This is a genomic window from Luteibacter anthropi (genome assembly GCF_023699965.1).
Lineage (GTDB): Bacteria > Pseudomonadota > Gammaproteobacteria > Xanthomonadales > Rhodanobacteraceae > Luteibacter > Luteibacter anthropi.
Window position 1 is genome coordinate 2,073,719 of record NZ_CP077072.1, and the last position, 55,397, is coordinate 2,129,115.

General features: G+C 63.7%; 57 protein-coding genes, 1 tRNA gene and 2 pseudogenes (2 of these 60 running past the window's edge). 37 read left to right on the forward strand and 23 right to left on the reverse strand.

All coding sequences use genetic code 11. The annotated features are described in order from the left end of the window. Positions 1–60, forward strand: partial view of a hypothetical protein gene (locus KR767_RS09135; protein WP_250878898.1) — the 3' end only. The gene continues 714 nt to the left of window position 1, outside the view; only the last 60 of its 774 coding nucleotides appear in the window; the start codon falls outside the window, past its left edge; the stop codon is at positions 58–60. A 71-nt stretch (positions 61–131) separates the two neighbouring features. Here the strand turns inward: KR767_RS09135 and KR767_RS09140 are convergent, their stop codons facing one another. The 3 genes from KR767_RS09140 to KR767_RS09150 are packed head-to-tail and all read right to left on the reverse strand — an operon-like array spanning position 132 to position 2,560. Further along, the gene (locus KR767_RS09140; RefSeq protein ID WP_250878899.1) at positions 132–851 is read right to left on the reverse strand and encodes a pseudouridine synthase; all 720 of its coding nucleotides are present in this window, start codon (positions 849–851) and stop codon (positions 132–134) included. A gap of 9 nt (positions 852–860) precedes the next feature. Beyond that, positions 861–1,631, reverse strand: a complete 771-nt coding sequence (locus tag KR767_RS09145) for an ABC transporter permease (protein WP_166950608.1) — start codon at positions 1,629–1,631, stop codon at positions 861–863. Then, positions 1,628–2,560 (reverse strand): ABC transporter ATP-binding protein, encoded by a 933-nt coding sequence (locus KR767_RS09150; protein ID WP_166950606.1) that lies wholly within the window; start codon positions 2,558–2,560, stop codon positions 1,628–1,630. Before KR767_RS09150 ends, KR767_RS09145 begins: the two co-directional genes overlap by 4 nt. Positions 2,561–2,642: 82 nt before the next feature. On the opposite strand from KR767_RS09150, the gene KR767_RS09155 reads away from it, so the two are divergent. After that, positions 2,643–3,389 carry an FAD-binding oxidoreductase gene (locus KR767_RS09155; protein WP_250878900.1) on the forward strand — a complete coding sequence of 249 codons (747 nt, stop codon included), beginning with the start codon at positions 2,643–2,645 and terminating at the stop codon, positions 3,387–3,389. A gap of 289 nt (positions 3,390–3,678) precedes the next feature. Further along, on the forward strand, positions 3,679–4,959 hold the full coding sequence (locus KR767_RS09160) for a peptidase MATCAP family protein (RefSeq protein ID WP_166950602.1): 1,281 nt from the start codon (positions 3,679–3,681) through the stop codon (positions 4,957–4,959). 7 nt (positions 4,960–4,966) lie between these two features. Here KR767_RS09160 and KR767_RS09165 read toward each other — a convergent pair whose 3' ends face one another. Next, complete coding sequence (locus KR767_RS09165) at positions 4,967–6,775, reverse strand: reprolysin-like metallopeptidase (protein WP_250878901.1); 1,809 nt, start codon at positions 6,773–6,775, stop codon at positions 4,967–4,969. Between the two features lie 228 nt (positions 6,776–7,003). Between KR767_RS09165 and KR767_RS09170 the strand changes: the two genes are divergently transcribed. The 3 genes from KR767_RS09170 to KR767_RS09180 all read left to right on the forward strand — a co-directional run bounded on the left by KR767_RS09170 (position 7,004) and on the right by KR767_RS09180 (position 12,794). Then, positions 7,004–9,295, forward strand: a complete 2,292-nt coding sequence (locus KR767_RS09170; RefSeq protein WP_284732882.1) for an NADP-dependent malic enzyme — start codon at positions 7,004–7,006, stop codon at positions 9,293–9,295. 234 nt (positions 9,296–9,529) lie between these two features. Continuing rightward, positions 9,530–12,223 carry a pyruvate dehydrogenase (acetyl-transferring), homodimeric type gene (aceE, locus tag KR767_RS09175; protein ID WP_166950597.1) on the forward strand — a complete coding sequence of 898 codons (2,694 nt, stop codon included), beginning with the start codon at positions 9,530–9,532 and terminating at the stop codon, positions 12,221–12,223. 223 nt (positions 12,224–12,446) lie between these two features. Further along, positions 12,447–12,794 carry a DUF4377 domain-containing protein gene (locus KR767_RS09180; RefSeq protein ID WP_166950595.1) on the forward strand — a complete coding sequence of 116 codons (348 nt, stop codon included), beginning with the start codon at positions 12,447–12,449 and terminating at the stop codon, positions 12,792–12,794. Positions 12,795–12,864: 70 nt separating this feature from the next. Here the strand turns inward: KR767_RS09180 and KR767_RS09185 are convergent, their stop codons facing one another. From KR767_RS09185 to KR767_RS09200, 4 genes are all read right to left on the reverse strand, one after another. Next, a complete protein-coding gene (locus KR767_RS09185; protein ID WP_166950593.1) occupies positions 12,865–13,194 on the reverse strand; it encodes a hypothetical protein in 330 nt (109 codons plus the stop codon). Between the two features lie 99 nt (positions 13,195–13,293). Beyond that, positions 13,294–13,977 carry a glutathione S-transferase gene (locus KR767_RS09190; protein ID WP_166950591.1) on the reverse strand — a complete coding sequence of 228 codons (684 nt, stop codon included), beginning with the start codon at positions 13,975–13,977 and terminating at the stop codon, positions 13,294–13,296. A gap of 210 nt (positions 13,978–14,187) precedes the next feature. Next, positions 14,188–15,486, reverse strand: coding sequence for a thioredoxin family protein (locus KR767_RS09195; RefSeq protein ID WP_250878902.1), 1,299 nt, complete (start codon positions 15,484–15,486; stop codon positions 14,188–14,190). A gap of 80 nt (positions 15,487–15,566) precedes the next feature. Then, positions 15,567–16,826: an MFS transporter gene (locus tag KR767_RS09200; protein ID WP_166950585.1), complete on the reverse strand. Its 1,260-nt coding sequence runs from the start codon at positions 16,824–16,826 to the stop codon at positions 15,567–15,569. Positions 16,827–16,925: 99 nt separating this feature from the next. Between KR767_RS09200 and KR767_RS09205 the strand changes: the two genes are divergently transcribed. Further along, positions 16,926–17,636, forward strand: coding sequence for a hypothetical protein (locus KR767_RS09205; protein ID WP_250878903.1), 711 nt, complete (start codon positions 16,926–16,928; stop codon positions 17,634–17,636). Between the two features lie 521 nt (positions 17,637–18,157). Here the strand turns inward: KR767_RS09205 and KR767_RS09210 are convergent. After that, the gene (locus KR767_RS09210) at positions 18,158–18,979 is read right to left on the reverse strand and encodes a ferritin-like domain-containing protein (protein WP_166950581.1); all 822 of its coding nucleotides are present in this window, start codon (positions 18,977–18,979) and stop codon (positions 18,158–18,160) included. Between the two features lie 104 nt (positions 18,980–19,083). Then, positions 19,084–19,497: a universal stress protein gene (locus KR767_RS09215; RefSeq protein WP_166950579.1), complete on the reverse strand. Its 414-nt coding sequence runs from the start codon at positions 19,495–19,497 to the stop codon at positions 19,084–19,086. A gap of 207 nt (positions 19,498–19,704) precedes the next feature. Here KR767_RS09215 and KR767_RS09220 point away from each other — a divergent pair, with 207 nt between their 5' ends. From KR767_RS09220 to KR767_RS09240, 5 genes are all read left to right on the forward strand, one after another. Further along, positions 19,705–20,157, forward strand: coding sequence for a hypothetical protein (locus KR767_RS09220; protein ID WP_166950577.1), 453 nt, complete (start codon positions 19,705–19,707; stop codon positions 20,155–20,157). A 126-nt stretch (positions 20,158–20,283) separates the two neighbouring features. Next, positions 20,284–20,811: a peroxiredoxin gene (locus KR767_RS09225; RefSeq protein WP_250878904.1), complete on the forward strand. Its 528-nt coding sequence runs from the start codon at positions 20,284–20,286 to the stop codon at positions 20,809–20,811. A 2-nt stretch (positions 20,812–20,813) separates the two neighbouring features. Beyond that, entirely contained in the window at positions 20,814–21,359 is a 546-nt protein-coding gene (locus KR767_RS09230) for a hypothetical protein (protein WP_250878905.1), read from the forward strand. Positions 21,360–21,420: 61 nt separating this feature from the next. Further along, positions 21,421–22,176, forward strand: coding sequence for a DUF2884 family protein (locus KR767_RS09235; RefSeq protein ID WP_250878906.1), 756 nt, complete (start codon positions 21,421–21,423; stop codon positions 22,174–22,176). A gap of 67 nt (positions 22,177–22,243) precedes the next feature. Further along, the gene (locus KR767_RS09240) at positions 22,244–22,678 is read left to right on the forward strand and encodes a DUF2383 domain-containing protein (protein WP_250878907.1); all 435 of its coding nucleotides are present in this window, start codon (positions 22,244–22,246) and stop codon (positions 22,676–22,678) included. Between the two features lie 6 nt (positions 22,679–22,684). Here the strand turns inward: KR767_RS09240 and KR767_RS09245 are convergent, their stop codons facing one another. Together KR767_RS09245 and KR767_RS09250 are read right to left on the reverse strand one after the other, a co-directional pair. Continuing rightward, on the reverse strand, positions 22,685–22,906 hold the full coding sequence (locus KR767_RS09245) for a hypothetical protein (protein WP_250878908.1): 222 nt from the start codon (positions 22,904–22,906) through the stop codon (positions 22,685–22,687). Between the two features lie 108 nt (positions 22,907–23,014). Further along, entirely contained in the window at positions 23,015–26,539 is a 3,525-nt protein-coding gene (locus tag KR767_RS09250) for a transporter substrate-binding domain-containing protein (protein ID WP_250878909.1), read from the reverse strand. 110 nt (positions 26,540–26,649) lie between these two features. Here KR767_RS09250 and KR767_RS09255 point away from each other — a divergent pair, with 110 nt between their 5' ends. After that, positions 26,650–27,285 carry a response regulator gene (locus KR767_RS09255; protein ID WP_166950563.1) on the forward strand — a complete coding sequence of 212 codons (636 nt, stop codon included), beginning with the start codon at positions 26,650–26,652 and terminating at the stop codon, positions 27,283–27,285. Between the two features lie 119 nt (positions 27,286–27,404). After that, on the forward strand, positions 27,405–28,265 hold the full coding sequence (locus KR767_RS09260; protein WP_250878910.1) for a DUF2884 family protein: 861 nt from the start codon (positions 27,405–27,407) through the stop codon (positions 28,263–28,265). Between the two features lie 3 nt (positions 28,266–28,268). On the opposite strand, the gene KR767_RS09265 is transcribed toward KR767_RS09260, so the two are convergent. Beyond that, a complete protein-coding gene (locus KR767_RS09265; protein WP_166950560.1) occupies positions 28,269–28,655 on the reverse strand; it encodes a VOC family protein in 387 nt (128 codons plus the stop codon). Between the two features lie 53 nt (positions 28,656–28,708). Further along, positions 28,709–30,262, reverse strand: a complete 1,554-nt coding sequence (locus tag KR767_RS09270; protein ID WP_250878911.1) for a glycoside hydrolase family 30 protein — start codon at positions 30,260–30,262, stop codon at positions 28,709–28,711. A 198-nt stretch (positions 30,263–30,460) separates the two neighbouring features. Between KR767_RS09270 and KR767_RS09275 the strand changes: the two genes are divergently transcribed. Genes KR767_RS09275 through KR767_RS09285 form a run of 3 tightly spaced genes read left to right on the forward strand, consistent with a single transcriptional unit; the run spans position 30,461 to position 32,875 of the window. Beyond that, entirely contained in the window at positions 30,461–30,910 is a 450-nt protein-coding gene (locus tag KR767_RS09275; RefSeq protein WP_166950557.1) for a MarR family winged helix-turn-helix transcriptional regulator, read from the forward strand. After that, positions 30,907–32,334, forward strand: a complete 1,428-nt coding sequence (locus KR767_RS09280; RefSeq protein ID WP_250878912.1) for an MFS transporter — start codon at positions 30,907–30,909, stop codon at positions 32,332–32,334. The genes KR767_RS09275 and KR767_RS09280 overlap by 4 nt, the downstream gene beginning before the upstream one ends. Then, positions 32,324–32,875 carry a cysteine hydrolase family protein gene (locus KR767_RS09285; RefSeq protein ID WP_250878913.1) on the forward strand — a complete coding sequence of 184 codons (552 nt, stop codon included), beginning with the start codon at positions 32,324–32,326 and terminating at the stop codon, positions 32,873–32,875. Before KR767_RS09280 ends, KR767_RS09285 begins: the two co-directional genes overlap by 11 nt. A gap of 42 nt (positions 32,876–32,917) precedes the next feature. Here KR767_RS09285 and KR767_RS09290 read toward each other — a convergent pair whose 3' ends face one another. Further along, positions 32,918–33,820, reverse strand: a complete 903-nt coding sequence (locus tag KR767_RS09290) for a LysR substrate-binding domain-containing protein (RefSeq protein WP_345779898.1) — start codon at positions 33,818–33,820, stop codon at positions 32,918–32,920. 104 nt (positions 33,821–33,924) lie between these two features. Here KR767_RS09290 and KR767_RS09295 point away from each other — a divergent pair, with 104 nt between their 5' ends. The 7 genes from KR767_RS09295 (at position 33,925) to KR767_RS09325 (ending at position 38,990) form a co-directional block, all read left to right on the forward strand. Further along, a complete protein-coding gene (locus KR767_RS09295; protein WP_250878914.1) occupies positions 33,925–34,230 on the forward strand; it encodes a carboxymuconolactone decarboxylase family protein in 306 nt (101 codons plus the stop codon). 2 nt (positions 34,231–34,232) lie between these two features. Then, positions 34,233–34,811 (forward strand): DUF4865 family protein, encoded by a 579-nt coding sequence (locus KR767_RS09300; protein ID WP_250878915.1) that lies wholly within the window; start codon positions 34,233–34,235, stop codon positions 34,809–34,811. Between the two features lie 15 nt (positions 34,812–34,826). Continuing rightward, complete coding sequence (locus KR767_RS09305; protein ID WP_250878916.1) at positions 34,827–35,210, forward strand: tautomerase family protein; 384 nt, start codon at positions 34,827–34,829, stop codon at positions 35,208–35,210. Positions 35,211–35,724: 514 nt separating this feature from the next. Beyond that, on the forward strand, positions 35,725–36,321 hold the full coding sequence (locus KR767_RS09310; RefSeq protein ID WP_166950548.1) for an anthranilate synthase component II: 597 nt from the start codon (positions 35,725–35,727) through the stop codon (positions 36,319–36,321). A 21-nt stretch (positions 36,322–36,342) separates the two neighbouring features. Further along, the gene (trpD, locus tag KR767_RS09315; RefSeq protein ID WP_166950547.1) at positions 36,343–37,374 is read left to right on the forward strand and encodes an anthranilate phosphoribosyltransferase; all 1,032 of its coding nucleotides are present in this window, start codon (positions 36,343–36,345) and stop codon (positions 37,372–37,374) included. Positions 37,375–37,424: 50 nt separating this feature from the next. Further along, on the forward strand, positions 37,425–38,273 hold the full coding sequence (gene trpC, locus KR767_RS09320) for an indole-3-glycerol phosphate synthase TrpC (RefSeq protein WP_250878917.1): 849 nt from the start codon (positions 37,425–37,427) through the stop codon (positions 38,271–38,273). 9 nt (positions 38,274–38,282) lie between these two features. Continuing rightward, on the forward strand, positions 38,283–38,990 hold the full coding sequence (locus KR767_RS09325) for a haloacid dehalogenase-like hydrolase (protein ID WP_166950544.1): 708 nt from the start codon (positions 38,283–38,285) through the stop codon (positions 38,988–38,990). A 12-nt stretch (positions 38,991–39,002) separates the two neighbouring features. Here KR767_RS09325 and KR767_RS09330 read toward each other — a convergent pair whose 3' ends face one another. Beyond that, on the reverse strand, positions 39,003–39,749 hold the full coding sequence (locus KR767_RS09330; protein ID WP_166950543.1) for a sulfite exporter TauE/SafE family protein: 747 nt from the start codon (positions 39,747–39,749) through the stop codon (positions 39,003–39,005). A gap of 142 nt (positions 39,750–39,891) precedes the next feature. On the opposite strand from KR767_RS09330, the gene KR767_RS09335 reads away from it, so the two are divergent. Further along, entirely contained in the window at positions 39,892–40,842 is a 951-nt protein-coding gene (locus KR767_RS09335; protein WP_250878918.1) for a bifunctional helix-turn-helix transcriptional regulator/GNAT family N-acetyltransferase, read from the forward strand. A 6-nt stretch (positions 40,843–40,848) separates the two neighbouring features. On the opposite strand, the gene crp is transcribed toward KR767_RS09335, so the two are convergent. Beyond that, a complete protein-coding gene (gene crp, locus KR767_RS09340; RefSeq protein WP_166950540.1) occupies positions 40,849–41,544 on the reverse strand; it encodes a cAMP-activated global transcriptional regulator CRP in 696 nt (231 codons plus the stop codon). 353 nt (positions 41,545–41,897) lie between these two features. Between crp and speD the strand changes: the two genes are divergently transcribed. After that, positions 41,898–42,683 (forward strand): adenosylmethionine decarboxylase, encoded by a 786-nt coding sequence (speD, locus tag KR767_RS09345; protein ID WP_036109987.1) that lies wholly within the window; start codon positions 41,898–41,900, stop codon positions 42,681–42,683. Between the two features lie 140 nt (positions 42,684–42,823). Here speD and coq7 read toward each other — a convergent pair whose 3' ends face one another. Beyond that, entirely contained in the window at positions 42,824–43,465 is a 642-nt protein-coding gene (coq7, locus tag KR767_RS09350; protein WP_250878919.1) for a 2-polyprenyl-3-methyl-6-methoxy-1,4-benzoquinone monooxygenase, read from the reverse strand. A gap of 269 nt (positions 43,466–43,734) precedes the next feature. Between coq7 and rplM the strand changes: the two genes are divergently transcribed. From rplM to KR767_RS09370, 5 genes and pseudogenes are all read left to right on the forward strand, one after another. Further along, positions 43,735–44,163 (forward strand): 50S ribosomal protein L13, encoded by a 429-nt coding sequence (rplM, locus tag KR767_RS09355; protein ID WP_144916172.1) that lies wholly within the window; start codon positions 43,735–43,737, stop codon positions 44,161–44,163. Between the two features lie 9 nt (positions 44,164–44,172). Next, complete coding sequence (rpsI, locus tag KR767_RS09360; RefSeq protein WP_166950536.1) at positions 44,173–44,565, forward strand: 30S ribosomal protein S9; 393 nt, start codon at positions 44,173–44,175, stop codon at positions 44,563–44,565. 54 nt (positions 44,566–44,619) lie between these two features. Then, a tRNA-Gln gene (locus KR767_RS09365) sits at positions 44,620–44,693 on the forward strand. Positions 44,694–44,783: 90 nt separating this feature from the next. Beyond that, positions 44,784–44,915: pseudogene (locus KR767_RS21390) on the forward strand (DUF6538 domain-containing protein); the annotation flags it as partial. 162 nt (positions 44,916–45,077) lie between these two features. Further along, positions 45,078–45,729, forward strand: a pseudogene (locus KR767_RS09370) (IS3 family transposase); the annotation flags it as partial. 84 nt (positions 45,730–45,813) lie between these two features. Here KR767_RS09370 and KR767_RS09375 read toward each other — a convergent pair. From KR767_RS09375 to KR767_RS09385, 3 genes are all read right to left on the reverse strand, one after another. Further along, positions 45,814–46,461, reverse strand: a complete 648-nt coding sequence (locus tag KR767_RS09375; RefSeq protein ID WP_166950534.1) for a hypothetical protein — start codon at positions 46,459–46,461, stop codon at positions 45,814–45,816. A 509-nt stretch (positions 46,462–46,970) separates the two neighbouring features. Continuing rightward, positions 46,971–47,369, reverse strand: a complete 399-nt coding sequence (locus tag KR767_RS09380; RefSeq protein ID WP_250878920.1) for a lysozyme inhibitor LprI family protein — start codon at positions 47,367–47,369, stop codon at positions 46,971–46,973. A gap of 109 nt (positions 47,370–47,478) precedes the next feature. Beyond that, a complete protein-coding gene (locus KR767_RS09385; protein WP_250878921.1) occupies positions 47,479–47,745 on the reverse strand; it encodes a hypothetical protein in 267 nt (88 codons plus the stop codon). A gap of 83 nt (positions 47,746–47,828) precedes the next feature. On the opposite strand from KR767_RS09385, the gene KR767_RS09390 reads away from it, so the two are divergent. After that, positions 47,829–48,269: a hypothetical protein gene (locus tag KR767_RS09390; RefSeq protein ID WP_166950528.1), complete on the forward strand. Its 441-nt coding sequence runs from the start codon at positions 47,829–47,831 to the stop codon at positions 48,267–48,269. Between the two features lie 20 nt (positions 48,270–48,289). On the opposite strand, the gene KR767_RS09395 is transcribed toward KR767_RS09390, so the two are convergent. Beyond that, entirely contained in the window at positions 48,290–49,165 is an 876-nt protein-coding gene (locus KR767_RS09395; RefSeq protein ID WP_250878922.1) for an MASE1 domain-containing protein, read from the reverse strand. 630 nt (positions 49,166–49,795) lie between these two features. On the opposite strand from KR767_RS09395, the gene KR767_RS09400 reads away from it, so the two are divergent. Beyond that, complete coding sequence (locus KR767_RS09400; protein ID WP_250878923.1) at positions 49,796–50,299, forward strand: hypothetical protein; 504 nt, start codon at positions 49,796–49,798, stop codon at positions 50,297–50,299. A gap of 130 nt (positions 50,300–50,429) precedes the next feature. Here the strand turns inward: KR767_RS09400 and KR767_RS09405 are convergent, their stop codons facing one another. Beyond that, positions 50,430–51,812: a serine hydrolase gene (locus KR767_RS09405; protein ID WP_250878924.1), complete on the reverse strand. Its 1,383-nt coding sequence runs from the start codon at positions 51,810–51,812 to the stop codon at positions 50,430–50,432. On the opposite strand from KR767_RS09405, the gene KR767_RS09410 reads away from it, so the two are divergent. The 4 genes from KR767_RS09410 to KR767_RS09425 form a co-directional block, all read left to right on the forward strand. Then, positions 51,811–52,227 carry a hypothetical protein gene (locus tag KR767_RS09410; protein ID WP_250878925.1) on the forward strand — a complete coding sequence of 139 codons (417 nt, stop codon included), beginning with the start codon at positions 51,811–51,813 and terminating at the stop codon, positions 52,225–52,227. The two genes, KR767_RS09405 and KR767_RS09410, sit on opposite strands and share 2 nt — an antisense overlap. Positions 52,228–52,281: 54 nt before the next feature. Continuing rightward, entirely contained in the window at positions 52,282–52,779 is a 498-nt protein-coding gene (locus KR767_RS09415; protein ID WP_250878926.1) for an RNA polymerase sigma factor, read from the forward strand. Positions 52,780–52,864: 85 nt separating this feature from the next. After that, a complete protein-coding gene (locus KR767_RS09420) occupies positions 52,865–53,833 on the forward strand; it encodes a FecR family protein (RefSeq protein ID WP_250878927.1) in 969 nt (322 codons plus the stop codon). Between the two features lie 127 nt (positions 53,834–53,960). Continuing rightward, positions 53,961–55,397, forward strand: the beginning of a protein-coding gene (locus KR767_RS09425) for a TonB-dependent receptor (protein ID WP_250878928.1). 1,467 nt of this gene lie beyond the right edge of the window; the window shows 1,437 of its 2,904 coding nt (coding positions 1–1,437); it begins with the start codon at positions 53,961–53,963; its stop codon lies off the right edge, out of view.

The following is a 55,397-nucleotide window of genomic DNA, read 5'->3' on the forward strand; positions in this document are numbered from 1 at the left end:
AGTGTCCGGGGATCCTGGTTTCGCTCGCGCTCCCCGTCACCCACGTCCTTTTGTCCGTAATCTCTGCATTGGGTAGTAATCCGTACGCAAAGATGTGCCCGCGCGCCAGGGCAGCGCGCGGGTAGTTGTTATCACCAGCGGGTGCGGCCGGGAAGGAGGCCTTGCAGCTCCTTCTCGGTCAGGTTGCGCCACTGCCCCGGCTTCAGGTGGCCCAGCTTGATGTTGATGATGCGCACACGCCGCAATTGCGTGACGCGGTAGCCGAAGGCCGCCGCCATCAGACGGATCTGCCGGTTGAGCCCCTGGGTCAGGGTGATGGCAAAGCCAAACTTGGCGATCTTGCGTACCTTGCAGGGCCTGGTCATCTGGCCGTGGATGCGCACGCCACGCGCCATGCCCGTCAGGAACTCATCGGTAACCGCCTTGTTCACCGCCACGAGGTATTCCTTCTCGTGGTGGTTCTCCGCACGCAGGATCTCGTTGACGATGTCGCCGTTGCTGGTCAGCAGGATCAGGCCTTCGGAGTCCTTGTCGAGGCGGCCGATGGGGAAGATGCGCTGCGCATGGTCCACGAAGTCGACGATGTTGCCGTCGACCGTGGTGTCGGTGGTGCAGGTGATGCCTACCGGTTTGTTCAGCGCGATGTAGACGCCGCGGCTCTTTGCGGACTCTGGCGCCATGGTGCGTGCGACGACGACGTCGCCGTCCACCTTCACCACGTCGCCGTCGAGCGCTTTGGCGCCCATGCCCACGACTTCGTCGTTGATGGTGACGCGACCGGCCACGAGCAGTTCGTCCGCCTCACGGCGGGAGCACAGCCCGGATTCGCTGATGTACTTGTTGACCCGCATGGATATGCTTTACGACCGCATGCCGACGCCGCGCTTCAGCAGGTGCAGCGCCACGGCCGACAGGCCGACGACGAACACCAGCATCACCACGAAGGCCGTGACGATGGGCACGTCGCTGACGCCCAGCACGCCGAAGCGGAAGGCGTTGACCATGTACAGAATGGGGTTCACCAGCGAGATGCTGTGCCAGGGCTCGCTCAGCAGGTCCACCGAGTAGAACACGCCGCCCAGGTAGGTGAGCGGGGTGAGCACGAAGGTGGGCACCAGGGCGATGTCGTCGAACTTCTTGGCGAACACCGCGTTGACGAAGCCGGCCAGAGAGAACACGGTGGCACCGAGCAGCACCGAGAAGAACGTGGTGAGCGGATGCGCCACGTGCAGGTCGGTGAAGAACAGGGCGATCACCAGCACCAGCGCGCCGACGATCATGCCACGCACCACGGCACCGGTGACATAACCCAGCAGCATCACCCAGTTGGGCATGGGCGAGACCAGCATTTCCTCGACGAAACGACCGAACTTGGCGCCGAAGAACGACGAGGAGATATTGCCGTAGCTGTTCGTGATGATGCTCATCATGACCAGGCCCGGCACGATGTACTGCATGTAAGTGAAGCCATGCATCTGCCCGATGCGGCTGCCGATGAGCTTGCCGAAGATGACGAAGTACAGCGTCATCGTGATGGCGGGCGGAATCAGCGTCTGCGTCCAGATGCGCATGATGCGCACGATTTCGCGGCGGACGATGGTGCCCAGGGCGATCAGGTGGTTGCCGCTCATGCCGCGTTCTCCCGGCCGTGTTCCACCAGTCTCACGAACAGCTCCTCAAGGCGGTTGGCCTTGTTGCGCATCGAGGTCACGGTGATGCCGTGCGAGGACAGTGCGGCGAACAGGGAGTTGAGATCGTGCGCGCGGGACATTTCGGCTTCGAGGGTGTGGTCGTCCAGCGTGCGCAGGGTCACGCCGGGCAGGGTGGGCAGGGTGCCCGGAACGGCGTTCACATCGAGCACGAAAGTCTCGACGTCGAGCGTGGAGAGCAGGCTCTTCATCGTGGTGTTCTGCACGATGCGACCCTGGTCGATGATGGCAATGTTGCGGCAGAGCTGCTCGGCTTCCTCGAGGTAATGCGTGGTGAGGATCACCGTGGTGCCTGCGGCATTGATGCCGCTGACGAACTGCCACATGGAACGGCGGATCTCGATGTCCACGCCAGCCGTGGGCTCGTCGAGGATCAGCAGCTTCGGCTCGTTCATCATCGCGCGGGCGATCATGAGGCGGCGCTTCATGCCGCCCGAGAGCGTGCGGGCCTGTTCGTGCGCCTTGTCCCACAGGCGCAGCTCCTTCAGGTACTTCTCGGCGCGTGCCGAGGCCTCCGCGCGGCCGATGCCGTAGAAGCCGGCCTGGTTCACGCAGATGTCGAAGGGCTTTTCGAACTGGTTGAAGTTGATCTCCTGGGGCACCAGGCCGATCAGGCGCATCGCGTCGCTGCGGCGCTTGTGGATCGACACGCCGAATATCTCGGCGTCGCCGGAGGTGGCGTTCACCAGGGAGGACAGGATGCCGATCAGGGTGGACTTGCCGGCGCCGTTGGGTCCCAGCAGGGCGAAGAAGTCGCCCGGCTGGACAGTGAGCGAGATGCCCTTGAGGGCCTCGACCCCGTTGCCGTAGGTCTTGCGGAGGTCTTTGACGTGGAGTGCGGGAGTGGTCATGGGCTGCGCCGGGATGCCAAGCCGCCTATTATACCGGGCTTTGCCGGGCTCCCCTGTTCCCGGTCGTCAACAGAGACTTTCCATGGCCGAACAATTCCAGCTGCGCCTCGCCGATAGTTTCATGCTTGCCCCGACGGTGCGGCACCTGTCCTTCGAGCGCGTGGACGGCCAGGCCCTGTCCTTTGTGCCGGGCCAGTTCCTGCAGGTGCATTTCAACTACGACGACGGCAAGCCGACCAAGCGCAGCTATTCGGTAGGCACCATCGGCGACGGTTCCTCGCCTGTCCAGCGCATCGAGATCGCCGTGAGCTACGTCGAGGGCGGCGCTGCCACGAAGCTCCTGGGCGGCCTGGAGCACGGCCAGGCCATCGATGCCAGCGGGCCGTATGGCCGGTTCTGCCTGATGGACGGCGACCAGAACAAGCGCTACATCCTGATTGCCACGGGTACCGGCGTCACCCCGTACCGGGCCATGCTGCCGCAGATCGAGACCTTGCTGGCCTCCCGCGGCTGCCGGGTGGTGCTGCTCTACGGCGCCCGCAACGAGGCCGAACTGCTCTATGGCGAGGAATTCGATGCCTTCGCCCGCAAGCACGAGGGGTTCACCTTCCACCCCTGCTTCAGCCGGGGCCCCCGCCCGAACCCGCGCCCGCACGACCGCCTGGGCTACGTGCAGGACATGCTGGCCGAACTGGAGCCCAGGGCCGATGAAGACATCGCCTACCTGTGCGGCAACCCGAACATGGTCGACGCCTCCTTCGCCGCCCTGAAGGAACACGGCCTGGCCGTACAGCACATCCGCCGCGAGAAGTACATCAGCTCCCGCTAAGCCCGCCGGATTCTCCCTGTAGGAGCGCGCCTCGCGCGCGACCTGGCATGCCTCGACCCGACCGGTCGCGCGCAGGCGCGCTCCTACAAGGGCGCTGGTTTGTAGGAGCGCGCCTTGCGCGCGACCTGGCATGCCACGACCCGGCCGGTCGCGCGCAGGCGCGCTCCTACAGGGCGCTGGTTTGTAGGAGCGCGCCTTGCGCGCGACCGGATATGCCACGACCCGCCGGTCGCGCGCGAAGCACGCTCCTGCAAGGCCCGGCCTGCCGGCTGGGCTTATACTCCGGCCCATGCACGCCAAGGCCGACTCCGCTGTTCTCTCCGCCGATATGCGCCGCTTTGCGGCCCTGGACCAGCGTCTGCTGGCGGCGGTCCGCAATATCCGCATCCTGCCGACCGTTTCCTGGCCGGCCTCGGTCGAAGAGCGGCTGATTGCCGAATTCAGCGCCGGGCGGCTGTCCCTGCCCGAGATCCGCTACCACCGCCCCGAACTGGGCGAGACCCGGGCGGAACTGGAGGACATCGAGAAGGACGCCGGCGAAGACCACCCCATCGCCGAATACCTGCGGCGTACAGCCGAGTCCTGGCGCATCGCGACCCATATGCTGGACGCGGCCGGTACCGACGGCGTCACCGATGCCTCCATCCTCCTGTACGGCCGCCCGGGTGACGCCATCCCGGGTAGCAGTCGCAGCAACCTCGACGCGGCGCGCTACTTCGTCGACCTTGCCGATGAACTGGGTGCCGACCTCGAAACCGAGGACGCGGCAGGCAATATCCCGGCCGAATCGCTGCAGCGCGACATGGCCCGCGAGCTGGACGCCTTTTTCGCCCCCGGCACCATCTCGGTGGAAGTGGACCCGGAACTCACGGCCAAGGCCGCGGCCGGCGCGACCCGCATCCGCCTGCGTGGCGGTGCCCGCTTCACCGAGTACGACCGCCACCAGCTCCTGGCCCACGAAGCCTTCGTTCACTCCCTGACAGCGCTAAATGGTCGCGAGCAGCCGGTGCTGGCCTCGCTGGCCCGCACCTCGCCCCGTGTCACGGCAACCCAGGAAGGCCTGGCCGTGTTCGCTGAGCTGATGTCCGGCGCCATCGACATCTCGCGCCTGAAACGCATCAGCCTGCGCATCCTCGCGATCGACATGGCGCTGAACGGCGCCGATTTCGTCGAAGTGTTCCGCTATTTCCGCGAATGCGGGCAGAACGTGCCGGACAGCTTCCATTCGGCGCAGCGCGTCTTCCGTGGCGTGCCGCTCACCGGTGGCTCGGCCTTTGCGAAGGACAACGTCTACCTGACCGGCCTGCTCGCGGTGCACACCTTCTTCCGCTGGGCCCTGCGCCAGCGCAGGCTGGACCTGCTGCGCAACCTGTTTGCCGGCAAGCTGGCACTGCACGACGTGATGAGTCTCGAAGCGCATTTCGCGAACGGTGACATCGCACCGCCGCGCTACCTGCCGCCGTGGATGCAGCACGTGCATGGACTGGCCGGCAAGCTGGCCTTTTCGCTGTTCGTGAATCACATCCACATGGCGAGAGTCGAGGCCGAGGAAATCTCGCTCGGCCTGTAGACGCGCGTTACCCGATACTGAAATCCCCCGGCGAAACAGCGAAGAACGGTCGCCAGTCGCAGCGGATGCGCAGGCGGCCCTTGTCCGTGGGAGGCACGTCGGTGGGAAGTACAAGTGTCGCCTCGCCGTCGTTGCGTTCGTCGCGGGCGAGTTCGTAAGGCCATGTCTCGCCGCCGTCCACGGATAGATGCACATCGAGAAAGTGACAGGAAATCGGTGGCTGTGTCGTACCGGCGACATCCCATTGCACCGCCAGGGATGCACCCGGTGCGAGTCGCGTCGCGGCTGCCGGCATCGTCATGGAAAACGGCCGGCCGGTATCCACGACGCGCAGGCGCCGGTCTGCGTGCGCAGTGGTCGCGTCATCGCCGCCGTTGTCACGTACGGTGAGCCGGAAATTCAGCAGCCGGTTCGTTGTAGGTAACGCCTCGCCCGGGGCCGCATCTTCGCGGCCCAGCAGGGCGGCGAGCCGGGGAAAGACCCGTTGTGACGTAGTGGCCGGTGGCATCGAGCGAAACAGCGGCCCCTGGCCGTCGTCCTTCAGCGCGCCTTTCTGCTCCGGCCCGGCATCCATCTGCTCCCAGGTGTAAGTCAGTCGCCTGCCCGGTTCGCCGGGAAATACCCGAGCATCCAGCAGGAACGGCGTGCGTGCGGGGATGACGGCTTCCTCGGCAACGGATGCCGGGTCGATCCATGGCGCACTGGCTTTGCCCAGACGCTTGCGCGCGCAGCTTCCACCGCGTGATGCCAGCCAGGAACGCACCTGAGCGATATTCGCCGCGTGGAAATAGGCGTCGGAACGCGGTTGCAGCCATTGTGCCTCGCCGCCGCAGCGTGTCGGTGCGTAGCCCATGGCCGTGCTGCCGCTGCCCGGTTCGAAGGCCCGATCGTCCAGAGTGAAGCGTATGCAGCCATTTGCCGTGGGCCATGCGCCCAATTGCGAGCCCAGGACGTGGAGCATGAAATCCTGCGCGTAGGGTTCTGTATCCGGATGCGCGTGTCCGCTCCAGCCTGCTGCCTTGTGCGTGGCGTGGAAGTCGGCCGAGAGATCGTTGCTGCATGACGTGCCGGTTTCACTGTAGCCACCGAAGATGTCAGTCAGCGTATGGCCGATGTCGTATGCGCTCTCGCCGATCCGGCGATTGATGAATTCAACCGACGCCGGCCCTGGTTCCGAGGCCTCGAACGGATCGTCTTCCGGCCGGGTCAGGATGAGGCGGTCGTTACGTGCCGCGAGTGTCAGGTGGACACCGAAATCCGTTTCGAGGATGTCGTTGGCCCTGTTCACCTCATGTGCGGCCGCGACAAGACCGCCTTCCACGGTGCCGCCGAACTTCGCCGTGCGACGACTCGTCGATGCAACGGCGATACGAAAATCATGGTGCGTCGCACCATTGAATGGATGTTGCCGGGATGGACGCGTTGCGATCAGGGGCGAGTTGATTGATAAGGAATGCCGGGGCGGCACGGGCGTGCTTACGCTCACATCATGACCGTTCAAACGCAGGGTCCACGTGTCGTTTCCATCGCGGAGGCTCAGGTGCGTGGCACTCCGGGACACGTCGAGCCGTGCGCTGCGTCCCGTCGCGTCATGACCGCGAAAACTGCGCAGGCCGGGATACCTGCGCATCAGGCTGGCCGGAAGGGTGCGCGAATCGACCAGATGGAAGCGCGAGAGCCCGCCATCGCTCATCGGCAGATCGATATCCAGGCCATCGGAGCCGTTCGTCGGCACCGCGGAAAGGGCTGCGCGAAGCGCTTCGGGATCGGGTGGCGTCGTAAGCGCGGTGGACAGGGCAAGTGCAAGCAGGGGCATGGAAAGCCTCCATGAAAAGAGGGCTTTCGAGCGTACGCAGGCGCATGGCCGGGCGCGGTCGTTCGTGCCTGCGTCGCTACGTAGGTTTTGCCTATCACAGCCGGTCGCAATGGATCACACCGGAGCGGCGGAGAGCGACCGCCCCGGTGCTAACATGGATCCCTATATCGCGCGGCGACGGGCCGCAACCCCACTTTTCCTTTTTCCCATTACATCCCGCAGGATCCCATGGCCATTTCCGAGGAACTGAGGCAAGCCGCCCTCGAGTACCACCGCCTTCCCCGCCCGGGCAAGATCAAGGTCACGCCGACCACGTCGCTGCTGACCCAGCGCGATCTGTCGCTGGCGTATTCGCCGGGCGTCGCCGCCGCGTGCGATGCGATCGTCGCCGATCCGCAGACCGCCGCCGAACTCACTGCGCGTTCCAACCTCGTCGCCGTGATCTCCAACGGCACCGCCGTGCTCGGCCTGGGCAACATCGGTGCGCTCGCCAGCAAGCCGGTGATGGAAGGCAAGGGCGTGCTGTTCCAGAAGTTCGCCGGCATCGATGTGTTCGACATCGAGATCAACGAAACCGATCCGGACAAGCTGGTGGAGATCATCGCCAGCCTCGAACCCACCTTCGGCGGCATCAACCTCGAAGACATCAAGGCACCGGAGTGCTTCGTCGTGGAGCGCAAGCTGCGCGAGCGGATGAAGATCCCCGTCTTCCACGACGACCAGCACGGCACGGCGATCATCGTCGGTGCGGCCGTCATCAATGCGCTGCTGGTCACCGGCAAGAAGATCGAAGACGTCAAGCTCGCCACCACCGGCATGGGCGCGGCAGGCATTTCCTGCGTGGACATGCTCGTGACCCTGGGCATGAAGAAGGAAAACATCCTCGCCTTCGACCGCGACGGTGTGCTGCATTCCGGTCGCACCGATCTCGATCCCGACAAGCAACGTTACGCACGCGATACCGACAAGCGCACGCTGGCCGAGATCGTCGAAGGCGCCGATATCTTCCTGGGCCTGTCCGCCGGCGGCATCCTGAAGCCTGAGATGGTGGCCACCATGGCCGACCGTCCGATCATCTTCGCGCTGGCCAATCCCAACCCGGAAATCCTGCCGGAAGACGCCAAGGCCGTGCGCCCGGACTGCATCATGGCGACGGGCCGCTCGGATTACCCGAACCAGGTCAACAACGCCCTGTGCTTCCCGTACCTGTTCCGCGGTGCGCTGGATGTCGGCGCGTCGGTGATCAACGAGGCCATGAAGGTGGCCTGCGTGAAGGCCATCGCCGAGCTGGCCCGCCGCGAAGCGTCCGACGTGAGCGCGCGTGCCTACGGTGGCAAGCCGCCGAGCTTCGGTCCGGAGTACCTCATTCCGCAGCCGTTCGACCCGCGCCTGGTGATCCAGTTGCCGCCGGCCATTGCCCGCGCGGCGATGGATTCGGGCGTGGCCGCCCGTCCCATCGAGGATTTCCCGGCTTACGTCGAAGAGCTCACGGGCTTCGTGTTCCGCACGGGCCTGCTCATGAAGCCGGTGTTCGACCGCGCCAAGGCCGACCCCAAGCGGGTGGTTTACGCCGAGGGCGAGGAAGACACCGTGCTGCGCGCCGTGCAGACCGTGGTGGACGAAGGCCTGGCCCGTCCCATCCTGGTGGGCCGCCCGGACGTCATCGAGAAGCGTATCGCCCGCGCTGGCCTGCGCCTGAAGGCCGGTGTCGATTTCGAACTGTGCAACATCCACTCCGACCCGCGCTTCGAAGACTACTGGCGCCTGTACCACTCCATCATGGAGCGCCGTGGCGTCACGCCGGCCTCGGCCAAGGCCGTGGTGCGCTCGCGTCCCTCCGTGATCGCGGCCCTCATGGTCCAGCGCGGCGAAGCCGACGCGATGATCTGCGGCCTGGTGGGCACCTACCACAGCAAGCTGGAATACATCCGCGACATCATCGGCCTGGACGACGGCGTGGCCGAGGCTTCCGCCATGGCGGCGGTGTCCACGGAAAAGGGCACGTTCTTCTTCCTCGACACCTATGTGCAGGACGACCCCACGGCCGAGCAGATCGCCGAGGCCACGCTGCAGGCCTCCATCCGCCTGAAGCTGTTCGGCGTGCAGCCGAAGATCGCTCTGCTGTCGAACTCGAATTTCGGCGGCCGTGAGACGCCCAGCTCGCGGAAGATGCGCGAGGCGCTGAAGCTCATCCGCCAGAAGGTGCCCAAGCTGGAAGTGGAGGGCGAGATGCAGGCCGACGTGGCCCTCACCCCGGAACTGCGCGAGCGGATCTTCCCGAACTCGCGCCTGGAGGGCGAGGCCAACGTCTTCGTGTTCCCGAACCTGGACGCGGCCAACACGGCCTACAACATGATCCGCGTGCTCTGCGACGGCGTGGTCATCGGTCCGATCCTCATGGGCGTGGCCAAGCCGGCCCACATCCTCACCCCGCAGGCCACGGTCCGCCGGGTGGTGAACATGACCTCGGTTGCCTGTGTCGAGGCCCAGATCCGCGCGGGTTCCAAGCCAAGGTCCTGAAGCCAGGGCTCTTTCTGTAGGAGCGCGCCTTGCGCGCGACCGGGCATGAGGTAACCATCCACGGTTGCCGCACCCCCGGTCGCGCGCAAGGCGCGCTCCTACAGTTAAATCGATACAAATGGGCCGTACGGCCGCGTATGCCGAAAGCTTGGAGTATCATCAGCAGGTTTCCCGCCACCCCAAGCGGGCTCCTCCAGTCACCATGAGCGCGCGTCATGCGCGAGCGGAGCATCCATGGACCAGATCGACGATATCCTCAACCAGGACCTCGACCCCACCGAGACCCGTGAATGGGTCGAGTCGCTCAACGCCGTCATCAATCACGATGGCACCGAGCGCGCTCACTACCTGCTTGAGCGCATGGTCGACTCCACCCGTCGTGCCGGCGGCTACCTGCCGTTTGCCCCGACCACGGAGTACGTCAACACCATCCCGCCGCACATGGAAGCGCGCAGCCCGGGTGATGCGGCCATCGAATGGCGCATCCGCTCGCTGATCCGCTGGAATGCCCTGGCCACCGTCGTGCGCGCCAACCGCAAGCCCGGCGACCTCGGCGGCCACATTTCCAGCTTCGCCTCGTCGGCCACCCTGTACGACGTGGGCTTCAACCATTTCTGGCGCGCCCCCAGCGCCGAGCACCCGGGCGACCTGGTGTTCCACCAGGGCCATTCGGCGCCGGGCGTCTACGCCCGCTCGTTCCTGGAAGGTCGCATCGGCGAAGACCAGCTCGACCTCTTCCGCATGGAAGTGGAAGGCAAGGGCCGTGGCCTGTCCTCGTACCCGCATCCCTGGCTCATGCCGGACTACTGGCAGGTGCCCACCGTCTCGATGGGCCTCGGCCCCATCCAGGCGATCTACCAGGCCCAGTTCTGGAAGTACCTCGAACACCGCGGCCTGATGCCGAAGACCGATCGCAAGATCTGGTGCTTCATGGGCGACGGCGAGTCGGACGAGCCGGAATCGCTGGGTGCGATCTCCCTGGCCGGCCGCGAAGGCCTCGACAACCTCATCTTCGTCATCAACTGCAACCTGCAGCGCCTCGACGGCCCGGTGCGTGGCAACGGCAAGATCATCCAGGAACTGGAAGGCGTGTTCCGTGGCGCCGGCTGGAATGCCATCAAGGTCGCCTGGGGCAGCTACTGGGATCCGCTCCTGGCCCGCGACACCACGGGCAAGCTGCGCCAGCTCATGATGGAAACCGTGGACGGCGAATACCAGGCATGCAAGGCCTTCGGCGGCGCGTACACGCGCGAGAAGTTCTTCGGCAAGTATCCGGAAACCGCCGCGCTGGTCGCCAACATGTCCGACGACGACATCTGGCGCCTCAACCGCGGTGGCCACGATCCGCACAAGGTCTACGCGGCCTACCACGCGGCCGTGAACACCAAGGGCATGCCCACCGTGATCCTCGCCAAGACGGTGAAGGGCTACGGCATGGGCGCCGCCGGTGAATCGCAGAACCCGGCGCACAACCAGAAAAAGATGGACACCGACGCGATCCGCGCCTTCCGCGACCGCTTCAACATCCCGGTGCCCGACGACAAGCTCGACGAAGTGCCGTACTACCACCCGGGCAAGGACTCCGAGGAAGTGCAGTACATGCTCGAGCGCCGTCGCGCGCTCGGCGGTTCGCTGCCGCAGCGTCGTCGCAAGTCCGACACGTCGTTCCAGGCTCCGTCGCTCGAAGCCTTCGAGCAGATCACCAAGGGCACGGGCGATCGCGAAATCTCCACCACCATGGCCCTGGTCCGTGGCATGAACCTCATGCTGCGCGACAAGGAGCTTGGCCCCCGCATCGTGCCCATCGTGGCCGACGAGGCCCGCACCTTCGGCATGGAAGGCATGTTCCGTCAGATCGGCATCTACGCGCCGTTTGGCCAGAAGTACCGCCCGCAGGACGCCGACCAGCTGCTTTACTACCGTGAAGACCAGAAGGGCCAGGTGCTGCAGGAAGGCATCAGCGAAGCCGGCGGCATGAGCGCCTGGCTGGCGGCTGCCACCAGCTACAGCATCAGCAACACCCCGATGCTGCCGTTCTTCATCTACTACTCGATGTTCGGCTTCCAGCGCATCGGCGACCTCTGCTGGGCTGCCGGCGACATGCGCGCGCGCGGCTTCCTCATCGGCGGCACCTCGGGTCGCACCACGCTCAACGGTGAAGGCCTGCAGCACGAAGACGGCCATTCGCACCTGCTCTCCGGAGCGATCCCGAACGTGGTGTCGTACGACCCCACCTTCTCCTACGAGCTGGCCGTCATCCTGCAGGATGGCACCCGCCGCATGATGCAGGAGCAGGAAGACGTCTACTACTACATCACGGTCATGAACGAGAACTATGCCCACCCCGACCTGCCGAAGGGCAGCGAGGAAGGCATCGTCAAGGGCATGTACCTGTTCAAGGACGCCGGCAAGCCGAAGAAGAACGAGCCGCGCGTGCAGCTGATGGGTGCGGGCACGATCCTGCGCGAAGTCATCGCCGCTGCCGAGCTGCTTGAGAAGGATTTCGGCGTCTCCGCCGACATCTGGTCGGTGCCGAGCTTCTCCGAAGTACGTCGCGAAGGCTTCGATGCCGAGCGCTGGAACCGTCTGCATCCGGAATCGCCGCAGCGCGTGCCGTACATCACCGGCCTGCTCGCCGATCGCCAGGGCCCGGCCATCGCCGCCACCGACTACGTGCGCGAGCTGGCCGACCAGGTGCGTGCGTTCATGCCGGACGGCATGCGCTACACCGTGCTGGGCACCGACGGCTACGGCCGCAGCGATACCCGCGCCAACCTGCGCTCGCACTTCGAGGTCGATCGTTACTGGATCGCCCACGCTGCCCTGGCTGCCCTCGCGAAGGACGGCAAGGTCAACGCGAAGGACGTCAGCCGCGCGATCAAGGAATACAAGCTCGACATGGACAAGCCCAACCCGATGACGGTCTGATCCGGCGGAAGGTGAGGAACGAAAAGGCCGGGGGAAACCCCGGCCTTCTTCGTTCCGCCTTTTGTAGGAGCGCGCCTCGCGCGCGACCGGTTGTCGCGAAAATCTTGAACTCATCGCCTTGAATGGTCGCGCGCAAGGCGCGTTCCTACAAAAGAAGCCGGCGTTGGCGGGCGCGTCACCTGGGGTGTGTTATGAATCGGCGCAACACTCCAGGAATTCCGTCATGCGCCTTGCCTTCGTCACTGCCGCTGCTCTCTCACTGGCCGCCTGTGCCACCACCTCCGGCGAGCACGGCTCACGCTCGCGCCTGATCTACGTGGCGGCCCAGAAAGCCCCGTGTTCCACGGGTGTGATGAAGACCGAATGCCTACAGTACCGCGAACAGCCGAACGAACCCTGGCAGCTCAACTACGCTCCCATCGACAACTTCCAGTGGCAGGCGGGTCATGAGTATCTGCTCAAGATCACCGAAGTCGTCGTGAAGAATCCGCCCGCCGACGCCTCGGCCATTCGCTGGCGCGTCGACAAGATTGTCGAACAGCACGCCGTGGACAAGCCGCCTGTCCCGTAAGCATTCGGACTAAACACAAAAAAGGCCGGGACAGCTCCCGGCCTTTTCCATTGCACGCTGTGGTCGACGATCAATCGTCGTCGCGCAGCACATGGCGAATCAGCAGAAAGCTGCCAATGGCCGCGGCGGCAATGCCGAGCGTCAGCCCCGGGTTGCGGCGAACCTGCTTACGCAGCCTGCGGTACTGATACGTGGCTTCATCGGCAAAATCCTCGGCCATATAACGCAGGCGCTGCGCATTGCCGTTGTTGCGACGGGCGAACTTGCTGGTCACCCGGCGGGTGCGGTCGAGCAGGTCGTGGCCCGTGTCAGCCGCTTCGTCGGCGTAGTGGCGGACACGGCCCGAAACGCCGTTGACGGCACTCTCGACCTGACGGGCGAACTCGCGGTTTCTGCTCATGGGGCGCTCCCTATTGCAAGACGTTACGGACGAGCATCGACTTTGCGATGCCGCCCGTGAGGGCGGTGTAAACAGGCAAGTGCGCGATTGAACAGGGATTCAGCGAGGGCGGCTGGGCGCCAGGTCGTAGTCGCCGCCGCGTTCCAGTGCCGCCTGGTAGGCGGGACGGTCGTGAATCCTGTCGAGAAAGGCCATGAGGTTTGGCCGGGACGCGCCCAGGGCACCACGGCTCGCCGCCGCTTCCAGCGGGAAGCTCATCTGGATATCGGCCGCCGAGAAAGCGTCTCCGGCGAACCAGCCTGTCTTGCCGATTTCGTTTTCGAGGTAATCCAGGTGAAGGGTGAGCTGCGGATCGACGAAGGCCTTTTGCGCACCGCGCGCCAGCATGCGTGCGACGGGCTTCGCGAAGAACGGTACGGGTGCCGATTCCATGCGGATGAAGATCAGCTTCAGCAGCAGGGGCGGCATCGCGGAACCTTCCGCGTAATGCAGGAAATAGGTGTAACGCAGGGCATCCGGCGTGCCTTCGGCGGGCTTCAGGCGGCCCTGGCCATAACGCGATACCAGGTATTCCACGACGGCGCCGGATTCGGCCACCGTCACGTCGCCATCGACCACGATGGGCGATTTGCCCAGCGGATGGATGGCCCGCATTTCCTTCGGTGCCAGCATGGTTTTCGGATCGCGCTGGTAGCGCACGATCTCGTAGGGCAGGCCAAGTTCCTCCAGCAGCCAGAGCACGCGCTGCGAGCGCGAATTGTTGAGGTGGTGAACGACGATCATGGCAGCGGCCCGGCGTGTAGGAGATGGCAGGGTATCAGTGCGCTTCGTCTACATGCCATCGACGGCAGGGGAGTGGGGTCGTGGTTAACGTCATATCCTGCCTGCGAGCGCTTCCCTGTAGGAGCGCGCCTTGCGCGCGACCGGTGAAACGAAACGATGCATGTTTTCGCGATAACCGGTCGCGCGCAAGGCGCGCTCCTACAAAAGGGGTCATGAGTTCAGGCTGTCTTGCAGTTTCTTTGTCTGTTCGGGGAAGGCCTTACCCTGTGCGGCGACGGTCTGCGCCACGAGCTTCCTGGCTTCTGCGCCACGATTCAGCGACTTCAATGCCTTCACCCGCACCGACGCCACCGTGATCGCATTGGCACCATAGGCCTTCTTCGCCGCAGCATCGAGATAAGGCAGGCCCTCGGCCGCCTTGCCGCTATCCACGAGACGACGTCCATAACGGTAGTTGTAGACGTAGTCGTCTGGATACGCAGCAATCAGCTGTTTTTCCAGCGTATCCAGCTCATCGGTGGCCTTCGCGCGAACGAGGTAGACGCGCAGGTTGTCGGCCAGATTACGATCGCTCTTCAGGTCGCCATGCAGCTTCTCACGGCTCAGGTCGATACCCTTGCGCAGCACGGCCTGCTCGGCATCGTGATCGCCCAGTGCTTCGTCGAGATCGGCAGCGGTGAGCACGGCGCTGCGCTGGTCGGCGCAGGCCGGCGAAGCGGTGAACACCTGTGAGGCGAGGTACTGCTCGTAAGGCGCCTTCTGCGGCGACAGCGTGGTGCGACGTGCATCGGCCTTCTGCGATTCGGTGGCGCCGATCAGATCGTCCAGCACATAAGGGCGTTCGCAGCCTATGTCGGCAGCCAGCACCTTCGCGGCGGCATCAGCGATCGCCGCGTTGTCCTTGTGGTCCTTGGCCTGGAGCAGCAACAGGCGCTGCTTCGCCAGCGCGACGCGCTTGTCCTTGTCGGACACGTTGCGCACCATCGGCGGCAGCGTATCGAACCAGGCCATGCCTTCGGTGCCCTGGTAGCGCTGCTGGTAGGTATCGAGCACGTCGGCCACCGAGGCCAGCGAGCCCTTGGCGGCCTCGGCCTTCTGCTTCGACAGGCGCGCATCGCCGGAGAGCAGGTTGGCCACCTCGGGATAGAACTTCTCGCGCGGGCGCTCGGCCAGGATGCGGCCCAGTTCCTCGCCGTCGGGACCGATGGCGACATACGTGGGCAGGAAATGCACGTTGTGCTGTTTCATCCAGGCCTGGTCGGCCGGCTTGTCGGCATCGGCTTCATAGAACACGACCTTGCTGTTGAGGTCGGTCCACTCCTTGCCGTTCAGCACGTGGCTGGCCATGTAGTAACAGGAGTAACACCACACGGCCTGGAAATCGATCAGCACCGGCTTGTTCTCGCGCTTGGCCTGGGCCAGGGCGGCATCGATGCTGGGCGGGCCCTCGTGCGCGGCGAAAGCCGGCAGGGCGAGGGCGACGAGGCTGGCGACGAGCAGTCGCTTCATGGTGGACTCCCCCTTTGGTGGTATGGAAGTCCACTCCTATAACAATTCCGGCATCCATTGCCAAATAATGATTTGTTATATTATACCGTGCCGCTGGCGCCCTCCACGGGCTCGGGGTCGGACATCAGCCCCTGGCGTTTCCTCAGCGAAGGGAACCACCACATCCACAGGCCCACCACCACCAGCGTGCCGATGCCCCCGATCAAAGTGGCGTTCACCGCGCCCAGGGCGGCGGCGAGGATGCCCGACTCGAACTCGCCGAGCTGGTTCGAGGTATTGATGAAGATGGCATTGACCGCGCTCACCCGGCCCCGCATGTCGTCGGGCGTCTCCAGCTGGACCAGCGAACCCCGGATCACGACGCTCACCGTATCGAAGGCGCCCAGGGCGAACAGGGCGACCAGGGACAGCGGCAGGGAGGTCGATATCGCGAACACCAGCGTCGCTACGCCGAAGCCGGCCACGGCCGCGAACATGGTCATGCCCACGTTCCGGCGCAGGCTGTGGTGGGCGAGCCACGCGGACATCAGCAGGGCGCCCACGGCTGGTGCCGATCGCAGCAGGCCAAGTCCCCAGGGACCGGTATGCAGGATGTCCCGGGCGAAGATCGGCAGCAGCGCCGTGGCCCCGCCCAGCAGCACCGCGAACAGATCGAGCGAGATCACACCGAACACGGCCGGCCGGTGGCGGATGAAGTGCACACCGGCGAACAGCGTCTTAAGGGTGGCGGGCTCGCGTCGTGGCGGCTGGTGGTCGTAGGTGAGCCGGCTCATGAGCACCAGGGCGGTGAGGTAGAGCAGGGCGGAGACCGTATAGACCACGCCCGCTCCGGCGACATAGAGCAGGCCGCCCAGCGCAGGGCCGACGATCATCGCCGCCTGGCCTGCCGCCGAGCTGGACGCCATGGCGCGGGGAAGGATCGCCGCGGGTACCAGGGCTGGCAGCATCGACTGCATGGCGGGGAATTCGATGGCCTTGGCCACGCCCACCACGAACACCAGGGCGAGGATGCCGGCTTCGTCCAGGTGCTTCGTGAAGCTCAGCGTGGCCAGCACCGCGATGGCAACCCACTCCACCATCTGGCAGAGGGTGACGATGCGGCGACGGTCGAACTGGTCGGCGAGGTGCCCGGCGGGCAGGGCGAGGACCACGGAGGGGACGAATTGCACCAGGCCGATCAGGCCGAGGTCGAGGGCGCGTCCGGTGATGGCGTAGATCTGCCAGCCGACGGCCACGGACATCATCTGGAAGCCGAAGCTGGAGGCGTTCTTGGCGAACCAGTACTGCAGGAAGGCGCGATGATGGAGCAGCGATGCCGCTCCAGGGTCTGAGGGAGGCATGATCGATCCTTGGGGGACGCGGCGATTCTACGCCTGCCTTGCCAGGTGCGCCGCCCCGGGGCGAAGCTTAGGGACACGTTTCCCAGGGATTGCCTCCTCATGCGCCGTATCGCTCCGCTCTTCGCCGTTCTCGCCCTCGCAGCCTGTTCGTCCTCGCAGGATCAGCCGGCCGCCCAGCAGGCTCCGGCCGCGAACACCCAGGCCGACGAGGCGGCGAAGAAGCTGGAGACCTACCAGCAGCTGCTGAAGCTGCATAACGATGGTCCGGCCGTGCAGCTGGGGCATGAAATCGTCGACCGCTACCCGGATACCCCGGCAGCCACCGAGGTGAAGAAGACCCTCGATGCGCTGGAGAAAAACTACAAGGAAACCACCGAGAAGAACCGGCTGGCGGCGTTGTGGCTTTATCAGGTGTCGCCGATGCAGGGTGGTACGCAGAGCACGGCCACGATCCAGTCGTCACGGCCGTCCGGCGAGGAAACCGTGCGGCTCATCCTGCGCAGGCATACCGACTGGGGCCAGAGCGTGTTCCTGTATGCCGTAGCGGGCAAGGGCTTCGTCTGCAAGGGTGATTGCTCGCTGAAGGCCAGCTTCGACGGCAAGGAGAAAACCATCAAGGCCTTCCGTCCGCCCACCGGCGAGCCGGCGCTGCTCTTTCGCAACGATGCGCAGTTCCTGAAGGACCTGGCGAAGACAAAGCGGCTGACCATCGACGTGGTGACCATCAGCCGTGGCGAGACTACGCTCACCTTCGAAACTGGCGGCTTCGATGATGCGAAGTGGCAGGCGGTGCCGAAGAAGAAAAAGTGACGCGCTGAAAGCCGGCGTGGCGCCCCGTGTTGCTGGTGAACCGGGGCGCTGGGTTCCTGTTTTCACAGGAACGACGAGCCAAGGGTTGCCGTCACCCGCCTAACCGTCGTTCCAGCGAAAGCTGGAACCCAGAGCGGTGTAGCCGGTTGTCGCGATGATGTCTCCTACGCCAGAGCCGATGCAGCACTCTCGTCATGCTGGCAAACCGGCGCGCTGGGTTCCTGTTTTCACAGGAACGACAAGCCAAGGGTTGCCGTCACCCCGCCTAACCGTCGTTCCAGCGAAAGCTGGAACCCAGAGCGGTGCAGCCGGTTGTCGCGATGATGTCTCCTACGCCAGAGCCGATGCAGCACTCTCGTCATGCTGGCAAACCGGCGCGCTGGGTTCCTGTTTTCACAGGAACGACGGGCGGCCTTCCCCACGCCATTCACGTCATGCCTGCGCACGCAGGAATCCAGTGCAGTGCACAGGGTTCTCGCGAATACGACCCCTACACAAAAGCCCGCAGACAACCCTAACCGTCAGTGCAGGAACAACCGCTCGGTAATCTTCGTTAGCGGCTTTTCAAGGAAGTGATTGAGCTTTGCCGGCAGATCCAGCGGACGCAGCAACATCTTCACCGTCATCTCGGCGGGAATGTGTTTCTTCAACATGCCCTCGGCCCGCGAGGTGACACGACGGAACTCGACGTCGTCCTGGGCCTTCTCCGGATAGCGCGTGTTGAACACGTGGCGCAGCGCGATGTCGCTGTCCTCGTTCTTGATCTCGCTCAGGCGCTTGACCAGCGTCCGCAACGTGCTGAAACGGCCGATGCGATCGCGCTCGCGATACACGCGAAACGCCTGGTAGAAGTGCTTGTAATGACGTACTTCGTCGCTCTTGATGAGGTTGGTCAGCTCGCGCAGCACCGGCTCGTCGGTGACGTCGTTGAGCGCGCGATAAAGACTGGCCGTGCCGGTTTCCACGACGCAACGCGCGGCCAGTTCAAGCCCACGATTGGGTTCGAGTTCCTCCGCCGTGCAGACCGAGCCGTAATGCGCGAAGAAGCTCTTGAAGCCGGTGTCCCAGTCGAACTCCGGCCACACGTGTTTCACATAGGCAGCCAGGGCGCGGCCATGCTGCAGCTCCTCGTGCTCCCAGTGGTCGCGCAGCCAGCCCTGCAGTTCATCATCGCCCGCGAAGTGATCGACCAGGTTGTGCGTATAAAGATCAGAACCGCTCTCCACGAACGAAGAGCTGCAAAGCAGGAAGAACAGGTCTTCGTTATCCCTGACCTTGGCGACCTCGATACGAGACAGATCGAGCTTTTCAAGCGTCCATGGCAGGCTGGCGGCGTAACTCACTGCAGGTGTTCCTCGGCACGAAGGTGATACCGCCCCCTTGGGCGTCTGACCGAATTGTGACAAATGCCGGGCGGATATGGCTACGGACCGCCCGGCAGGGGGCGTCAACGGACCACGGTGACCGGGACGTGGGCCTTGGCCAGGACGTCGACCGAGGTCGAGCCCAGCAGCCAGCGGGCCAGGGCGCCGCGCTCGGTATGGCCGATCACGATGTGGTCGGCGCCGTGCTGGGAGACGTACTTCAGCAGGGCGTCGCCGGGACTGCCGGGCACCAGCTTCACGCTCACGGCCGCCTGGGAGGCGGGCGCCAGCTGGCGCACCTCCTCACGCAGCCCCTTTTCCCGCTCGGTAAGCGAGTCGGCGATCATGGCCGCGGCCATGTCGGTGCCGTTCTCGGTCTGCCAGACCGAGACCACCGAGACGGTGGCCTTCGAGCAGTCGGCCAGTTCCAGCGCGAACAGGTACGCCCGCCGGGCGGTCTCCGAGCCGTCATAGCCGACGAGGATGTGCTTGGGCATGGGGATTCTCCCTGTGGTTGAGATGCCCCATGGTAGGCCTGACGGTTGTTAGCGGGGAGTCGTTTCACGGGACCTCAACGATGCCGCGCCTTTCCTGAACGAGCCCGGCGCCGCTTTGGGTTTCTTCACATTGGTGAGTGGAGAATCCTGCGACCGGACAATGTTGTCCGCAGGTTCCTGCCACCTTCCTGCATGGAGATAACGAACATGATCAAGCGTATTACTGGTATGGCTGTCCTGGCTCTGGCAACGGCAGGAGCGTTCGCAGCGCAGCCGGCCCATGCGGCCGAAGCTGCCACCAAGTGCCACATGACCTTCAACACCACGGGCTGGGCCGTCATCTACAAGAAGGCCGATGGCCGCGGTACCGTTCGCTGTGACAACGGCCAGACCGCCAACGTGATCATCCACGTGCGTGGCGGCGGCCTCACCGCTGGCAAGTACAGCATCGAGAACGGCAAGGGTGAGTTCACCAACGTCAAGGGCATCCACGAGATCTACGGCGACTACGCCAATGCGGGCGCCAACGCAGGCGTCGTGAAGAGCGCCGACGCCGCCGCCATGACCAAGGGCGAGGTGTCCCTCGCCATCTCGGGTACGGGCCGTGGCTTCAACCTGGGCGTGGACCTCAGCAAGTTCGAGATCGAACAGGTCAAGTAATCGGCCGTTCCTTGCACGATCAAGGAAAAGGGCGCCCTCCGGCGCCCTTTTCCGTTTCCGGATGAGGCATCCGCGCGCCTGCCGCGAGTACACTGCTGCGATTCCCTTTCCCCGGAGGTCGTACCCATGCGTCGTTTCCTCACCCTCATCGCCCTGTGCCTCGTGACCGCAACCGCCTGGGCGGCTGGCCCCAACGTGGGCGACCAGGCTCCCGACTTCCACCTTCAGGACCAGAAGGGCGACTGGCACACCCTCGAAACGCACAAGGGCCAGTGGCTGGTGCTGTACTTCTACCCGAAGGACTTCACCGCCGGCTGCACCACCGAGGTCTGCACCTACCGCGACGACACGGCCAAGCTGCACAAGGCAGGCGCCGTCGTGCTCGGTGTGAGCCTGGACGACGTCAAGTCGCACAAGGAGTTTGCCGAGAAGTACCACGTGCCGTTCCCGCTGCTGTCCGATGCCGACAGCGCCGTCGCCACGAAGTACGACGTGCTCACCTCCACGCCCACCGGCCAGAAGTACGCCCGCCGCGAGACCTTCCTGGTGGATCCGAACGGCAAGATCGCCAAGGTCTACAAGGACGTCGATCCGGAGAAGAACTCCGCCCAGGTGCTGGCTGACCTGGCCGAGCTGAAGAAGCAGGGCGCCTGAGCGTGCCTGCACGCAAGCTCTCCGCACCGGGCGGCGGTCATCCGTTCGCCGTCTGGCGCATCGTGGTCTGGCTGGTGATGCTGCTTTCCGCCGTGGGTTTCGTACTCAATGGCTATGCCGTGTACGTCTTCGGCCAGTCCATCGGCGCCCTGAGCCCGGAAGCCATCGCTGCCGGTGCCGCCGATCCGCGTATCGCCCTGGCCTGGTCGCTGGGCTATGCCCTGGCGGCCTTCGGCGTCATGGCACTGGCCCTGGCTACGTTGCGCTGGCGCGAGTGGGGCCGGACGTGGCTACGCCCGGTGGCCCTGCTGTTGATGGCCTGGGCCGCGTATACGGCATGGGTCGCCTTCGGCCAGTGGCAGCAGCTGGGCGCGGTGCTGGGGCAGCCCGGCCTTCCGCCCGAACTGCTGGCCATGGGGGCAAGGCATCGCATGATGCTGCTCGTCGGCCTGTCGCTGAAGGTGGTATCCGTGCCGGTACTGGGCTGGCTGTCCTGGAAGCTCGGCACGGTCCGGGTGCGGGAACAGTTCGGGCAGTACGCGCTTTAGCCGGTTCAGCGTCGATTCCCGTCGTGCCCGCTATCGAATGGGCTTTCCTCCCGGACCGCCCATGAGCCCACGATCCGTCACCTTCCTGCTCGCCGCCTGCCTTGCCGGCGGCGCCTCGGCCCAGGAGCTGGACCACGCGTGTCGCGTGGCCAGCTCCTACGATCTCACCATCCGCCCCGACGCCCTGCTGTTCGAGCGGCCGCAGGTGGCGCCCCGGAGCGTGCGCATGCACGACGGCAGCCTCGGCACGGATGGCCGCGCGGTATCGTTGCGTCCTGACGAACAGGACAGGGTGGCGCTGTTCGAAAGTCGTCTGCGCGAGCTGGTGCCCAAGGCCAAGGCCATTGCCAGCGACGGCGTGGATCTTGCCGCGCGGGCCGTCCGCGACGAGGCGGCCACCGCTGCGCCGGATGCGGTATCCAGCGGTGAACTGGATCGCGCGCTCAACGCCCGTGTTGCCGACATCAAACGTCGCATCGCCGCCAGCCAGAGCACCCGCGACTGGCAGGAGGACGCCATGCGCACCTACGCGCAGGAAATCGTCTCGGACATCGCGCCCATCCTGACCCAGGACGTGGGCGGCCAGGCGATGCAGCTGGCCGTGAATGGCGACCTGCAAGGCGCGGCGGCCCTGCGTGACCGGGTGGCGAGTGTCAGCACGAACGGGCAGGCACGCGTGCTGGCCAGGCTGAAGACGGCGCTGGAGCCCCGCGTCAAAGCCCTTTGTCCCACCGTACGGCAGTTGCAGGACCTGCAATCCGGCCTGCATGACGCCGATGGCCGGCCGCTTGTACTCCTGGAAAATGACGGGGAATGAGCGCTGGCTGAGCGAAGGCCGGTGACGTTTAGGGGGGGCTAAGTCCCGGGACGCTAACGTGGCTCCCATGGAACGCAGTGCCGTACGTCTCGTGAATGGGTTGATCCGGCGGGTCATCGCGGATCGCGATCTATACCTGCACGCCGCCGCTGGCGTGCGCGAACCGGGCCTGAAGGCCATCCTGGAAGAATCGGCGGATTCCCTGACGGGGATCGCGGCAGAGCTGCAGCGCGAGGTCAATGCCGGTGGCGGTCGTGCTGCCACGGCGGCGGGCCCGTTTACCGGCATGCGCCGGACGATGATGGATGCTTCCGTAAAGTTGTCGCACAACCCGGATGTCACTTATATCCGCACGCTCGAACACATGGAGCGGAGGTTGCTCGATGCCTTCCTCAGGCTGGAGGCGTCATCGAAGGACAGGGCCACCGTGGGCCGGCATATTGCCCGCCTGCGCCTGCTGCATCTGGACATGATTCATATGGGCGGCGCGACGGGCCGCTGAGGCGGCTCAGGCCGCCTTGCGCATGCGGCGCAGTTCGCGGTGCAGATACACATCGGCAGATACGCGCACCGGGTGCGCCGCGATAAGGGTTTCGCGGTCGGCGAAGAAGTTGGCAAAAGCGATGGCGTCGGCGGCATCCGTGCGCGCGGCAATCTGCACGCCCTCGCGGAAGATGCCCCACGAGCCGTCCATGTCTGCAATGTGATATTCGATGGTGTGTCTCGGCATATCCCGCCCTTCCCGGTCGTCTGCTGATGTCGGACCATCATCGATGGGGCGGGTGTCCCAAAGATATCGGACTAGTCTGAAAAAGCGCGACTATTTTGTGAAGGCGGTCTATGCATCGTCTGCTTTCGCTGTGGCGCGACGAAGGCGTTCTGTCCAGGCCGAAACGGAAGCCAGAAACGCCGGGACGCGAGCCATGGCCTGGTCTGGCGTGGTGCTCTTCAATGCATGCTCAATGGTCTCGCCCATGACGGCCTCGGGGGATGTGCCGAATATCCGCATGCCGCCGAGAATCCTGTGGATCGTTTCCGCCATGCTGGCCGGATCATCCAGGTGCCGAGCCTTTTCCAGGTCTTCCTGCGTGGCGTGCGCGAACCGGTCCACCAGTGACGAGAGCACGTCGAGACTACCGAACGTTTCCAGCAGGTGGCTGGTGTCCCAGGGTGAAGGCTCTTCAGGCCGGCATCGGTCGAGTGCGCGACGGAGCGTGTCGATGCGTACCGGTTTGGAGAGGAAATCATCCATGCCAATGGCCGAACAGTGCTCGCGTTCCCCGATCATTGCATTTGCCGTCATCGCAACAATGTGCAGATCACTGCCGTTGTCGCGCAGTGTCCGGGCAAGCGTGTAGCCATCGAGGCCAGGCATGTGCAAGTCGGTGAGAAGCACGTCGAATCGTTCGCTCGTCGCCAGCGCAAGCGCCTGTCGTCCGTCGGGAACGACGCGATGGCGGTGCCCCAGTCTTTCCAGCTGCGTGCAGATAAGTTCACGATTCGTCGGATGGTCTTCCGCGACGAGGACGTTCAGTACGTACTGCGTTCCGGAGACTGCGGGCTGCGGTGTAGCGACGGGAAGCGCCAGAGCGCAGCAGGCGAGTTCCAGCATCACGGTTACACACGTTCCCCGCCCGGGTTGGCTTTCCAAAGTGACGCTGCCGTCAAGCAGTTCGACCAGGCGACGGCTGATGGTCAGCCCCAGGCCACTCCCCCCGAATCGGCGCGTCGTGGACGACTCGGCCTGCTGAAAGGGTGCGAACAGATGCGTAAGGTCGTCGGCGGCTATGCCGATGCCTGTGTCGGTCACAGCGATGCGCAGGCGCTGTCGTTCAGGGCCGTCGGCGATCACATCGATGGTGACATCGACCTGGCCATCCGGTGTGAACTTGACGGCATTGCTGACCAGGTTCAGAAGCACCTGGCGCAGGCGCATGCCATCCACGCTATGAGCAGGTGCCAGGCGTTCGTCGATATGGCAGTTCAGCAGCAGTGACTTGCGTTCGGCCTGCCAGGCAAACAGATCCATGATGCCTTCCGCGAGGGCGCGAAGATCCACGGGTGTCGGTTCCACCACCAGGCAGCCCGCTTCGATGCGTGAGAAGTCGAGCACGTCGTCAACGATCTGCATGAGGGCATCTGCCGAGTGCTCGGCGGTGCCGAGAAGCCGGCGCTGTTCAGCCGTAAGCGGTGTATCGGCCAGCATTTCGAGCATGCCGATGACGCCATGCATCGGTGTGCGGATTTCATGGCTCATGGTGGCCAGGAAATGACTCTTTGCCAGGGTGGCCCGCTCGGCAGCTTCCTTGGCGGCAGCCAGTTGTGCCGATTGCAGGTGTTGTTCGGAGACGTCGATCCAGTAGCCGGTGAATTCCACGAGCGAGCCAAGACGCCGGGGGACCGCATGGGCGGCGATCCAGCGGATGGGCCGGCTGTCGCGTATGCGCATTTCCGTGTGAACGGCAGACAGGGTCATGGCGGCACTGGCAATGAGCGCCTCCAGCGGCCCCTGGTCGCGTGGATCGATCCGCGCGAATGCACTGCGCTCGTCATGCAGGAAGGTATCGGTCCCCACCCCGAAGATGGGCTCGGGATTGCCGCCGACATAGGTGAATTCGATTCGGCCGTCGTCGTGATAGAGATAGCGATACACCACGGCGGGGATGTTCCGCGTCACGTCAGCCAGTTGCTCTTCCGTGCGCAAGCGTCGACGGGTTTCCCGACGGAGCCGGAAGTAGGCGAGTGTCATGGCAAGAAACAGGCTCATGGCCAGCACGCCGGGCAGCCATGCCTTGCGTGCGATCTCGCGCCATGATCCGCCCCAGGTGTATTCCGAACGCAGCCATGTATTGCGGATGGCTTCGGCGCGGCGGTCCGGCATGCGCGACAGCACGCGATCGATCAGCGGAAGCAGGGGTGCATAGCGACGCTGTATGGCTATCGAGAGGTCATCCCGTACGCCGGTCGACGCGGTCATTTTAAGGCGCCCGGGATAATCGCGACGCAGCAGGTACTCGGTGCTGGCGATATCGCCGACGAAGGCGTCCACCCTGCCTGAGTGCACGGCTTGCAGTCCCTCATGCGTGGAACCCACGGGAATGGTCTCGCTTGCGGCGATCTGCGCCGCCGCCTGGGCCACGGCGGGACGCACGAGGTTGGCGGCGATGCGCCGCCCTGCCAGATCATCGGCGGAGACAACGGTCGGCGCGTCCTCCCGCGTGACGATCATGACGGGGAACGTGGCATAGGGCGTCGAAAAGTCGAACTGTCGCCCAAGATCGCTGTTGCGCGGCGAGGCGGCCGGCAGCAGGTCGATCTCACCGGACATCGCGCGACGCGTGGTTTCGTCCCAGTTCGCAGCAGGCACCGTTTCGGTACGTATACCGAGCGCATGCGTGATGTCGCGCAGGTAGTCGATGGCCATGCCTTCGACGCGCCCGTCCCGATCAAGCAGCGTAATCGGTGCCGCGGTGGGGTCGATGCCGATGCGCAGGGGAGGTAGCGTGGCCAGCCATGCCCGCTCATCGGCACTCAGGGGTATGTCGAGATCTTCGGAAAAATGCCCTGGCCCGTCGTGGGTCCATGTACGGCGCAGGCGTGCGTGATCGGCGGGCTTCAGGCGATTGAGTGCATGGTCCAGTGCCGTCAGCAGCGGTGCGCGTCCGCGTTCCGTGGCGACGGCGAAAGACAGTGTCGTAATGGGCAACGGAGCCGTGGGCCCCAGCCGGAGCTGGTGGCGAAGACCGGTACGGCCCATGGCGACGTCCAGTACGCGAGGATCACCAAGCACCGCGTCCACGCCGCCCTGCGCGAGCTGATGCAGTGCATCCGCTATGGTGGCCTCCCGCACCACGACTACATCCGGAACGTAGCGCTTCAGCACCTGGTCTTCGGCATATCCGGCCTGTGTGGCGACACGACGGCCGCGAAGATCGCCGAAGTGGACGATCGCACTTTCCTCGCGGCGCACGGCCAGCATGGAAGACGATTCGTAGTAAGGCGCACCGATCAGGAGTTTGCCGTTCCTGTCCGGTGTCGGCGCTACGTCCATGAGAACATCCACCTCGCCATCCTGCGCGGCTGCCAGGGCCGAGGGCCAGTCCGGAAAGATCTGGAAGCGAACAGCGGTACCGAGATCCTCCGCAAGCTCACGCAGGTAGTCAGCAGCGAGGCCCTCCACGTGTCCGTCCCGGACGACTTCGAAGGGGGCGTAGCCCTCGGCATAGGTGGCGGCAACGATGACCGGATGTGCCTTTATCCAGGTGGCTGACGCCGCAGGCAGCGTGTCGATGGATGGAGGCAGCGCAGCGCTGGCGAGCGTGGGAAAACTCAGTAGTACGACAAACAACTTCAGATACTTCATGGCGTTCCTTCGACCACGAACAGGGTAATTACGGTAATCTCTGTGGCAATGAGACGATTAGCACATCGACCCGGGAGCAGCTACACATTAACCGGCAGCGAGTGAGACCCATGGTTTTACGCACGATCATCGCCGATGACCACCCCGTCGTTCTTATGGGCGCGCGTGCCGCGCTCGAAGCCAACGGTGACATCGAAGTGGTGGGTGAAGCCTCCGACGGCGATCAGTTACTGGCACTGCTTGCCATGAATCCGTGCGACGTCGTCATCAGCGATTTCTCCATGCCGGGCGGACGGCACGGTGACGGCCTTCTGCTCATCGACCATATCCGCCGCCGTCATCCCCGGCTGCCCATCGTGATGCTGACCATGGTGAACAATGCCGCGGTGTTGCAGGCCATGCGACTGCGCGGTGCGCTGGGGCTTTGCGACAAGCGTGCGCCATTGCGCGAAGTGGCTGTCGCGGCCAGGCACGCCTTTTTCGGTCGCCCTTATTACAGCGATTCGATCCGGCGGCAGTTCGACGAGAGCATCCTGCCGGCCGAAGGTTTGCACGGCCGGCTTTCGCTTCGTGAGCTGGAAGTGGTGCGGCTTTACGCCGGTGGCCTGTCGATCACCGCCATTGGTGAACGCCTCAACCGCAGTATCAAGACCGTCAGCCGGCAGAAGCGCGACGCCATGCGCAAGCTGGGTCTGGATCACGACGGCCAGATCGCCGAATACGCCCGCGAACACGGCATCACCTGACCCCTGCCGGAAGTCGGGGGAGTGACCAATCGCCCATGCCGGCCTTCTCCGGTCGGAGTAAACCTTTCCCTGACCGGAAGCATCCAAGCCGGCACAGTTGCACTCCCGGGGAGGGGACCATGCGCCATTCCATCATTGCTACCACGCTTGCCCTGGCCCTGGCGGCCATGCCGGTCGCCACGCCAGCAAGGGACTTCAGTTTCAGCACCGACACCTGCAAGCACGACTATTCCACACCTTACGACCTGGACGTCACGGCGGCCGGTCTGTCTTTCCACCGCAAGGACGGCACGCCGTCGCGGGTCTTCCTGCACGACGGGGCACTGAAGGTGGACGGTCGCGACGTCGCCGTGTCCACCAGCGATGCAGAAGCCCTGCGGCGCTACGAGGCCGGTGTGCGCCGGCTGGTGCCGCTGGTGGCGTCCGTGGCCCGCGACGCCATCGATATGGGCTATTCGGCCATGAACACGGTGACGATGACCTTTGCCGAGCCGGACCAGCGCCAGCGCATGCTGGAGAAGCTGCGCCGCAAGCAGGCCGAGTCGTTGCGCTCGATCGACGAGGGCATCGGTGCCGGGCACTGGTCGTCGGATCGCATGGTCGAGACCGCTGTTGGCTCGGTATCCGATTCGGTGGGCGAACTGGTCGGCTCGGTCACCTCCAGCGCCGTGACCGCGGCGCTGTCGGGAGACTCCAGCAAGGTCGCCGCCTTGCAGGCAAGGAGCGAATCGCTGAACAAGTCCCTCGATGCCCAGATGGACAAGCGCTCCAAGGCCCTGGACGCACGCGCCAACGCGATCTGCCCCCAGGTCAACGACCTTGCCGATATCCAGCAAGGCTGGCATATCCGCCTGGCCGATGGCAGGCCGCTTGCGCTGATGACCATCAAGCCCAAGGACAGCGGCAAGGATTCCGACAATGACGACGAAAAAGACGAAGAGAAAGCCAACGACTCCGGCAAGAAGGTCGTCAGCTTCTGAGCCTTACGTCGGCTGGATCAGGTCCCAGGCGTTGCCATAGAGGTCTTCGAACACCGCCACGGTGCCATACGGCTCGTGGCGCGGCTCTTCGCGAAAGCGCACGCCGTGCGCCAGCATGCGGGCATGGTCGGCGGCGAAATCGTCGGTGTTGAGGAACAGGAACACGCGACCGCCACCCTGGCGGCCCACATGCGCACGTTGCTCGTCGTTCACGGCACGGGCGAGCAGCAGGCGCGTGCCTTGCGATGCACGCGGTGCCACCGTCACCCAGCGCTTGCCTTCGCCCTGCGGCATGTCGTCGACCAGCGAGAAACCCAGGGCCTGGGTAAAGAAGGCGATGGCCTCGTCGTAGTCGTTGACGAGAAACGCGATGGCGCCGAGGCTTTGCATGCTGCGTGATCCTTGAAGGGGAAGGGCAAGGCCGCCCATTAAACCATGCGGCGCTAGTGGACGCGTTTCATCCACCACAGGAAGCGGCGCAGCCACGCCGTATACGGGTCGGGATTCCATACGAAGGTCGCCACGCTCTGCGCGGGCATGTCGTATTCGAAGCGGATCTGTCCTTCGGCGACGGAGACCTTGTGTGCTTGAGCGTGGCCGTTGACGACCACCAGCACGACCGAGCCATCTGACGCATTCTGGAAGGCGACGTTGTGGATGCCCTTTCCGGTATCCGTGGAACCGATGCGCACAGCGTCAGGCAATACGAAGCGACTGAAATGCGCCAGCGCATAGTATTCGTCGTTACGGCTTATCTCGCCCGTACGCGAATCGATCAGCACCACGCCCTTGCAGGCATCGCAGCCACCGAAGTGCGGACCGTGGTTTTCGTCCAGCGCGAGGTTCCAGTAGATCACCCCGCGTGCCCACTGCCGGATGCCTGCGATCAGCAGGTCGCGCGAAAACCAGAGCAGTTCACCTTTCGCGGCGGAGGCCCAGTCACCGCCCGAGCATTCGGTGAGATAGGCATCCTTGTCGGGATGCGCCTTGTGCACGCGTCCCTGTGCATAGGGACTGCCCTGGTAGCAATGCCACGCCACGCCGTCGACATAACGTGCCGCCACGGGATCGCCCAGCACCTCGAGTGGCTGCTCCGGTGCATTCCAGTTGTGATCCCAGTCGAGGATCTGCGTGCGAGGCACTCGCTTTGCGAGCTTCGGGCCAAGGTACTGACCGATGACGCGTGCGCGTGTTGCCGCCGGCATCAGCATGCCGGGATAGGTGAGTGGCTGGAACGCGGGTTCGTTCTGGAGCGTCAGTGCAAAGATGGGAATGCCATGGCTGCGGAATGCATCGAGGTACTTCACCAGGTAGTTTGCGTACGCGCTCTCGTACTTTTCTTCCAGCTCACCGCCCAGCAGGTTCTGGTTGGTCTTCATCCATGCCGGCGCACTCCATGACGAGGCCACGATGGCGATGTCCGGGTTGATGGACAGCACCTCGCGTACCGTCGGTATCACGCCGTCCATGTTGGGCGTTACGTTGAAGTGCGACAGATCAGGATCGTCGTCGCCGAAGGGGATGTCGTCGAAGGTGTAGAGATTCAGGGAGAAGTCCGACGCACCGATGGTCAGGCGCATCATGTTGAAATTAAGGCCGGGCGGCGGTCCGTACAGTTCGCGCAGCAGCGCATGGCGCCTGGCGGCATCCAGCTTGTTCTGCAATAGCCACGCAGACGAATCGGTCATGGCGGCGCCAAAGCCCACCATGGTCTGGTAGGTCTTGTGGGCATCGATGACGATGTCCGCCGTGTCGCTACCGCGAGCACGTGTGGGAATGTCGGGCTGCTGCGCCAGCTTCAGGCGTCGATCGGCCGTGCTCAGCCAAAGCTCAACGGCAGGCACCGATGCCGGCGTCGGGCCGGACACCACGCTTGCCGTCACCTGCTGCCTGGCGCGGAGTTCATAGGGAACGGAAAGGGCGAGGCCGGTGATCAGGGCGATCAGCCCGGCGAAGATGACGATGACCCGGTGGGAACCCGGTTGACGCTCATCCATGGGGCACGTCCGGCCTGTCGTCCGTGTTGCGGTTCGGTTGGATCACAAAACTCCCGGCCATGCCTTCACGGTGCGACTGTATTTTGAAAAGCGCCGGGACGCGAGCCTGTTTCGGCCGATGGAGGTTCGCAGGATGTTTCGAAGGCAAACTTGCAAGTTTACCTTGCAAGTTTGCCTGTCGAAGCGTAGCGTGATCGCATGACCTCGCCCACCAGCCCCGATATCGAAGCCATCGCCACCGACCTGCTCACCGCCTGCGGACAGCTGGTACGCCGCCTGCGCGCCGAGTCCAACCGGCTGGAGCTCACCTGGTCGCAGTCCGTCATCCTGGCGCGCCTGGATGCCATGGGGCCGACCTCCACGGCAGACCTTGCCCGGGCCGAGGCGGTCAAGCCGCAGTCGATGGGCGCCTCGCTGGCCGTCCTGGAAGGCGAAGGGCTGGTGGAGCGTTCCCCGCATCCCAGCGATGGCCGCCAGTTCCTGTTCTCGCTGACGGACGCCGGGCGGGGCGTGCGTGAGCGTACCCGGCGGATCAAGCTCGCCTGGTTGTCCGAAGCCCTCGGCAGCCTGGACGAGGCAGAGCGAGACGAACTGGCCCGCGCCGCGAGTGTGATTGCCCGCCTCGCCGATACGCCGGCCGAGGGATGAACCGCTCACTCGCCGTGGCGGGCCCGGGCAAGCCCTTCGGTCCGCGCTTCGTGCTTCCGCTGGCCCTGGGCTCGTCGCTCAACCCGATCAATTCGACGACGATCGCCACGGCCCTCGTCCCCATCTCGCAGGACTTCCACGCCTCTGTCGCGCAGACCGGCTGGCTGATCGCAGGCCTGTACCTCACCAGTGCCGTGGCCCAGCCGACCATGGGCCGGCTTGCCGATCTGCTGGGAGCGCGCCGCGTCTATATCGTGTCGCTGCTGCTGGTGGCGCTGGCCGGTGTCGCCGGACGCTGGGCGCCGTCGCTGGGCTGGCTGGTAGTCGTGCGCGTGATGCTGGGCATCGGCACGTCGGGCGCTTATCCGTCGGCCATGCGCCTGTTCCGCGAACGGGCGGAGCAAAGCGGCAGCGCGCCGCCGCGTATCGCCATGGGCGTGCTGTCCTTCACCGGCATCGCGACCTCGGCCGTGGGGCCCGTGCTTGGCGGGGTGCTCACCGGCGCGTTCGGCTGGCATGCCATCTTTACCGTCAACATTCCACTGGCCTTGTTCACGCTGGTGATGGTGCTGGCATGGGTGCCCGTGGACCCGCCGCGTCACCTGCCTCGCGGTGCACTCGTGCGGGAACTGGATCTGATCGGCATCGGCCTGTTCGCCGGCATGTTGCTGGCGCTGATGACCTTCCTGATGGATCTGGAGCACCCGCGCTGGGCGATGCTGCCCGTCGCTGCCGCGCTGTGCGTCCTGCTTGTCGTGCACTCGCTGCGTCGCCCTGAACCATTCCTCGACCTGCGCATGCTGGCGAGGCATCTGCCGCTCACGGTGACCTACCTGCGTGCGATGGCGGTCTTCACCACGGTGTACTGCGTGTTCTATGGCTTTGCCCAATGGCTGGAAAGCGCGGCGGGTTACTCTGCCGCCACGGCGGGCCTGGCGACCCTGCCGCTGTCGATCGTGGGCGGCGTGGCGTCCATCCTTGGCGCGAGGACGCGCGGCCTTCGCGGGCCCTTCCTGCTGGCCTTTGCTGCATCGATCCTCGGCTGCATCTGCCTGCTTTGCCTCACGTCGGCGTCGCCTTTGTGGCTGATTGCCGCGGCCGTGGCGTTCTTCGGTGTTCCGCAGGGTCTCGCTTCCACGTCCACGCAGGCCGCCGTGTATCTCCAGGCGCCGGCCGACCAGCTCGGCATGGCCTCCGGCCTGCAACGCACGGCGTCGTACATCGGCGCGATCCTCGCGACCAGCGTGCTGGGCGTTGCCTATGGCCACCACGCTACCGATGGCGGCATGCACATCCTCGCCTACGTGATCGGTGGCATCAGCCTCGTGCTGCTCGTCGCCACCGTGTTCGATCGCACCTTGCCGCGTGCCGTCCCTTCGTCGTCATCCCCCAACCACTCCCGAGATGCCTCCCATGCCGCTTAGCCAACTCGACGCCAACGCCGCCCTGATCGTCATCGATCTGCAGAAGGGCATCGTCGGCCTTCCCACCGTCACTCCCTCGGCGCAGGTCGTGGAGCGATCCGCTGCACTGGCGAAGGCCTTTCGTGCGAGCGGGCGTCCCGTGGTGCTGGTGAATGTCGTTGCCTCCGCGCCGGGTCGCAGCGATGCCGGCCATCGCGCATTCCCGGAAGATCCGAGCTTCATCGAACTGGTGCCGGAACTTGAACAAGCGCCCACCGACCACCTCGTCAGCAAGCAGCGCTGGGGCGCCTTCCAGGACACCGACCTCGATGCCTGGCTGCGCGGCCAAGGTGTGGAGCAGGTGGTGATCGTGGGCATCGCGACGAGCGTCGGCGTGGAATCCACGGCGCGCTATGCCAACGAACTGGGCTATCACGTGGTGCTGGTGCCCGATGCGATGACCGACCTCAACGCCGATGCACACGAAAACAGCGTGACACGCATTTTCCCGCGTATCGCCGAAACCACCGACACGCAGACCCTGCTCGCAGCGCTGGCTTAAGGATGTTCTGTCGGCGGGCACCCTGGTGTGCTCGCCGATGGGTTAGGCGGCCTGGACGGGCACCGGTTCCGCGAGTCGTTCGAGGATCAGGGCCGACAGGCGTTCCACGGCGGGCGTCGCGGCAGTGGCCGCGTGAAATACACCAAGGCCTAGCGTGGGCAGCGCAGGCAGGCCGCCTTCGCCCGGCTCCAGCGCGCGCACGCTCGCCGGCAGGCCCAGCGGTGTGCGGACACTCACGCCAAGGCCGGCCTTCACCGCTGCCCAGAGTCCCGCGAGGCTGGCGCTGGTGAAGGCGATGCGCCAGGGGATGCCTGCGCGGTCGAGTGCCTCGATGGCCGCCGTGCGCATCAGGCAGGGCGATTCGAGCACGATGAGGGGCAGGGGATCGGCCATATCGAAGGCGAAGGCTGGCAGGCCCGCGCCGGGACCGATCCAGCGCATCGGCACGGCATCAATGCGGCCCACAGGAAGGCGGCGGGCTTCCGTCGTCCACGCCAGCGCCAGATCCAGTTCACCGCCGCCCACACCATCCATCAGTGCCGAATTGCGGGCGATGCGTACTTCGATGCGCAGCTTCGGATGCGCACGAATGAAGTGACCGAGCACGTCGGGCAGCAGCCATTCGCCGAAGTCTTCCTGCAAGCCCAGCCTGACACGACCTTCCAGCGGCTGGCCTTGGATGGCCGAAGCGGCTTCGTCGTTGAGGTCGAGCAGGCGTCGCGCATAGCCGAGCAGGGTCTCGCCCGACTCGGTAAGCGCCATGCCGCGCCCGTTGCGACGGAGCACCGGTACGCCGGCCTGTTCTTCCAGCTTCTTCAGCTGGGCACTCACCGCCGAAGTGGAACGCCCGAGCCGATCGGCCGCCCTGGCGAAGCTGCCGAGGTCTACGCCGACGACGAAGCTGCGCAGCACATCAAGATCGAAGTTCACCCGTCGCATGGTCATCGTCCCGATTTATCGAATGGTTGATTCTGAATTTTCCGATTTTCGGGATGAACTGTCCTCGCTACCTTGGACACCGTCAAGCCCCCTCATCTGGAAGAAATCTTATGGCAACCTCCTACGGTCAGGTTTACCAAGACATCGCTCCCCGGTTTGCCGAATTGACCGATGAGGTGCTCTTTGGCGACGTCTGGAAACGCCAGGAACTCGCTTCGCGGGACCGCAGCCTGGTGACCGTGGCCGTACTGGTAGCCATGAACCGCGTCGAGCAATTGCCGTTTCATCTGCGCCTTGCCCGCCAGAACGGTGTGTCATCGGATGAGCTGGCCGAGCTGGTGACTCACCTGGCGTTCTATGCAGGCTGGCCCGTCGCGGCTTCCGCGCTAAACCTGCTTCGCGGCGTCGGAGAGTGACCATGTACGCCATGCAGTACGGTTTCCTGCTACCTGCCGATTACGACATGTCGATCATCCATCGACGCATCGCCGAACGCGGTCATCGCACGGATGGCCTGACCGGCCTGCGCTTCAAGGCGTACCTGGTGGCGGAACGGCAGTCTGCGTCGTTGCCTTCGCGCGATAACCTGTATGCACCGTTCTACCTGTGGGACGACAACGAGGGCATGAATGCCTTCCTGTGCGGTAGCGGGTTCAACAGCGTCATCGATGCCTTCGGGCGGCCTTCTGTTGCGACATGGTCAGTATGGAATTCCGTCGTCAATGATGACCTGACGAGTGCCGTATGTGCCTCGTCGCAGCGGGAGAATATCCCACTGTATGCGGCGCTGGACGCATGGCGGCAGCGCGAAGCGCAGCACAATGCCGACGCGATGGCTGACGGAGCGGTTGCTGCGCTCAGTGCGTTCGAGCCGACTACATGGAGCCTCGTTCGCTTCCGCCTATGGCCACAAGCGCGCCCCGACCTTGCCCGCGACGAGGTGCAGCTTTACACGGTCGGTCACGTCTCGACCGGTCTATCCCTCGATCCTCATTGAACCTGGAGAATTCCCATGCCCCTCGTACGCATAGCCTTGCGCCGTGGCAAGCCGTCCTCATACCTCGCCGCCCTGCGCAACGGCATCTACACCGCCATGCGCGAAGTATTCGACGTGCCGGAGAACGATCGCTTCATTCTCGTTAGCCAGCACGATGTCGATGAATTCGATTACGACCCGGGTTACCTGGGTATCTCGCGCAGCGACGACCTGGTGATCGTACAGATCTTCTGCAATGACTCGCGCACGGTGGAGAAGAAGAAAGCGTTGTTCAAGCACATCGTGGAGCACCTGGAAGCGTCGCCGGGCATCCGGCCGGAAGATGTCTTCATCAACATCAGTGAAACGAGCAAGATCAACTGGTCGTTTGGCAACGGGATTGCGCAGTACGCACTTTGATTCCAGCAGTACCCTGTAGGAGCGCGCCTTGCGCGCGACCGGGTTTTCGCCATAACCGGTCGCGCGCAAGGCGCGCTCCTACAGCCAAGCCCATTGGACGCGGGCCAGATCGGCTGATACTCTCAGGACCGAACTCATCGGCACACGCCGATGGCCCTGCAAAGACTGGCCCGATGACCTTCTGCACTTCGCCTTCCATCGCCAAGTGGTGGCGCTTCCTCTAGGAAGCGGCACGTCGTTGCGGTTTGTCCGCCACCTTGCCGCCGTATCGGTGGACAAGGTCATCCTTAAGAAAACTCCCCCGATAAGGCGGCTCCCATCCGAGGAGACAGCTCTTGTCCCATCCCCCCGATCCCATGGTTTCCGGCCCCGTATGCAGCGGCTCTGGCCTTGGCCTGCGCTCGTGCCTCATCATTCGCCCTGCCGACGGCCCGTATGGCCGTCTGTCCGCAGGACTGCGCAAGCGCCGTATCCGGCACGAAATGTCAATGAAAATCAGCCTATTGGGTGCCTTGTGCTCTTGATGATCGACAACTACGACAGCTTCACCTTCAACCTCGTCCAGTACCTGGGCGAGCTGGGACAGGAGGTGAAGGTGGTGCGCAACGATGCGCTCACGGTGGCGGACATCCGGGCGCTGGCGCCGTCGAGGATCATGATCTCGCCAGGGCCGGGTACGCCGGACGACTCCGGGGTGTCCATCGACATCCTGCGCGAGATGGCCGGCGAGGTGCCGATCTTCGGTGTGTGCCTGGGGCATCAGGCCATCGGCCAGGTGTTCGGCGGCAAGGTGATCCGCGCGCGGGAGATCATGCACGGCAAGACCTCACCGGTGAAACACAAGGGCCTGGGCGTCTTCGCCGGCCTGCCGAATCCGTTCGAGGCCACCCGATACCATTCGCTGGTGGTCGAGAAGGGCTCCGTGCCCGACTGTCTTGAAGTGACCGCCTGGACCGAACGCGAGGACGGTTCCATCGACGAGATCATGGGCTTGCGTCATCGCACGCTGAACATCGAGGGTGTGCAGTTCCATCCCGAGTCGATCCTGACGCAGCACGGCCACGACCTGCTGCGCAACTTCCTCGGCATGCCGCTGCCGCTTGCCGCGTAATTCCCACGGATGCCACGTTCCATGACGATTACCGCCTCAGAGGCCCTCCAGCGAACCATCGAACATCGCGAAATCTTCCATGACGAGATGATCGAACTGATGCACCAGATCATGCGCGGCGATGTCAGTCCGCTCATGACGGCGGCCATTCTCACCGGCCTTCGCGTGAAGAAGGAAACCGTCGGCGAAATCACCGGCGCGGCGCGCGTGATGCGCGAGCTTTCCGCAAAGGTGGAAGCCGGCCCCCATCCGCATTTCATCGACATCGTCGGCACCGGCGGCGATGGCGCTTCCACGTTCAATATTTCGACGGCGTCCATGTTCGTCGCGGCCGCTGCCGGCGCCCGCGTGGCGAAGCATGGCGGCCGCAGCGTGTCGTCGAAGTCGGGCAGCGCCGATGTGCTCGAAGCCCTTGGCGCGCGCATCGACCTGCTGCCGGCGCAGGTAGCCGTGTGCATGGACGAGACCGACATCGGCTTCATGTTTGCGCCCAACCATCATCCGGCGATGAAGGTGGTGTCGCCCGTGCGTCGCGAAATGGGCGTGCGCACCATCTTCAACATCCTGGGCCCGCTCACCAACCCGGCTGGCGCGCAGAACATCCTGATGGGCGTGTTCCATCCCGATCTGGTGGGCATCCAGGTGAGGGTGTTGCAGGCGCTCGGTGCGAAGCATGCACTGGTGGTGTGGGGGCGCGACGGCATGGATGAGATTTCCCTCGGTGCCGCTACCCTCGTCGGAGAGTTGCGGGACGGCAAGGTCAGCGAGTATGAAATCGAACCCGAGGATTTCGGGCTCTCGATGGCCTCCAGTCGCAACCTGCGCGTGGACGATTCGACCGAGTCCCGGGCGATGCTCCTGGACGCCATTTCCGGCGTGCCGGGGGTGCCACATGACATCGTCTGCCTCAACGCAGGTGCGGCCCTTTACACGGCCGATGTGGTCCCGACCATCCAGGCCGGCATCGATCTGGCGCGCGAGACCATCGCAAGCGGTGCGGCTCGTGCAAAAATGAACTCGTTCGTGGCCGCTACCCAGCGGCTCGGCGCCTGATATCGCCGGCACGTCCCCGCGTGCCGGCCTTACCACTAGGAAGCGCATCGATGCCCGACATCCTCCACCGCATTCTCGACCGCAAGCTGGAAGAGATCGCCGAACGCAGCCGCACGCGGACGCTCGACGACCTTGCCGCCCGCGTGGCCGACCTCCCGGATACCCGCGGTTTTGTTGCCGCCATCGACGCCAAGTTGCACGACCACCAGCCGGCGGTCATTGCAGAGATCAAGAAAGCCAGCCCCAGCAAGGGCCTGATCCGCCCCGACTTCGACCCGGCGGCCATTGCCCGCAGCTACGAAGCCGGTGGTGCGGCCTGCCTGTCCGTGCTCACGGATGCCGACTTCTTCCAGGGTCATGAAGACTTCGTGGCCCAGGCCCGTGCGGCATGCAACCTGCCGATCCTGCGCAAGGACTTCATCGTCGACGAATACCAGGTGTACGAGGCCCGCGTGATCGGTGCCGACTGCATCCTGCTGATCGTGGCGGCTTTCGCCCAGAAAGAAGCCGATGGCGACCGCATCTACGACGAGGTGCGCCTCACCGAGCTGTCGATGCTGGCGGCCGAGCTGGATCTCGACGTCCTCGTCGAAGTCCACAACGAAGAAGAACTGGAAATTGCCCTCGGCATGCCCGCGCCGCTGATCGGCGTGAACAACCGCAACCTGCGCACCTTCGAGACCTCGCTGGGCACGTCGCTGCGCCTGAAAGACCGCGTGGGCGAGGAAACCGCCATCGTGGCCGAATCCGGCATCCATACGCCGGAAGACGTCCGCGTGTTGCGCGAGAAGGGCATCCACACCTTCCTGGTCGGCGAGGCCTTCATGCGCGCCGCCGATCCGGGCGATGAACTGAAGAAGCTCTTCTACGGGGCGCCCTCGCACTCCCACCGGCACTGACGAGACACGATGACACAGGGGATTCAGACGGCGGAGGTGCAAGCCTCCGCCGCCGACGCGCGGCGCGTCGTTCTGTTCGACTTCGATGGCGTCATCGTGCGCCACCAGACCCTCGAACTCTTCTATCGCGACTGCCTGAAGGGATTCGGGCGCTGGCGCATCCTGCTGGCCCTGCCGGTGGTGCCCTTCGTGCCGTTCCTGATCCCCACCGTGGCGGGCAACCGTTTCCTCGGCCGGCTGTTCCTGCGCGTGATCACCTTCGGCCGTACCGAAGCCAGTTACCGCAGGCGCGTCACGGCCTATGCGCGCGCCTACGCCCGCCGGCCCGGCGTGTTCATCCGCGATGCCGTGGCGAGCCTGCGCCGGCATGTGGATGCCGGCGACCGTGTGGTCATCGTTACCGGCAACGACCGTACGATGGTCGAGGCCATCCTCCACGAGGTGAACCTCGGCGGTTGTGAGCTCGTGGCCTCACAGACCCGTGGTGGCCTGTTCGGCGTGCATTTCGTGCGACATAACGTGGAGGCGGTGAAGGTCGCCTCGCTCAAGCGCGAAGGCATTCCGCGTCCCTGGGCCATCGCCTATGCCGATTCGCTGTCCGACCTGCCGATGCTCAAGGCGGCAGACGAGGCGAAGCTGGTCAATGCCAACGCAAAGACAGTGAAAAAGGCCAGCAAGGCCCTGGGCAGCAAGCTCGAAGTGCTCGACTGGTTCTGAACCGCGATCGGGCTAACCGAGGAAATGCTGGCCCAGCTGGTACAGGCTGATGCCCACGATGAGACAGCCCACGGCCGTCATCACATAACGCGGCGGCAGGTGTTTCACCAGCCACGCGGCGACAGGGGCGGCGATCACGCCGCCTGTGAGCAGTCCGAGCACCACGGGCCAGTGCTGGATGCCCATATGGGCGATGAGGGTGGTGGAGATCGCGATGGTCACCACGAACTCCGCGGCATTCACGGTACCGATGGTCTGCCGCACGGCGCCGCCGCGCGCCAGCAGGGTGGAGGTGGCGATCGGACCCCAGCCGCCTCCGCCGATGGCGTCAAGCAGCCCGGCGAAGAAGCCAAGGATTCCTTTGTGCCTCACGCGATGCTGGGACACCATCCGGCCGGCGGCGCGCACCAGCACGACGGTGCCGAGGATCAGCAGGTAGGCATAGACGAAGGGCTTGATGGCTTCGCCGGGCACGCTGGCCAGGAACCAGGCACCGATGACACCACCGACCACTCCTGGGATGGCAAGGCGGCGGAACGCCTTCCAGTCGACGTTGCCGAAGAACGCATGCGCTCCGCCCGATACGCCCGTGGTGAAGACCTCTGCGGTATGCACGGTGGCGCTGGCCACGGCCGGGGGCAGGCCCATGGCGAGCAGCACCGAATTCGACACCAGCCCATAGGCCATGCCGAGCGCGCCGTCCACGAGCTGCGCAAGCAGGCCGACGCCAACGAAGATGAGGAACTGACTCCAGTCCATCGGGTTTCCTGTAGGGCATCCATTGCCACCATAGCCCACACATGGGGCTTGCCGGCGTCATGATCACGGCAGAATCGCTTGCGTGCGGCATCGCGCCGCCTTAGTCTGCGCCATCATCCTGAAGGTACGTAAGGGCTTACGTATGTATCTGTCGTCCCTGCGCGAACTGGCCCTGGGCAGTCGCCTCAAGGCGCTGAGCGATCACTTCTACCAGGTGGTGGACGACGTCTACCGGACCTGCGGTGCGGGCATCGAGGCGCGCTGGTTTCCCGTGCTGCGCTACCTGCGCGACGTCGGCCCCACGACGGTCACCGATGTATCGCTGGCCATCGGCCAGACCCATTCGGCAGTGAGCCAGCTGGCCGATCGCCTGGTCGAAGCGGGGATGGTTCAACGCCAGCGCGATCCACAGGACGGACGGCGCAGTGTTCTCGTGCTCACGGAGGCGGGCGACCGTGCACTGGGCGAGCTGGGGCCCGTGTGGCTCGCCATCCGCCGCGGCATGGCCGACTCCCTGGGCCCGCGCGGCGCAACCCTGCTGGAAGCGATCGACGGTTGCGAGCAATCGCTGACCGAGCGGCCGTTGCTCGGTGCCATTCTCGACCAGCATGCAGCCCTGGCGACGGCACAGGTCAACGTGGTGCCGTTCGATCCGGCCCTGGCCGATCACTTCCGACGGCTCAACCAGCAATGGCTGGAGCGCTACTTCCGCGTGGAAGAGGTGGATCGCGCGGTGCTGTCCCGCCCGCAGGCGCTGATCGTCGCCCCGGGTGGCATGGTGTTCTTTGCGCTCTACGCCGGTGAAGTGGTGGGCACCTGTGCCCTGCTTCACGAGGGCGAGGGCGTCTACGAACTGACCAAGATGGCCGTGGACGAGAACTACCGGGGTCTGGGTGCCGGGCGGAAGCTGCTGGACGCCGCCATTGCCGAATACCGGCATCGCGGTGGCAGGCAGTTGTTCCTGGAATCCAACAGTCGCCTCACCCGGGCGCTGGGCATGTACGAGCGGGCCGGCTTCGTGCTTCAGCCGGTGACGCGGCCCGGCTCACACTACGAGCGGGCCGACGTCTACATGGTGTTCAAGGAGGCCTGAGCGGCCTCAGCGGGTGCCGCGGATCACGATGGTCTTGCCGGAAACGTCGATCATCCGTTCTTCTTCCAGCTGCTTCAGCACGCGGCCGACCATCTCACGCGAGCAGCCCACGATGCGGCTGACTTCCTGGCGCGAGATGCGGATCTGGGTGCCATCCGGATGGGTCATGGCATCCGGCTCCTGACACAGGTCGAGCAGGGTGCGCGACACGCGGTTGGTGACATCCATGAAGGCCATGCGGCTGACCTGGCGCGAGGTACGCAGCAGGCGCTGCGTGAGCTGCGAGCCGATGGCGAACAGCAGCTTGGGGCACTCGGCCGCCAGCGGGCCTTCCAGCAGCTGGAACAGGCGCTCGTAGCTGATCTCGGCCATCTCGCAGGCCGTGCGGGTGCGCACCAGGGATTCGCGCTGGGCCTGTTCGACGAAGAGGCCCATCTCGCCGATGAACTGGCCCCGGTTGATATAGGCCAGGATCAGCTCGCGGCCTTCCTCATCCTCGGTGCAGACGGCCAGCGAGCCGTCGACCACGTAATAAAGCGTGTTGGCGGGATCGCCGGGCCGGATGATGGCTGTCTTGCCTGGATAACGGCGCCGGTGGCATGCGTCCAGGAACCGGCTCATGGATGCCGGATCGGGGGCGAAGCTCGTAGGAGCCTGCGACCGTTCGAACGCCTGTTGCAACAGATATTTAAGTTGTGCCACAGCAGATTCCGTTGAGCCTCAATGACATGGCGTCCCCAAGTCCGGGCCGATCGGCCGACGGAAAACCGTCGGGCGTCGCCGACTCGCCATGTCCCCGGGGCGATTATGGCAGACAACGCCCATACGGAATCCACCATTTGGGGCGATGCGGGAAGGCCGTCATCGTGGCGTGTTCAAATCTTCGCCATCTTGCCCCATAATTTCACCCCCCTGGCGTCGGACCCCCTGTCTCACGCCGTTCACAAGGGGCGGGCAGACTGCCCGTTCGTACGTCATTTCATCTTCACTTGCGGGGACCCTAGCTGCTAACCCGCGCCTGCTGCTGGCCGTTTCACCGGCCTCGGAGAGTCGCTGTGGTCAAACCGCTTCCCCGCCTTCGCCTGCAGGGGTTCAACAACCTCACCAAGGCGCTGAGCTTCAACATCTACGACATCTGCTACGCCGTCTCGGAACAGCAGCGTCAGAACTACATCGAATACATCGATGAGCAGTACGACGCCGACCGCCTGACCCAGATCCTCACGGACGTGGCCGAGATCATCGGTGCCAACATCCTGAACATCGCCCGCCAGGACTACGATCCGCAGGGCGCCTCGGTCACCATCCTCATCTCCGAGGAGCCGGTGGTCGAGAAGCTCGGCCGCGACACCATCTCCGGTGCCGTCGTCGCGCACATGGACAAGAGCCACATCACCGTCCACACCTACCCGGAAACGCATCCGCACAACGGCATCGCGACCTTCCGCGCGGACATCGACGTGGCCACCTGCGGCGTGATCTCGCCGCTGAAGGCGCTCAACTACCTGATCGACAGCTTCGAGTCGGACATCGTCATCGCCGACTACCGCGTCCGCGGCTTCACGCGCGACGTGAAGGGCAAGAAGCACTTCATCGACCACAAGATCAACTCGGTGCAGGACTACCTGGCCAAGCACATCCGCCAGAAGTACGAGATGTTCGACGTGAACGTCTACCAGGAAAACATCTTCCACACGAAGATGCACATCAAGGACTTCGACCTCGACACCTACCTGTTCGAGGCTCAGGCCGACGACCTCTCCTTCAAGGAGCGCCAGCGCATCGAATCGCTGCTGCGCCGCGAAATCGAAGAGCTCTTCCACGGTCGCAACCTGATGTAACGAAAAGCCCCGCCAAAGCGGGGCTTTTTTCTGGGTGCTCCCACCGCGACGCCCCACCTGTACGAGCCTCGCCGGTCGCGCGCAGGCGCGCTCCTACAGCAGCGGGCATCGTCGTGAGGGATTACGAGGCATGCTGGCCATCAGATCCGGTAAGCCACCGTCTTCATCACCATCGAAGCCGCATGCATGATCTTCGGGATGGGGAAGGGCAGGTCGATACCTCCACGCGCCTGCGCCGCATCGGCATGGCGGATCTCGTCGGCCTGCATCTGTCGCAGGATCGCGCGTGACCGATCATCCTGCGCGGGCAGGCGTTCAATGTGCTCCGCCAGATGCGCCTCCACCTGATGCTCGGTCTCCACCACGAAGCCCAGGCTGATCGGATCGCCCACGGCCGCCGCTGCAACACCGATGGCATAACTGCCGGCATACCACAGCGGATTGAACAGGCTGGGGCGGCTGTCCAGCTCCTTCAGCCGCTCGGCACACCAAGCCAGGTGATCGGTCTCCTCCTGGGCCGCATGCAGCAGGTGCGCACGCGTCTCCGGTGCGCGCGCCAGGGCAGCCTGCCCGTAATAAAGCGCCTGCGCACAGACCTCACCCACATGGTTGATACGCATCAGTCCGGCCGCATGACGGCGCTCCGCATCGTCCATCGGGGCATCCGGTACAGCATCGCCGGGCGAACGACGACCGGCCTCGGGCGAACCTCCCACGGCCTCCATGGCCCGTTCCAGGCCGGCCAGGAGGCGGTCGAAGGGGGTGAGCGTACGGACGGACATGAAAGGCTCCTGACGAAAGGGACAACACACGTTACAATGCGCGCCTCCCGAAACGGGACAAGGTCACTGCGGCTGCTTGTCGCGCCCGACCTTCCGTCGCCCCGGGGACGCTTGTGAAACGGACCGGTCATCATGTTATGATTGTCGGCCCGCAGCTCACCGGTTAGGTGGGCTTGCACGGTGAGGGAAGTTTCAGCTATTCTCTCCCGTCTTTGCTTTCACCGATTCCGTGTTCCGCCCCTCAAGGCGGCAAACCAGGTATTTTCGAAATGAAAACGTTCAGCGCCAAGCCGGAGAGCGTCAAGCGCGATTGGTTCGTGATCGACGCCACGAACAAGACCCTGGGTCGTCTTTCGACCGAGGTCGCGCGTCGCCTTCGCGGCAAGCACAAGCCGGAGTTCACCCCGCACGTCGATACCGGCGATTACATCGTCGTGATCAACGCCGGCAAGGTCGCCGTCACCGGTGCGAAGCTGGACGACAAGATGTACCACCGCTTCACCGGCTACGTCGGTAACCTGAAGACCACCAGCCTCAAGGATCTTCTGGCCACCTACCCGGAGCGCGTGATCGAGATCGCCGTCAAGGGCATGCTGCCGAAGAACCCGCTGGGCCGTGCGATGTATCGCAAGCTCAAGGTGTACGGCGGTGCCGAGCACCCGCACACCGCGCAGCAGCCGCAGGCGCTGGAAATCTAAGGAACCGACATGGCTACCCAGCAGAATTACGGTACCGGCCGCCGCAAGACCTCCGCCGCCCGCGTGTTCCTCCGCAAGGGCACCGGTGGCATCGTGGTCAACGGCAAGCCGCTCGACATCTTCTTCGGCCGCGAAACCTCGCGCATGATCGTCCGCCAGCCGCTTGAGCTGACCGACAATGTCGAAAAGTTTGATATCATGGTCACCGTCGCCGGTGGCGGCATCACGGGCCAGGCCGGCGCTATTCGCCTCGGCATCGCCCGCGCCCTCGTCGAATACGACGAAGCGCTCAAGTCGCCGCTGCGCAAGGCCGGTTTCATGACCCGCGACGCTCGCGAAGTCGAGCGTAAGAAGGTCGGTCTCCACAAGGCCCGCCGCGCTACGCAGTTCTCGAAGCGCTAATCACGCTTCAAAATTCGGTGCTTCAAGGTCAGAGCGCATCGAATCCCGGTTTATTGGGAGATCGTCTAACGGTAGGACAACGGACTCTGACTCCGTTTATCTAGGTTCGAATCCTAGTCTCCCAGCCAAACGCATCAAGGCCCTGATTATTCAGGGCCTTTTTGTTTTTGGGCTTTTGGTGGTGTGGGTCAACGCCTGGGTCACTCGCTGAGAGACCAATGCGATTTGCAAACTATTTGACCTACTGCCCTTCCGGCTTCGCCTTTCGCCTCATCGTGCCGGCAGACCTCCAGCCCGTCGTCGGCCGTCGAGTCATCAAGAAGGCGCTCCGCACCCATGACCGTGTGATGGCCCAAGCCATCGCCCTAGGCTTGGCGGCGCAGTATGCTTTGACCTTCAGGCAACTTCGCGGCCAACAGGGGGGGGCCGGGATGGCAGGGAAGGCACCGCCTTCAGTGGCGGAACTGGTGCAGGGATTCCTTGATGGCGAACACGAGGTCTATCACCTCGATAGCGTACCCGAGGCTAAACGGCTCAAGGACCTGGAGGCGGAGAACGGCCGCCTGAAGAAGTTGCTGGCCGAGCAGCTTCTGGAGAACGAGGTCATCAAGGACGCTCTGCGAAAAAATGGTGAGCGCACCGGACCGGCGCGAGCTGGTGCGCTATTTGGTTAGCCGGGAACTGAGCGAACGTCGATCGCTGGCGATTGCCGGCATGAGCGCTGGCGCGTACCGCTACGAACCACGACCCGACCGTAACGTGGAGCTCCGTGAGATGATCTGCGCGCTGGCGAATCGCCATAAGTGCTATGGCGTGGGCATGATCTATCTAAAGCTTCGCCAGGCTGGGTATATGGTGAATTACAAGCGAGTCGAGCGCTTGTATCAGGAAGCCAGCCTCCAGGTGAGGCGTCGTAAGCGAAAGAAGGTTCCGTTGGCCGAAAGGCAACCACTGTTTTGTCCGACAGCCGCCAACTAGGTGTGGTCCATCGATTTTGTGTTTGATCGCACCGCCGAAGGCCGCGTTATCAAATGCCTAACGATCGTCGACGACGCGACGCACGAGGCCGTTGCCATCGAAATCGAGCGGGCCATCTCGGGCATAGGAGTGACGCGGGTCATGGACCGCCTAGCCGCCACTCGCGGACTACCGAGGGTGATTCGAAAAGGTGCTAACGATTTGGGGATGGGCTCAAAAGCGCTTGAGCAGCAGGGCGGAGCGTTCATTGAACTGGGGCATGTCTGACTCCTAGTGCACGATGCTGCGGTGGATGTGCAGTGCCTCACGAATGGCTTTCGGTGAGAACGCGTCGATGGTCAGCAGCGGCAGGGTGGCGGGGTAGTCGAGGACGGATTTGGTGACTATGACCTCCGACTCCCCGTTTTCAACAGATGTGGCCTCGACGTGCTGCAGATGCCAGACGTGTTTTTGCGCATCCCATGCAAAGGCATAGGTGGTCCCCCCGCGCGGCAGTTCGTTGAAATAGGTGACCGACGTGGGACTGACCGTCAGGTTGTGGGACAAAGCCATGGGGTCGGCCTGTTTGGCCGACTCGTTGTACCGACAATCGATCACCTCGCCATTTTTGGCCGAGACAGCATACGTCGCACCCGTAGCACTCATCAGCCATAGCTCGCAGGTATTTTGGGTTTTCGGGTCGGGCTGGGCATGACGAACGACGAGGGCGCCGCCAGCACTGCCCGCTCCGAAGGGCTTTGCCGGCTGGAAGGCAAGGACCGTGTCGCCGGCCTCCATCAGGGATTGGATGCTGGCCGGAACGTTGGAAGGGGGCGCGGCGTGGGCCGGGAAGGCAAGGCCAGCGACTAGGGCGCAAGACGTGGCCAGGGACAAAAGGACAGTCCGGCGAAGGGGCCGGGATACGACGAAGAGGGGCATGGAAACTCCTGTAAGTGGCCGGTGGTGACCGAGTGCCGAGCGTATCTGACCACATCTGAGGTTTGCTGAACCGGCAGGTAGGCACAATTTGCCCGATAGCGAAGAGCCCACGTTGGCGTCGGTCCGATTGCAAAGGCCATGAACGCCTTGTCGATGTCGCGCAGGCGCGAACGAGAACTTATGCAAGGGTCTGATGACACAGTAGGAGAAACGGATGCTTGACGAAAACACTGCAAGGGATTTTTACAACGAGGCTGCCTCCCTCTGCCGGGAAACACCCGGTATCCTTTTTCCGGCCTGGTTTCCGATTCTGGGACTTGCCCTCCGCCTTTAGTCGTTCATCACGCTGCTCTCGAGCCGACGCCCCCTCATCTTTAGTACTGGTCCGGTCTTGAGTCCTGATTTACTGTGAGCCCCGCTTAGCACCAGGTGATCAATACGGCTCATACCTACGCTTAGGGGTTGCACGGTCGGAAGGCCGTAGCTCCTTGCAGTTGTACGGCATCGGATTACCGGGTGCGATCTTCCAGCGCGATCGCCCTTTCGACAGTCTGATTCAACAAGCACTGATTGGAATCCAGCATATTGGCCGTGCCTCCGTGAGGATCAGGCGCGCATGCGTTATCACGATGGATGATCCAGCTTCGTTCCTCATCCCGCAGCGCCGTACGTTGCTCCTGCGAGAGGCTGGCACGAAGTTTTTGATAGGCCGCGTTGAGACGCTTGTCCTGATAATCGTGCTCCGCGCCGACGCAGTTGTTCAGTGTCAGCGTCACGCCGTGGGCGGCCTTGACGCAGGCGTAGTAGGTAGAGCGCAATGGCTTATCTACTGGCCTAGGGGATTCCTGCCCGAATGCCGAGATAGCTACGGTCATACCGAAACCGATTCCGATGATCCAGCGAAGCATGTGACTTCCTTTTCAAGCGTGACAGGACGAGTTCTTGGTTGCTGACCAGATCCAGGTTCTTGTGACATAGCTGACCATATACTGGTCAGTTGGCGACTCAGGTGTCAGATCATTCCAGCATCTGATCCAGGGCGATAGTCAGGCGTTTCATTGCTTGCGCATAGTTGGAAGGAGAGCTCGCTTTGGACGGCCCCAACTGATCCAGAAGGGCATGTGCAGCAGCATAAACGGCATCCATGCCATAAATGGTGGCGAGCGTGGTAATCAGTCGGGAGCGGTAACGCGCACCGTCAAAATCTTGGATCGCCAGCGCCACGTCCAAGGCGGCGACCTCCAGCCGCACTTCAGCCATCGGCGGCTCGTGGATGGATGTCATCGCGATTGACCATCAGCAGAGGCGCACCGTGGCGCCACTCGGCTACGCTTGTGCCACACATACCACCACAACAAGGAGTCGTTATGCGTCCTGTCCATCGCCGTATCCTCGCCGCTGTTCTGATGCCTATGTTCGCCGCCGGTGCCCTTGCGGCGACGCCGCCGGTAACTGGGTTAGGTCAATCGTGGCCAAATGGTGCGGATTACAGTGCCAGCCCTCGTTTTCACGCGTATGTGTTCGATAAGCAAGGCGTGCGCTACGTCCAGATCAATGATGGAAACGGTACGGTGCGGGGGGCCGTGGCTTACATCGCCGGCCAAGTCCTGGAGCTTCCGATTGGCGTCGATGCGAATCGCTGGACGATCATCACCACACCTAATGTGCCGTCGACGGGTGAAGCCATTTATCAGGACGACGGAATGACCGTGCGGGCTTCGGCACAGCCCGACGGAACGATGCGAATGATGGTGGCGCCTGGCGATTGCCAAGCACATCCCGAAAATTGCACGAATCGCGGGCCGTAAAGCGACGAACCGCGTTGCCTTCAGAATCGCTTGGCAGGAACCGCGGCCGGTGCGGGCCGCGGGACCCTGGCCCCTATCACTAGTAATCCGGACAACACCATTGCGAGGATGACCTGTGCACGAAGCATGACCGGATCCACAAAGGCCGTGCCGGTCATCGCCAGAGCCACACTGGCCCCAAATCCACCGATCGCAGCCCCGTGCCAGTGATGTCGCCATGCCAGGGCAATGGCTGGCCAACACAGGCCGAATCTAGCGACTTGGCGCACGGTGTCATCGGTGGTCGTCACAGCCAGTCCCACGAGGGCAGCTAACACCGGCATCCACAGCAGCACATCACGAAGCAGAGGGCTATGCCAGAACGCAGCCCAGGTTATTCGAGGAAGTTGCCGTGCGCGTTCAGTCAGCGCGAGGATGATCGGCGTGAGGGTTAGGCCGCCCAGATAGTGGCCCAAGGTATAGGCCCAGAACATCTTTATCAGCGATAGATGTGGCCACGCATCTGGCGTGCGGAGCATGGTGGTCAGTAGCGACGTGCAGATAGCGATTGAGGCGATGAGGGCACACAGCAGAGTGGCACTCAATAGAAGCGGCATGCGGAGTCGGCCGCCGTGATCGTAAAGTGAGTAGCGCAGCCGCAAGGGTTTCATGCAGCCCATGAAAAGCACGACCAAGGGAACCGAAGTCGATACCGCCCATGGGATGCCGAGATCGCTGGCACATAACCACGCATTTTCAATGGTGGGCAGGGCCTCCCCGATAGCCAATGCCGGCCAGTAACGAAGGGGAAGCAGGAACAAACAATCCAGACGCAGACCCGTGGTGGGCGACCAATGCGGATAGGTAAAATGGCGAACTACTTCATACGCGGCTGCATAGGCTGCGGCGATTGCCACGTGCTGTCCCCAGATTGCCCAATGCGTATGACTCGTAATGCGTGACTTCTCCGTGCTTCCCTTCACTCCCATCCCCTAGGTCGTGGTGTTGTCGGTGGTACTTGGTCCTTCACCCCATCTCAAAAGCATGCCACGAATCCAGCCCGAAGTTGGCATGTAATGGGTTTCGTGGCGAGATCCTGCCAAATACGCGTGTTCGGTGCCTTCATCAGGCTGCAACACAGGCATCGACGTCACAACCAGATGATTCGGCGTTCTATCCTTGGGTGTGCGGAGTAAGACGATGGTGCCACTCGGTCGCTTCGTCATGGATCTTCGTACTGGCGAGATCGCATAGCTGCCGGTTCCGTGGCGAATAGTGGTTCCAGGTAAGCCGGGCCATGAAGCCCACTAAAACGAATTTTAATTAGCTCGACCATTATTAAAAAGCACTTTAATAATTCACATTCGGTAAGCGCGAATGTGGAGGCGGGTGATCCAGTTGGATCTGCTTCGACCCTGAAATTCCCGAGCGGCAGTAAGGCCATGGTGCGAAGGCCAGCCCTCAGTGTAGATTGGGCCAGCGATATCTCGGGGTGTGTACAACCACTATCTGGAGTGCCGATGAAGCTTCGCAGGCAAGGAGTAGCCATGCTCGTCCTGGCATGGTCAGGTGTTACGGGCTCGGCTTTTGCTTTCCCCTCGACAACGAACAATCCGGGATACGCGTTGATCCAGTCCCGCCAGACGTTTGAACTGGCGCCGGGGTCGGAGCATTACGTGAAATGGGCTGCCTGGATCAAGCAGCGTAACGAGGCCATGACGAAGGCGGGTGACAAATCACTGGCTTCGGCTGGGGTAGGGCAGATCACGATCACCGTGGAGGCACCGGCCCGGCCGGAGAATGATGAGGTCGGGGTGCTCACCGTGGGCTCGCCGGTTCCCAATGGGCCTCCCCTTGCGTTGTCGGCAAAGGGTGAGGATGGGGAGAAGATACGGATCGTTAATCGCACACCAGACATACGGCAAACGTGGCTATACGAATGGCATCAGGTTGCCGGGGGTAACGATGGCTGGGATAGCATTTCCTATGGGGCGAGCTATTGCGTCACGGCTCACGAAGCAGGGAAGCTCTGCTCGAACAATCTGAATTAGGCGATCCCGACGTTTCGATGGCAACGAGTGCGTTCCGCGCTCGTTGCCCGGTGTGCTCAGTGTCTAGCGGAGGTTACCTCCTCAAGGCTGAAAACACTGTTCCTTTGCCTGCTTCGGCGATGAGCACCGTTTATTTTGACGAGTCGCCCAGCGCTTTGAGCCGGTTAGTTGCATGTTCGTTGGATGGATTCAGCGCAAGAGATTTCCGGTAGCTGGTGATGGCCTTGTCCTTGTCACCGGCGTTTTCATACGCCTCGCCCAGGCTATCGAATGCATTCGCGCTCTTGGGCCATTGCTGCGTGTTGTAGACAAACATGGCGATAGCTTGTGCGTTCCGCTTGGCCGACAGCAGCGAATAACCCCACTGGTTGACCATGGCCTCGGTGAGGTTCATCCCAGGGTAGTTTCGGCGTACTCCCGTCACGACGTTGCCGACGTGCTGGTAGTCGTCCTTTTCTAGTACATCGTGCAAGGCCGTCAGTACGGCGGGTGTGCCGAAGATCTGCTTGAACGCGGCGTCGGCCAGTGCCCTCAGCTGGTTCTGTGCCTGTCCTGATCGATTGGCAAACAGGACGATGCCGTATCCCTTGTCCGGATACATCTCGATATAGCTGGAGAAGCCGAAGGATCCACCCGACGTACGCAGATGTCGGGAGCCGTCGATGGTGCGGTCGAGTATCCAGTTGTAGCCGATGGCCAAGCTTTTGGCGTCGCCCCACGTCGCTTTCTGCGACAGCGCGATGGCCGGGTCTTTCGCGGCTAGCTGACCTGCAAGGAACTTCGCCATGTCGGCGGTGCTGTAACGCAGGCCGCCGGCCGGCATGATGATTTCGCTACGCAGCGGAGGCATCACCGCATGCTTCTCGTCGTAACCGGTTGCCATCGCCGATGTCTGCTCGTCCGTTCCGCGGCGCATGTCCAGCGGCTTTTCCACGTACCGCGAGAGAAGATTGGCGTAGCTGTCCCCGTAGGTTCGTTCCAGGATGAGGCCGAGCAGTTCCGCGGCGACGTTGGAATGACGTGGTTCGGTACCGGGTTTGCGGTCGATCCGGGCCTGTTTCAGGTCGGCCAGGAATTTTTCCGACGTATAACCGTTCCATGAGTCATGAATCCTGCCGGGTATCTTTTCCTGCGGCAGGCCGGCCAGTTCCTTGCTGATGTCGGGCAGGTTATCGGGCAGTGCTGATGTTGTGTTGGCCAGTTGGAGAACGGTAACGGGTGTATCGCCATAGGCCAGTTGCGGATAGCCGGGCGGCAGGTATTTCCGGATATCCGCGTTGGGATCGATTTTCCCTTCCAGCACGGCATGCGCGAGGATCAGCGAGGTGAATACCTTCGTGATGGATGCGATTTCGTAGGCGGTCTGTTCCGTGGGTGCCTGCTGTGATCCACGCACCTTGCTGCCGAAGTTATAGAACCAGGTCTTGCCATCCTTGACCACGGCCAGCGAGAGTCCGTCGGAAAGGTCCGCATCCACGAACTTCCTGCCCAGCGTCTGGAACACGGTGTCCATGGTCGCCGTACTGGCAACGGGACCCGGTGGCGGCGGCGATGCATTCGCCGGAAGCATTCCCATCGCCATAATGGCGGCACATGTCATGACGGCCAGATGTTTCATGATCGTTCTCCCTGATGTCCGATCAAGACTGAAAGCGGCCGGCATGCCGCGAATTACCAGCATGTCGGGGAAGGCGTATCCGGGACGACTGCCGGAAGTAACAAGGGAACCGTTCCCGGATATCGCCCTGATCGGTCCGGGCGGCTGGTTCCACCGTGGTCCGCTGGACTGGCTGGATGCGCGAGAATTTCGGATTGGCCTACGAGCCATACATGCAGCGGACGAAGGCGCTCATGCCGGGCATCCTGTAGGCGCTTGCCCGGAAATGAGCGGGCAGTTCGCCGGGACACGTCAAATCATTTCTCGATGAGACTGATTCGCATTATCATGCGTCCTGGCCTGTCCGTCGTCCTGCCCCGGTTTCATGTCCAACGCCTCCACCCTGACCCATCTTCTCCATCACGAGCGCCCGGCATTGCTGCGGCTCGTGCAGCGCATCCTGGGTGCCGACGGCGGTGCCGAGGACGTGATCCAGTCGATCTGGTTCAAGGCGCGGGGCGTGGACGACACCCCGTTGATCGAGAATCCCCGGGCCTATCTGTATCGCCTGGCGACCAACCTCGCCACGGATTACGGCCGGGAGCGTACACGCCGGGCGCGCCTGCTTGCGGAGAATTACCTGTGGGGACCGGACGAGGTGATCTCCACGGAGGAACAGGTCATGGCGCAGGACGAGCTGCGTCGGGTGCTCGACGCAGCAGGACATCTTCCCGAGCCCACCCGGACGATCTTCCGGCTGCATCGTCTGCACGGCCTGACCCAGGCCGAGGTGGCCCGCCGCCAGGGGATATCGGTGACCACCGTGGAAAATCACATGCGAGCAGCGTTGCAGCGGCTTGCCTGGGCACGGCAGGGGCGCTGATACGAAACCCTTGGGGGAAACGCCGTTGTCGCACGTCTATGATCCATAGGCCGCGATGCGGTCGCGTCCTGTCCACTGCCAGCCCATGAGCCCGCCGATCTCCTTTCCGGAAACGCCGCCCGCCGGATCGCCCGACGTCGTTGCCGACGAGGCGAGGATATGGCTTGTCTGGCTGGCCTCGGATCGCGTGGACGACTCCGGCATGGCGGCCTTCGAAACGTGGCTGGCCCGGCCCGGGCACCGACGCGTCTTCGAACAGGAGCGCGTGCTGTGGCGTAGCTTCGGTCCGCCGCGTGCAGAGATGTCGGCAAAGCCACACGTGCGGAAACCTCGCCGGAGGATCATCGCCTTTGCCGCTGCTGCGATGCTGGCGGCATGGTTCGTCGCGCCGGAAACGTGGTTGCGCTTGCGCGCCGATTACCGCAGCGGTCACGGCATCGCATCGGTGATGTTGCCCGATGGCAGTCGGGCGGTGCTCGATGCCGGGAGTGCCATTGCCGTGCATTACGACGGCAATGCAAGGCGCATTGTGTTGCTGAGCGGTCGTGCCTGGTTCGAGGTTGCACCCGATGTGTTGCGTCGCTTCAGCGTCGATGCCGCTGGTGGCGTGGTGGAAGACATCTCCACCGCCTTTGTCGTGTCACGGGATGCCGATCATGTTGAAGCGGTGGTAGGACAGGGGCGCGTGCGTGTCTCAGCCCACAAGGGCGATGACTGGATCTCCCTGGAAACGGGACAGGGCGTGAGCTACGGGCCATCGTCGCCATTGCAGCGGCTTGGGGACGTACCTGCCGATCGTGTCGGTGCATGGCGCCAGGGCGAGCTGTTTCTCGATGGCACCAGCGTGGCCGACGCCATCGACCGTATCGGCCGCTATCGACAGGGACCGATCTTCATCCGTGGCGATATCTCGAAGCTGGCACGGGTGAACGTGGCTTTCCGTATCGATCATCCGGAACAGGCACTGGATGTGCTCGCCGCCACGGCGGGCCTCACCGTGACGCGTCTGCCGCTGGGCATCGCCGTCGTCAGCGTGGCATCGCGCACGCACTGACTGGACATGGGCTTGGGGGAATCCGTTTCCCGTTCGTCTAAGGCTTTGAAGGTACCCGCCGCCGCCAGTGCTTTCGACGTGCCCGCGTGCATCGCGGGTGGTGACGTTCCTTCGACAGGGTTTTTCCATGTTCACTCCGCTTCGCCCGGACCGCTTGCCGCGTCCGTCGTTCCTTTGTCTCGCGTTGGCTGCCGTGCTTGCGGGTGCTGGCTACCCGGTCAGCGTGTACGCCGCGCCGGCGGCGGCTGCAACCTCGCAGCATTTCGATATCCCCGCACAACCGCTGGCCGACGCGCTGCGCAGCTGGATGCGCCAGTCGGGCCAGCAGGTGGCCTATCCCGCCACGCTTGCCGAAGGTGTCACGTCCAGCGCCGTTCGCGGCGAACTTGATGCAACGACGGCACTTGCGCGCATGCTGAAGGGCAGCGGCCTTGTTGTCCGCCAGGTCGGCGAGGGCGCCGTCACGCTGGAAAAAGCGGCCAAGGGCGAGGACGGCGTCGTCGTGACCGATATGCTCAGCGTATCCGGTGGCGCGAAGGGCGGCGATGGCGGAAATACTGCACGCACACTGGCACCGTATCGCAACGCGGGATCCAGCGCCTACATCGACCGCACCACGATCGAACGCTTCCGCGGCACGTCGACGGCCGACATCGTCAAGGGTGTAGCCGGTGTCACGGCGGGCGATCCGCGCGTAGGCAATGCGCTGGACGTGAACATCCGTGGCATCCAGGGCCAGGGCCGTGTCCCGGTCATCATCGATGGCGGCCAGTCCACGATGGACACCTACCGGGGTTACGCAGGCCAGTCGCAGCGCACCTACCTCGATCCGGACCTCATTTCCAATATCACCATCACGAAGGGACCCAGTCTCCAGGCCAATGCCTCGGGTGGCATCGGCGGTGTAGTCGAGATGGAAACGCTGAATGTTGCCGATGTATTGAGGGACGGCCACGATACGGGTTTTCGCCTGCGTACGGGCATTGCTAACAACAGCGCCAACAACCTGCCGGCCTACAGCGCCATGCCGCGCACCGATCGCAATGCCACCGGCAATCAGTTCGCCAATCTTGCCGTTGCCGGGCGCTGGAACAGCGTCGACCTGCTCGCAGCCTATGCGTGGCGCGACACGGGAAACTACTTCTCCGGCAAGCATGGGTATGACGACTTTCCGCAGAAGCCGCGCACGCTGGCCACGTTGAATCCACCGAAAACGGAAGTCTTCAATACCTCCTCCCGTTCGGAATCGACGCTGCTCAAGGGCACCTGGCGCATCGACGACGAGCAGACCCTTGAAGCAGGCTATCGCCACTACAAGGGATCGGCCGGCGAAATCATGGCCTCGCAGATCATCCGGGTGAATCGCGACCGCGTTCCGCAATGGGACCCGGGCCATATCGACATGGACAGCTATAACCTGCGTTATCGCTTCAAGCCGGAGAGCCCCCTCGTCGATCTTCGTGCCAACCTCTGGTACACCGATGCCGACAGCCTGATGTACAACGGACTCACGGGCATCACGCCGTGGTACTTCGATCGTCGTACCGAATGGTATGACGGCCCG

What these genes read in the sequence shown, in the direction of transcription:
- KR767_RS09140 (WP_250878899.1), bottom strand. Translation starts at nt 851, where the DNA reads ATGCGGGTCAACAAGTACATCAGCGAATCCGGGCTGTGCTCCCGCCGT.
- KR767_RS09145 (WP_166950608.1), bottom strand. Translation starts at nt 1,631, where the DNA reads ATGAGCGGCAACCACCTGATCGCCCTGGGCACCATCGTCCGCCGCGAA.
- KR767_RS09150 (WP_166950606.1), bottom strand. Translation starts at nt 2,560, where the DNA reads ATGACCACTCCCGCACTCCACGTCAAAGACCTCCGCAAGACCTACGGC.
- KR767_RS09155 (WP_250878900.1), top strand. Translation starts at nt 2,643, where the DNA reads ATGGCCGAACAATTCCAGCTGCGCCTCGCCGATAGTTTCATGCTTGCC.
- KR767_RS09160 (WP_166950602.1), top strand. Translation starts at nt 3,679, where the DNA reads ATGCACGCCAAGGCCGACTCCGCTGTTCTCTCCGCCGATATGCGCCGC.
- KR767_RS09165 (WP_250878901.1), bottom strand. Translation starts at nt 6,775, where the DNA reads ATGCCCCTGCTTGCACTTGCCCTGTCCACCGCGCTTACGACGCCACCC.
- KR767_RS09170 (WP_284732882.1), top strand. Translation starts at nt 7,004, where the DNA reads ATGGCCATTTCCGAGGAACTGAGGCAAGCCGCCCTCGAGTACCACCGC.
- aceE (WP_166950597.1), top strand. Translation starts at nt 9,530, where the DNA reads ATGGACCAGATCGACGATATCCTCAACCAGGACCTCGACCCCACCGAG.
- KR767_RS09180 (WP_166950595.1), top strand. Translation starts at nt 12,447, where the DNA reads ATGCGCCTTGCCTTCGTCACTGCCGCTGCTCTCTCACTGGCCGCCTGT.
- KR767_RS09185 (WP_166950593.1), bottom strand. Translation starts at nt 13,194, where the DNA reads ATGAGCAGAAACCGCGAGTTCGCCCGTCAGGTCGAGAGTGCCGTCAAC.
- KR767_RS09190 (WP_166950591.1), bottom strand. Translation starts at nt 13,977, where the DNA reads ATGATCGTCGTTCACCACCTCAACAATTCGCGCTCGCAGCGCGTGCTC.
- KR767_RS09195 (WP_250878902.1), bottom strand. Translation starts at nt 15,486, where the DNA reads ATGAAGCGACTGCTCGTCGCCAGCCTCGTCGCCCTCGCCCTGCCGGCT.
- KR767_RS09200 (WP_166950585.1), bottom strand. Translation starts at nt 16,826, where the DNA reads ATGCCTCCCTCAGACCCTGGAGCGGCATCGCTGCTCCATCATCGCGCC.
- KR767_RS09205 (WP_250878903.1), top strand. Translation starts at nt 16,926, where the DNA reads ATGCGCCGTATCGCTCCGCTCTTCGCCGTTCTCGCCCTCGCAGCCTGT.
- KR767_RS09215 (WP_166950579.1), bottom strand. Translation starts at nt 19,497, where the DNA reads ATGCCCAAGCACATCCTCGTCGGCTATGACGGCTCGGAGACCGCCCGG.
- KR767_RS09220 (WP_166950577.1), top strand. Translation starts at nt 19,705, where the DNA reads ATGATCAAGCGTATTACTGGTATGGCTGTCCTGGCTCTGGCAACGGCA.
- KR767_RS09225 (WP_250878904.1), top strand. Translation starts at nt 20,284, where the DNA reads ATGCGTCGTTTCCTCACCCTCATCGCCCTGTGCCTCGTGACCGCAACC.
- KR767_RS09235 (WP_250878906.1), top strand. Translation starts at nt 21,421, where the DNA reads ATGAGCCCACGATCCGTCACCTTCCTGCTCGCCGCCTGCCTTGCCGGC.
- KR767_RS09240 (WP_250878907.1), top strand. Translation starts at nt 22,244, where the DNA reads ATGGAACGCAGTGCCGTACGTCTCGTGAATGGGTTGATCCGGCGGGTC.
- KR767_RS09245 (WP_250878908.1), bottom strand. Translation starts at nt 22,906, where the DNA reads ATGCCGAGACACACCATCGAATATCACATTGCAGACATGGACGGCTCG.
- KR767_RS09250 (WP_250878909.1), bottom strand. Translation starts at nt 26,539, where the DNA reads ATGAAGTATCTGAAGTTGTTTGTCGTACTACTGAGTTTTCCCACGCTC.
- KR767_RS09255 (WP_166950563.1), top strand. Translation starts at nt 26,650, where the DNA reads ATGGTTTTACGCACGATCATCGCCGATGACCACCCCGTCGTTCTTATG.
- KR767_RS09260 (WP_250878910.1), top strand. Translation starts at nt 27,405, where the DNA reads ATGCGCCATTCCATCATTGCTACCACGCTTGCCCTGGCCCTGGCGGCC.
- KR767_RS09265 (WP_166950560.1), bottom strand. Translation starts at nt 28,655, where the DNA reads ATGCAAAGCCTCGGCGCCATCGCGTTTCTCGTCAACGACTACGACGAG.
- KR767_RS09270 (WP_250878911.1), bottom strand. Translation starts at nt 30,262, where the DNA reads ATGGATGAGCGTCAACCGGGTTCCCACCGGGTCATCGTCATCTTCGCC.
- KR767_RS09275 (WP_166950557.1), top strand. Translation starts at nt 30,461, where the DNA reads ATGACCTCGCCCACCAGCCCCGATATCGAAGCCATCGCCACCGACCTG.
- KR767_RS09280 (WP_250878912.1), top strand. Translation starts at nt 30,907, where the DNA reads ATGAACCGCTCACTCGCCGTGGCGGGCCCGGGCAAGCCCTTCGGTCCG.
- KR767_RS09285 (WP_250878913.1), top strand. Translation starts at nt 32,324, where the DNA reads ATGCCGCTTAGCCAACTCGACGCCAACGCCGCCCTGATCGTCATCGAT.
- KR767_RS09290 (WP_345779898.1), bottom strand. Translation starts at nt 33,820, where the DNA reads ATGACCATGCGACGGGTGAACTTCGATCTTGATGTGCTGCGCAGCTTC.
- KR767_RS09295 (WP_250878914.1), top strand. Translation starts at nt 33,925, where the DNA reads ATGGCAACCTCCTACGGTCAGGTTTACCAAGACATCGCTCCCCGGTTT.
- KR767_RS09300 (WP_250878915.1), top strand. Translation starts at nt 34,233, where the DNA reads ATGTACGCCATGCAGTACGGTTTCCTGCTACCTGCCGATTACGACATG.
- KR767_RS09305 (WP_250878916.1), top strand. Translation starts at nt 34,827, where the DNA reads ATGCCCCTCGTACGCATAGCCTTGCGCCGTGGCAAGCCGTCCTCATAC.
- trpD (WP_166950547.1), top strand. Translation starts at nt 36,343, where the DNA reads ATGACGATTACCGCCTCAGAGGCCCTCCAGCGAACCATCGAACATCGC.
- trpC (WP_250878917.1), top strand. Translation starts at nt 37,425, where the DNA reads ATGCCCGACATCCTCCACCGCATTCTCGACCGCAAGCTGGAAGAGATC.
- KR767_RS09325 (WP_166950544.1), top strand. Translation starts at nt 38,283, where the DNA reads ATGACACAGGGGATTCAGACGGCGGAGGTGCAAGCCTCCGCCGCCGAC.
- KR767_RS09330 (WP_166950543.1), bottom strand. Translation starts at nt 39,749, where the DNA reads ATGGACTGGAGTCAGTTCCTCATCTTCGTTGGCGTCGGCCTGCTTGCG.
- KR767_RS09335 (WP_250878918.1), top strand. Translation starts at nt 39,892, where the DNA reads ATGTATCTGTCGTCCCTGCGCGAACTGGCCCTGGGCAGTCGCCTCAAG.
- coq7 (WP_250878919.1), bottom strand. Translation starts at nt 43,465, where the DNA reads ATGTCCGTCCGTACGCTCACCCCCTTCGACCGCCTCCTGGCCGGCCTG.
- rplM (WP_144916172.1), top strand. Translation starts at nt 43,735, where the DNA reads ATGAAAACGTTCAGCGCCAAGCCGGAGAGCGTCAAGCGCGATTGGTTC.
- rpsI (WP_166950536.1), top strand. Translation starts at nt 44,173, where the DNA reads ATGGCTACCCAGCAGAATTACGGTACCGGCCGCCGCAAGACCTCCGCC.
- KR767_RS09375 (WP_166950534.1), bottom strand. Translation starts at nt 46,461, where the DNA reads ATGCCCCTCTTCGTCGTATCCCGGCCCCTTCGCCGGACTGTCCTTTTG.
- KR767_RS09380 (WP_250878920.1), bottom strand. Translation starts at nt 47,369, where the DNA reads ATGCTTCGCTGGATCATCGGAATCGGTTTCGGTATGACCGTAGCTATC.
- KR767_RS09385 (WP_250878921.1), bottom strand. Translation starts at nt 47,745, where the DNA reads ATGACATCCATCCACGAGCCGCCGATGGCTGAAGTGCGGCTGGAGGTC.
- KR767_RS09390 (WP_166950528.1), top strand. Translation starts at nt 47,829, where the DNA reads ATGCGTCCTGTCCATCGCCGTATCCTCGCCGCTGTTCTGATGCCTATG.
- KR767_RS09400 (WP_250878923.1), top strand. Translation starts at nt 49,796, where the DNA reads ATGCTCGTCCTGGCATGGTCAGGTGTTACGGGCTCGGCTTTTGCTTTC.
- KR767_RS09410 (WP_250878925.1), top strand. Translation starts at nt 51,811, where the DNA reads ATGGTCGCCGTACTGGCAACGGGACCCGGTGGCGGCGGCGATGCATTC.
- KR767_RS09405 (WP_250878924.1), bottom strand. Translation starts at nt 51,812, where the DNA reads ATGGACACCGTGTTCCAGACGCTGGGCAGGAAGTTCGTGGATGCGGAC.
- KR767_RS09415 (WP_250878926.1), top strand. Translation starts at nt 52,282, where the DNA reads ATGTCCAACGCCTCCACCCTGACCCATCTTCTCCATCACGAGCGCCCG.
- KR767_RS09420 (WP_250878927.1), top strand. Translation starts at nt 52,865, where the DNA reads ATGAGCCCGCCGATCTCCTTTCCGGAAACGCCGCCCGCCGGATCGCCC.